Origin of the sequence: Coprococcus sp. AF99-45 (assembly GCF_027663865.1) — a bacterium.
Classification (GTDB): Bacteria; Bacillota; Clostridia; order Lachnospirales; family Lachnospiraceae; genus Allocoprococcus; species Allocoprococcus comes.
In genome coordinates this window covers 1-52,445 of record NZ_JAQDGZ010000022.1, presented here as the reverse complement: position 1 = coordinate 52,445, position 52,445 = coordinate 1, and the positions used below count along the sequence as shown (strand labels likewise).

Annotated in this window: 61 protein-coding genes, 2 tRNA genes and 1 rRNA gene; 36 read left to right on the top strand and 28 right to left on the bottom strand. The window is 47.6% G+C overall.

What is annotated here, in order from left to right; translation table 11 throughout:
• The 6 genes from PGR14_RS13420 to PGR14_RS13395 all read right to left on the bottom strand — a co-directional run.
• Positions 1–76 (bottom strand): 16S ribosomal RNA (locus tag PGR14_RS13420); the annotation flags it as partial.
• 293 nt (positions 77–369) lie between these two features.
• Positions 370–457 (bottom strand) — tRNA-Ser (locus PGR14_RS13415).
• Between the two features lie 223 nt (positions 458–680).
• Entirely contained in the window at positions 681–1,403 is a 723-nt protein-coding gene (locus PGR14_RS13410; protein WP_270223563.1) for a lysophospholipid acyltransferase family protein, read from the bottom strand.
• A 12-nt stretch (positions 1,404–1,415) separates the two neighbouring features.
• The gene (locus tag PGR14_RS13405; RefSeq protein ID WP_008371397.1) at positions 1,416–1,967 is read right to left on the bottom strand and encodes a Fe-S-containing hydro-lyase; all 552 of its coding nucleotides are present in this window, start codon (positions 1,965–1,967) and stop codon (positions 1,416–1,418) included.
• A gap of 65 nt (positions 1,968–2,032) precedes the next feature.
• The gene (locus tag PGR14_RS13400; RefSeq protein ID WP_022220240.1) at positions 2,033–2,473 is read right to left on the bottom strand and encodes a C-GCAxxG-C-C family (seleno)protein; all 441 of its coding nucleotides are present in this window, start codon (positions 2,471–2,473) and stop codon (positions 2,033–2,035) included.
• 135 nt (positions 2,474–2,608) lie between these two features.
• The gene (locus PGR14_RS13395; protein WP_055248668.1) at positions 2,609–3,451 is read right to left on the bottom strand and encodes a fumarate hydratase; all 843 of its coding nucleotides are present in this window, start codon (positions 3,449–3,451) and stop codon (positions 2,609–2,611) included.
• Positions 3,452–3,645: 194 nt separating this feature from the next.
• On the opposite strand from PGR14_RS13395, the gene bioB reads away from it, so the two are divergent.
• Together bioB and PGR14_RS13385 are read left to right on the top strand one after the other, a co-directional pair.
• Complete coding sequence (gene bioB / locus PGR14_RS13390) at positions 3,646–4,617, top strand: biotin synthase BioB (RefSeq protein ID WP_055297481.1); 972 nt, start codon at positions 3,646–3,648, stop codon at positions 4,615–4,617.
• Between the two features lie 50 nt (positions 4,618–4,667).
• Complete coding sequence (locus tag PGR14_RS13385; protein ID WP_117824058.1) at positions 4,668–5,225, top strand: biotin transporter BioY; 558 nt, start codon at positions 4,668–4,670, stop codon at positions 5,223–5,225.
• A 273-nt stretch (positions 5,226–5,498) separates the two neighbouring features.
• Here PGR14_RS13385 and gyrA read toward each other — a convergent pair whose 3' ends face one another.
• The 6 genes from gyrA to dnaA form a co-directional block, all read right to left on the bottom strand.
• Entirely contained in the window at positions 5,499–8,033 is a 2,535-nt protein-coding gene (gyrA, locus tag PGR14_RS13380) for a DNA gyrase subunit A (protein ID WP_270223561.1), read from the bottom strand.
• Positions 8,034–8,043: 10 nt separating this feature from the next.
• Positions 8,044–9,960, bottom strand: a complete 1,917-nt coding sequence (gene gyrB / locus PGR14_RS13375) for a DNA topoisomerase (ATP-hydrolyzing) subunit B (RefSeq protein WP_022220242.1) — start codon at positions 9,958–9,960, stop codon at positions 8,044–8,046.
• A 10-nt stretch (positions 9,961–9,970) separates the two neighbouring features.
• On the bottom strand, positions 9,971–11,056 hold the full coding sequence (gene recF, locus PGR14_RS13370) for a DNA replication/repair protein RecF (RefSeq protein WP_008371390.1): 1,086 nt from the start codon (positions 11,054–11,056) through the stop codon (positions 9,971–9,973).
• A 12-nt stretch (positions 11,057–11,068) separates the two neighbouring features.
• Positions 11,069–11,278: an RNA-binding S4 domain-containing protein gene (locus PGR14_RS13365; protein WP_022220243.1), complete on the bottom strand. Its 210-nt coding sequence runs from the start codon at positions 11,276–11,278 to the stop codon at positions 11,069–11,071.
• Positions 11,279–11,300: 22 nt separating this feature from the next.
• Positions 11,301–12,410, bottom strand: coding sequence for a DNA polymerase III subunit beta (gene dnaN / locus PGR14_RS13360; protein ID WP_008371388.1), 1,110 nt, complete (start codon positions 12,408–12,410; stop codon positions 11,301–11,303).
• Between the two features lie 182 nt (positions 12,411–12,592).
• Positions 12,593–13,993: a chromosomal replication initiator protein DnaA gene (gene dnaA, locus PGR14_RS13355; protein ID WP_055261659.1), complete on the bottom strand. Its 1,401-nt coding sequence runs from the start codon at positions 13,991–13,993 to the stop codon at positions 12,593–12,595.
• A 239-nt stretch (positions 13,994–14,232) separates the two neighbouring features.
• Between dnaA and rpmH the strand changes: the two genes are divergently transcribed.
• The 8 genes from rpmH to rsmG all read left to right on the top strand — a co-directional run bounded on the left by rpmH (position 14,233) and on the right by rsmG (position 21,920).
• Positions 14,233–14,367 (top strand): 50S ribosomal protein L34, encoded by a 135-nt coding sequence (gene rpmH, locus PGR14_RS13350; RefSeq protein WP_022220244.1) that lies wholly within the window; start codon positions 14,233–14,235, stop codon positions 14,365–14,367.
• A gap of 58 nt (positions 14,368–14,425) precedes the next feature.
• The gene (gene rnpA / locus PGR14_RS13345) at positions 14,426–14,770 is read left to right on the top strand and encodes a ribonuclease P protein component (RefSeq protein ID WP_008371385.1); all 345 of its coding nucleotides are present in this window, start codon (positions 14,426–14,428) and stop codon (positions 14,768–14,770) included.
• A gap of 50 nt (positions 14,771–14,820) precedes the next feature.
• Positions 14,821–15,033 (top strand): membrane protein insertion efficiency factor YidD, encoded by a 213-nt coding sequence (gene yidD, locus PGR14_RS13340; RefSeq protein WP_008371384.1) that lies wholly within the window; start codon positions 14,821–14,823, stop codon positions 15,031–15,033.
• Between the two features lie 51 nt (positions 15,034–15,084).
• Complete coding sequence (locus PGR14_RS13335; RefSeq protein WP_055158103.1) at positions 15,085–16,356, top strand: YidC/Oxa1 family membrane protein insertase; 1,272 nt, start codon at positions 15,085–15,087, stop codon at positions 16,354–16,356.
• 13 nt (positions 16,357–16,369) lie between these two features.
• Positions 16,370–17,278, top strand: coding sequence for an RNA-binding cell elongation regulator Jag/EloR (gene jag / locus PGR14_RS13330; protein WP_022220246.1), 909 nt, complete (start codon positions 16,370–16,372; stop codon positions 17,276–17,278).
• A gap of 327 nt (positions 17,279–17,605) precedes the next feature.
• Entirely contained in the window at positions 17,606–18,985 is a 1,380-nt protein-coding gene (mnmE, locus tag PGR14_RS13325; RefSeq protein ID WP_055261661.1) for a tRNA uridine-5-carboxymethylaminomethyl(34) synthesis GTPase MnmE, read from the top strand.
• Positions 18,951–20,843, top strand: a complete 1,893-nt coding sequence (gene mnmG, locus PGR14_RS13320) for a tRNA uridine-5-carboxymethylaminomethyl(34) synthesis enzyme MnmG (RefSeq protein ID WP_055248676.1) — start codon at positions 18,951–18,953, stop codon at positions 20,841–20,843. The genes mnmE and mnmG overlap by 35 nt, the downstream gene beginning before the upstream one ends.
• Before the next feature lie 360 nt (positions 20,844–21,203).
• Entirely contained in the window at positions 21,204–21,920 is a 717-nt protein-coding gene (gene rsmG / locus PGR14_RS13315) for a 16S rRNA (guanine(527)-N(7))-methyltransferase RsmG (RefSeq protein ID WP_055248678.1), read from the top strand.
• A 541-nt stretch (positions 21,921–22,461) separates the two neighbouring features.
• On the opposite strand, the gene PGR14_RS13310 is transcribed toward rsmG, so the two are convergent.
• Complete coding sequence (locus tag PGR14_RS13310) at positions 22,462–23,415, bottom strand: alpha/beta fold hydrolase (RefSeq protein WP_070098634.1); 954 nt, start codon at positions 23,413–23,415, stop codon at positions 22,462–22,464.
• A gap of 574 nt (positions 23,416–23,989) precedes the next feature.
• Here PGR14_RS13310 and PGR14_RS13305 point away from each other — a divergent pair.
• From PGR14_RS13305 to PGR14_RS13280, 6 genes are all read left to right on the top strand, one after another.
• Positions 23,990–24,757 carry a ParA family protein gene (locus PGR14_RS13305; RefSeq protein WP_008371366.1) on the top strand — a complete coding sequence of 256 codons (768 nt, stop codon included), beginning with the start codon at positions 23,990–23,992 and terminating at the stop codon, positions 24,755–24,757.
• Positions 24,758–24,759: 2 nt separating this feature from the next.
• A complete protein-coding gene (locus tag PGR14_RS13300) occupies positions 24,760–25,656 on the top strand; it encodes a ParB/RepB/Spo0J family partition protein (RefSeq protein ID WP_055158109.1) in 897 nt (298 codons plus the stop codon).
• A gap of 3 nt (positions 25,657–25,659) precedes the next feature.
• Positions 25,660–26,202, top strand: a complete 543-nt coding sequence (locus PGR14_RS13295) for a DUF4446 family protein (RefSeq protein ID WP_270223559.1) — start codon at positions 25,660–25,662, stop codon at positions 26,200–26,202.
• 32 nt (positions 26,203–26,234) lie between these two features.
• A complete protein-coding gene (serS, locus tag PGR14_RS13290; protein ID WP_008371361.1) occupies positions 26,235–27,515 on the top strand; it encodes a serine--tRNA ligase in 1,281 nt (426 codons plus the stop codon).
• Positions 27,516–27,530: 15 nt separating this feature from the next.
• Positions 27,531–28,409: a DUF3881 family protein gene (locus PGR14_RS13285; RefSeq protein WP_055248680.1), complete on the top strand. Its 879-nt coding sequence runs from the start codon at positions 27,531–27,533 to the stop codon at positions 28,407–28,409.
• A gap of 495 nt (positions 28,410–28,904) precedes the next feature.
• Positions 28,905–28,978: transfer RNA gene (locus PGR14_RS13280), tRNA-Arg, on the top strand.
• Between the two features lie 210 nt (positions 28,979–29,188).
• Here PGR14_RS13280 and PGR14_RS13275 read toward each other — a convergent pair.
• The 8 genes from PGR14_RS13275 to PGR14_RS13240 form a co-directional block, all read right to left on the bottom strand.
• The gene (locus tag PGR14_RS13275; RefSeq protein ID WP_270223558.1) at positions 29,189–30,697 is read right to left on the bottom strand and encodes a site-specific integrase; all 1,509 of its coding nucleotides are present in this window, start codon (positions 30,695–30,697) and stop codon (positions 29,189–29,191) included.
• A 21-nt stretch (positions 30,698–30,718) separates the two neighbouring features.
• Positions 30,719–30,907 (bottom strand): helix-turn-helix domain-containing protein, encoded by a 189-nt coding sequence (locus PGR14_RS13270; RefSeq protein WP_055158115.1) that lies wholly within the window; start codon positions 30,905–30,907, stop codon positions 30,719–30,721.
• 129 nt (positions 30,908–31,036) lie between these two features.
• Positions 31,037–31,258 (bottom strand): helix-turn-helix domain-containing protein, encoded by a 222-nt coding sequence (locus PGR14_RS13265; protein ID WP_055158116.1) that lies wholly within the window; start codon positions 31,256–31,258, stop codon positions 31,037–31,039.
• A complete protein-coding gene (locus PGR14_RS13260) occupies positions 31,239–31,685 on the bottom strand; it encodes a sigma-70 family RNA polymerase sigma factor (RefSeq protein WP_117527800.1) in 447 nt (148 codons plus the stop codon). The genes PGR14_RS13265 and PGR14_RS13260 overlap by 20 nt, the downstream gene beginning before the upstream one ends.
• Before the next feature lie 165 nt (positions 31,686–31,850).
• Positions 31,851–32,705, bottom strand: coding sequence for an ATP-binding protein (locus PGR14_RS13255; RefSeq protein ID WP_117774021.1), 855 nt, complete (start codon positions 32,703–32,705; stop codon positions 31,851–31,853).
• Positions 32,706–32,836: 131 nt separating this feature from the next.
• Complete coding sequence (locus PGR14_RS13250) at positions 32,837–33,988, bottom strand: phage replisome organizer N-terminal domain-containing protein (protein WP_270223557.1); 1,152 nt, start codon at positions 33,986–33,988, stop codon at positions 32,837–32,839.
• Entirely contained in the window at positions 33,985–34,338 is a 354-nt protein-coding gene (locus PGR14_RS13245) for a hypothetical protein (protein ID WP_117774019.1), read from the bottom strand. The genes PGR14_RS13250 and PGR14_RS13245 overlap by 4 nt, the downstream gene beginning before the upstream one ends.
• 253 nt (positions 34,339–34,591) lie before the next feature.
• Complete coding sequence (locus PGR14_RS13240; protein WP_117774018.1) at positions 34,592–34,972, bottom strand: hypothetical protein; 381 nt, start codon at positions 34,970–34,972, stop codon at positions 34,592–34,594.
• 138 nt (positions 34,973–35,110) lie between these two features.
• Here PGR14_RS13240 and PGR14_RS13235 point away from each other — a divergent pair, with 138 nt between their 5' ends.
• From PGR14_RS13235 to PGR14_RS13165, 15 genes are all read left to right on the top strand, one after another.
• The gene (locus PGR14_RS13235; protein WP_147364674.1) at positions 35,111–35,386 is read left to right on the top strand and encodes a hypothetical protein; all 276 of its coding nucleotides are present in this window, start codon (positions 35,111–35,113) and stop codon (positions 35,384–35,386) included.
• Between the two features lie 171 nt (positions 35,387–35,557).
• Positions 35,558–35,899 (top strand): hypothetical protein, encoded by a 342-nt coding sequence (locus PGR14_RS13230; RefSeq protein WP_270223556.1) that lies wholly within the window; start codon positions 35,558–35,560, stop codon positions 35,897–35,899.
• Positions 35,900–36,073: 174 nt separating this feature from the next.
• A complete protein-coding gene (locus PGR14_RS13225; RefSeq protein WP_195253401.1) occupies positions 36,074–36,478 on the top strand; it encodes a single-stranded DNA-binding protein in 405 nt (134 codons plus the stop codon).
• A gap of 253 nt (positions 36,479–36,731) precedes the next feature.
• Positions 36,732–37,304: a ParA family protein gene (locus tag PGR14_RS13220; RefSeq protein ID WP_117527829.1), complete on the top strand. Its 573-nt coding sequence runs from the start codon at positions 36,732–36,734 to the stop codon at positions 37,302–37,304.
• The gene (locus tag PGR14_RS13215; RefSeq protein ID WP_055158124.1) at positions 37,297–37,533 is read left to right on the top strand and encodes a hypothetical protein; all 237 of its coding nucleotides are present in this window, start codon (positions 37,297–37,299) and stop codon (positions 37,531–37,533) included. Before PGR14_RS13220 ends, PGR14_RS13215 begins: the two co-directional genes overlap by 8 nt.
• An 18-nt stretch (positions 37,534–37,551) precedes the next feature.
• A complete protein-coding gene (locus tag PGR14_RS13210; RefSeq protein WP_055158126.1) occupies positions 37,552–37,752 on the top strand; it encodes a hypothetical protein in 201 nt (66 codons plus the stop codon).
• Between the two features lie 51 nt (positions 37,753–37,803).
• Positions 37,804–38,076 carry a hypothetical protein gene (locus PGR14_RS13205; RefSeq protein ID WP_117527833.1) on the top strand — a complete coding sequence of 91 codons (273 nt, stop codon included), beginning with the start codon at positions 37,804–37,806 and terminating at the stop codon, positions 38,074–38,076.
• Positions 38,077–38,085: 9 nt separating this feature from the next.
• Positions 38,086–38,415 carry an integration host factor, actinobacterial type gene (gene mihF, locus PGR14_RS13200; RefSeq protein ID WP_055158130.1) on the top strand — a complete coding sequence of 110 codons (330 nt, stop codon included), beginning with the start codon at positions 38,086–38,088 and terminating at the stop codon, positions 38,413–38,415.
• 112 nt (positions 38,416–38,527) lie between these two features.
• Positions 38,528–38,893, top strand: coding sequence for a hypothetical protein (locus tag PGR14_RS13195; protein ID WP_270223555.1), 366 nt, complete (start codon positions 38,528–38,530; stop codon positions 38,891–38,893).
• A 429-nt stretch (positions 38,894–39,322) separates the two neighbouring features.
• Positions 39,323–39,721, top strand: a complete 399-nt coding sequence (locus PGR14_RS13190) for a plasmid mobilization protein (RefSeq protein WP_270223554.1) — start codon at positions 39,323–39,325, stop codon at positions 39,719–39,721.
• A gap of 14 nt (positions 39,722–39,735) precedes the next feature.
• Positions 39,736–40,161, top strand: a complete 426-nt coding sequence (locus PGR14_RS13185) for a helix-turn-helix domain-containing protein (protein ID WP_270223552.1) — start codon at positions 39,736–39,738, stop codon at positions 40,159–40,161.
• Positions 40,162–40,477: 316 nt separating this feature from the next.
• On the top strand, positions 40,478–40,909 hold the full coding sequence (locus PGR14_RS13180) for an NUMOD1 domain-containing DNA-binding protein (RefSeq protein WP_270223550.1): 432 nt from the start codon (positions 40,478–40,480) through the stop codon (positions 40,907–40,909).
• Entirely contained in the window at positions 40,902–41,192 is a 291-nt protein-coding gene (locus tag PGR14_RS13175; RefSeq protein WP_270223549.1) for a hypothetical protein, read from the top strand. The genes PGR14_RS13180 and PGR14_RS13175 overlap by 8 nt, the downstream gene beginning before the upstream one ends.
• A gap of 14 nt (positions 41,193–41,206) precedes the next feature.
• A complete protein-coding gene (locus PGR14_RS13170; RefSeq protein ID WP_117786575.1) occupies positions 41,207–41,476 on the top strand; it encodes a hypothetical protein in 270 nt (89 codons plus the stop codon).
• Between the two features lie 159 nt (positions 41,477–41,635).
• Positions 41,636–42,901: a relaxase/mobilization nuclease domain-containing protein gene (locus PGR14_RS13165; protein WP_270223546.1), complete on the top strand. Its 1,266-nt coding sequence runs from the start codon at positions 41,636–41,638 to the stop codon at positions 42,899–42,901.
• 164 nt (positions 42,902–43,065) lie between these two features.
• Here the strand turns inward: PGR14_RS13165 and PGR14_RS13160 are convergent, their stop codons facing one another.
• Positions 43,066–43,512, bottom strand: coding sequence for a hypothetical protein (locus tag PGR14_RS13160; RefSeq protein WP_270223545.1), 447 nt, complete (start codon positions 43,510–43,512; stop codon positions 43,066–43,068).
• A gap of 246 nt (positions 43,513–43,758) precedes the next feature.
• Between PGR14_RS13160 and PGR14_RS13155 the strand changes: the two genes are divergently transcribed.
• The 5 genes from PGR14_RS13155 to PGR14_RS13135 all read left to right on the top strand — a co-directional run bounded on the left by PGR14_RS13155 (position 43,759) and on the right by PGR14_RS13135 (position 46,562).
• Positions 43,759–44,079 (top strand): helix-turn-helix domain-containing protein, encoded by a 321-nt coding sequence (locus tag PGR14_RS13155; protein ID WP_055168065.1) that lies wholly within the window; start codon positions 43,759–43,761, stop codon positions 44,077–44,079.
• On the top strand, positions 44,072–44,287 hold the full coding sequence (locus PGR14_RS13150) for a hypothetical protein (protein ID WP_117527847.1): 216 nt from the start codon (positions 44,072–44,074) through the stop codon (positions 44,285–44,287). The genes PGR14_RS13155 and PGR14_RS13150 overlap by 8 nt, the downstream gene beginning before the upstream one ends.
• Before the next feature lie 79 nt (positions 44,288–44,366).
• Positions 44,367–44,555, top strand: coding sequence for a hypothetical protein (locus PGR14_RS13145; RefSeq protein WP_117786573.1), 189 nt, complete (start codon positions 44,367–44,369; stop codon positions 44,553–44,555).
• Between the two features lie 3 nt (positions 44,556–44,558).
• On the top strand, positions 44,559–45,140 hold the full coding sequence (locus tag PGR14_RS13140; protein WP_270223543.1) for a hypothetical protein: 582 nt from the start codon (positions 44,559–44,561) through the stop codon (positions 45,138–45,140).
• Between the two features lie 45 nt (positions 45,141–45,185).
• Positions 45,186–46,562 (top strand): hypothetical protein, encoded by a 1,377-nt coding sequence (locus PGR14_RS13135; protein ID WP_270223542.1) that lies wholly within the window; start codon positions 45,186–45,188, stop codon positions 46,560–46,562.
• A 67-nt stretch (positions 46,563–46,629) separates the two neighbouring features.
• On the opposite strand, the gene PGR14_RS13130 is transcribed toward PGR14_RS13135, so the two are convergent.
• The 6 genes from PGR14_RS13130 to PGR14_RS13105 all read right to left on the bottom strand — a co-directional run.
• Complete coding sequence (locus tag PGR14_RS13130) at positions 46,630–47,412, bottom strand: hypothetical protein (RefSeq protein ID WP_117786570.1); 783 nt, start codon at positions 47,410–47,412, stop codon at positions 46,630–46,632.
• Between the two features lie 24 nt (positions 47,413–47,436).
• On the bottom strand, positions 47,437–47,817 hold the full coding sequence (locus PGR14_RS13125) for a hypothetical protein (RefSeq protein ID WP_147345607.1): 381 nt from the start codon (positions 47,815–47,817) through the stop codon (positions 47,437–47,439).
• A 71-nt stretch (positions 47,818–47,888) separates the two neighbouring features.
• Positions 47,889–48,941 (bottom strand): ArdC family protein, encoded by a 1,053-nt coding sequence (locus PGR14_RS13120; protein ID WP_270223541.1) that lies wholly within the window; start codon positions 48,939–48,941, stop codon positions 47,889–47,891.
• A 149-nt stretch (positions 48,942–49,090) separates the two neighbouring features.
• Positions 49,091–49,909: a class B sortase gene (locus tag PGR14_RS13115; protein WP_270223540.1), complete on the bottom strand. Its 819-nt coding sequence runs from the start codon at positions 49,907–49,909 to the stop codon at positions 49,091–49,093.
• Positions 49,910–49,923: 14 nt separating this feature from the next.
• A complete protein-coding gene (locus PGR14_RS13110) occupies positions 49,924–50,565 on the bottom strand; it encodes a hypothetical protein (RefSeq protein WP_270223539.1) in 642 nt (213 codons plus the stop codon).
• Positions 50,566–50,645: 80 nt separating this feature from the next.
• On the bottom strand, positions 50,646–52,445 hold a 1,800-nt coding region (locus PGR14_RS13105; protein ID WP_270223538.1), incomplete at its 5' end, for a VaFE repeat-containing surface-anchored protein.

Genomic DNA, 52,445 nt, shown 5'->3' with positions numbered 1-52,445 from the left:
AAGTGCTTCGTTCGACTTGCATGTGTTAAGCACGCCGCCAGCGTTCATCCTGAGCCAGGATCAAACTCTCGTTAAAAATGTTTGTATCCGGGTCAGAATCGCTTGGCAATTCTGTTCCTGTTTACTGTTCTGGTTCGACATCTTTCGATGTCCGTTCTTGAAAAATCTCTTTAAAGAATTTTCAGGGTTTGTTGTCTATTGTTCAGTTATCAATGTTCTTTTTGTTGTTGCCGTTTCATTAACTTTTTTAAATTATTTTTTGTTGCTTTTTTGAATTTCTCAAACAGCAACTCTGATATATTATCATATATCTTCTTGCTTGTCAATAACTTTTTTGAAGTTTTTTTCAAAAGTTATTTTCAAACAAAACGGAGAAAGAGGGATTCGAACCCTCGCGCCGGTTGCCCGACCTACACCCTTAGCAGGGGCGCCTCTTCGGCCTCTTGAGTATTTCTCCTCAGCCCGATCCAAGGTCTGTATTTAACTGTGTGTTTACATACTTTTAATGTAACCTCACAGCGCATTGATAATTATACCTAAGAACCCTTTTTCTGTCAACGGTTTTTTCGATTATTTTTTTCTTTTTTTAAGTTTGTTTTCTAATTATCTATATATAGAAGAAACAGACTCTTTTTCACTATATCTAGCAAAGAGTCTGTCCTTTTTACCTTATCTTTATTTTATGCTTCCTTTGGTTCATATTCAGATATGGTTTCTTCTATTCTTCTTTTTACTTCTTTTGCGATCTCTGTCGTCTTCATATTTTGATATTCTTCATAATAAATCGGTTCCAGGAAATGTACCTGTACCGTTACCGGTGCGATACTATTTGTATCAAACGGTTTAAAAGAATCAATCAACGCAATCGGTATGATCGGGCATTTCGCTTTTGTTGCCGCCTTGAAGCTTCCACCTTTAAACTCAAGAAGCTTGTTCCCCATCTTCGAGCGGGTTCCTTCTGCAAAGATCAGATAGTTTCTTCCTTTCTTTACTTCCTCTGTAACATCCATGATCACTTGCATAGACTGACGGATATCTTCGCGGTCGATCATGTAGGCCTTCATACATTTAAATGTCTGCTTGAGAAGTGGAACATTTGCCACTTCTTTTTTTGCCACCACCGAAAACGGACGCGGGCAGGCATCAACAATTGCGAGTACGTCATAAAGCCCTTGATGATTCGGAAAAAACATAAACCCTCCCTCTTTGAGGATATTTTCTTTTCCATATGCTTCGATTGTTACATTTCCGCCTTTATTGGCTCTTTTGACAATATATTTCAGAAGCTTATATCGGGTGATCTCCGGATACTTGTCTACGTGCGCGGCATAGTAACACAGCTTGCACCACATAAACGGAACAAGCAGAATATTCCGAATTACCATAAGTGCAATTCTTTTCACACAATTCATTCCCTATTCCTCCGCATACTCTTTGACGGCTGTCTCGTATAAATTATTGCCCTCGGAGTCGATCACAACAATTGCCGGAAGGTCTTCGATCTCCAGGCGGCGGATCGCTTCTGTGCCAAGATCATCATATGCGATCACATCTGCTCTTTTGATACATTTTGAAAGAAGCGCGCCTGCTCCTCCGACTGCTGCAAAATAAACTGCTTTATTTCTCACGATTGCATCCCGGACAGCCTGACTTCTTTTCCCTTTTCCTATCATTCCGCCAAGCCCCAGATCCAGAAGGCGTGGTGCATATTTGTCCATCCTGCTTGCTGTTGTCGGTCCTGCTGAGCCGATCGGTCTTCCTTCTCTCGCCGGAGATGGTCCCATATAATAAATCATCTGATTCTTAATATCAAGTGGAAGCTCTTTTCCTTCCGAAAGCACTTCATCCATTCTTTTATGAGCAGCATCACGGGCAGTATAAATAACTCCCGTAAGATATACATAATCTCCTGCTCTTAAATCCTGTATTTCTTCCTTTGCTACTGGAACTGTAATATGTCTTTCCATATCCTTTTCCTTCCTGATTCTTTTTCTGTATTCTGCTGCGGCGTTTTTAACCGCTAACAGGAGTCTTATAATTCTCTTAAAATAATTTCAGCCAGTTTCTCAACTGTAAAGTCTACAAAACTAATGCACTGCGCTTTTCTCTCCGGAGAATTTTTTTCTTTTCCTCTTGTCAGCACACGACAGCAGGTTGCTCCGCAATGTTCTTTAAATGCGTCGTGAAACTCTTTCGTCAGCCGCTGGCATTTCAAAAAGGCTTCATCTCCAGGTGTTCTTCTTCCGAAAAAATAGCCGATGCACATGGTTGCTCCTGCAAGCGCACCACAAATACAGCCACCATCTCCGAGCCCCCACGGGAATCCTGATGACATAGCGATCGCATCATCTGACAGATCAAGATCAAAGCCCTTTTTGATCGCATAGATCACCGACTCTGAACAGGCGAACCCTTTCTGAAAAATCTCAACCGCATCTTTTCGCATTGCGTCTACATCTACATTTGTATTCATAATTATCCTCTTTTCATTTTCCTTTAAATATTACACACATCCTCTCACCGAGCAGAAACCATTTGTAACATGCTTCATCTTCGCACGAGTACATATTTTCGGCACGGAAAGTCTTTTCAGGATCCCCCCGGTAAATTAAATAGTGCGGATCACATGGCGGTTAACATGACAGCAAATATTTACAGCTACCGGAAGTCCGGCAATATGAGTCGGATAAGTGTTGACATTGACAGCCAGCGCGGTTGTACTTCCCCCAAGTCCGCCCGGTCCGATTCCAATCTTGTTGATCCGCTCCAGTAATTCTTCTTCCAGTTCTTTTACATATGGAATGTCTGAATGGCTTCCGACTTCTCTTGTAAGTGCTTCTTTTGCCATCAGTGCGCATTTTTCAAATGTGCCGCCGATTCCCACGCCGACAACCATCGGAGGACAGGCATTCGGGCCGGCATCTTTTACTGCCGTAAGAACTGCTTCCTTTACTCCTTCGATTCCGTCTGCCGGTTTCAGCATAAATACACGGCTCATATTTTCGCTTCCAAAGCCTTTTGGTGCGACCTTGATCTTCACCTGATCGCCCGGAACAATTTTATAATGAATGATTCCCGGTGTATTATCTTTTGTATTCTCTCTGAGAATCGGATCTTTCACAACGGATTTTCTCAGATATCCGTCAACATAACCCCGACGGATCCCTTCATTTACCGCATCTTCCAGGTTGCCGCCTTCGAAATGTACATCCTGTCCGATCTCAAGAAATACGACTGCCATTCCAGTATCCTGGCAGATTGGGATCATATCTTTTCCGGCGATCTTCAGATTATCCTGAAGCTGGCTTAATATCTTTTTCCCCAGTGGTGACTTCTCTGTTGAAACTGCATTTTTCATCGCAATGTCCATATCTTTTGAAAGAAAATGGTTCGCTTCAATGCACATTTCTTTGATATTCTTTGAAATCTCTTCCACGTTCAATGTACGCATTGGTTTTTCCTCCTGCATTTCATAATCTGATTTTTATTATACTATGGTTTTTTTTCATCTGCAATGTAATCATCTTCAAATAAACCAGTATTGCCTCTAATTGTTAACCTTATAAAATTTTAAGTTGACATTCTTTCTTTTGCATGGTAAAGTGTGAAATGTATTTGATATTTTTTACCAAGGAAGGTTTACTTATGATTTCTGAAATTGAAACAACTACAGATCCGGTGCTTTCACGAGAAGATGCGATTGCAATCCTGAATACACCGGACGAAGAACTCGATCAGCTCATTGCACAAGCTGAAAAACTGCGCAGAAAATATAAGGGCAATCATGTAAGTATTCATATTCTTACCAATGCCCGCAGCGGTAACTGCTCACAGGACTGCGCTTACTGTGCACAATCCTGTCGTTCAAAAGCCGATATCGACAAATATAAGTGGGTAGCTGATGAGAAGTTATATAAAGATAATGATTTTGTAAATGAACATCATCTTTCCAGACACTGCATCGGACTCAGCGGTATGAAATTCACCGACGAAGAGATCGAAGAACTGGCTTCTAAGATCCGCAAGATGAAGGAAGACGGAACCCACCTTTGCTGTTCCATCGGATTTCTTACTGAAAAACAGGCTCTAATGTTAAAAGAAGCCGGACTCGACCGGATCAACCACAACCTGAACAGCAGCCGGGCTTACTACAGTCATATCTGTTCTACCCATACTTTTGAGCAGCGCGTTCAGAATATCAAAATGCTTCAGCGACTTGGATTTGAAATCTGCAGTGGCGGAATCATTGGAATGGGCGAAAGCAAAGAGGATGTTGTTGATATGCTTCTGGAGCTTCGTGAGATCCAGCCGGAAGCTCTGCCAATCAACTTCCTGTTGCCAATTCCGGGAACTCCGCTCGGTGATGCCGATATTTCCGAACTCACAACTGAATATTGCATGAAGGTTCTCTGCCTTGCAAGACTTCTGGTTCCGCAGTCAGATATCCGTTGTGCTGCCGGACGTGAGGTTTATTTTAAAGGTGAAGAAAAGAAGCTTCTCAGCGTTGTAGATTCCATCTTCGCTTCCGGTTATCTGACCGCAGATGGTCAGGGAATCAAAGATACGATCCGGACGATTACGGATGCCGGTTTTACATATGAGATCGAATCTGCTTAATTTATTGACACGCCGAACATTATTAACATTCTAAAAGGAGAGTACTTAACATGGCTCAGGGAAACACACAGACACTTCGTACAACCAATACTTATGCAATGGCGGTAACAGCTCTTATGACCGCTGTCACCTGCATTCTTGCACCGCTTTCCATACCGATCGGACCGGTGCCGATTTCACTTACCAACTTTGCAATTTATCTTTCTCTCTATCTTCTGGATTGGAAGAAAGGAACGATCAGCTATATCCTTTATCTTCTTCTCGGACTTGTGGGACTTCCTGTATTTTCCGGATTCACCGGAGGAATCGGAAAGCTTGCCGGACCAACTGGCGGATATATCATTGGTTTCATCCCAATGGCAATCATTGCCGGTATTGTAATTGACAAATTCAGTCAGAGATGGATCCAGATTCTTGGAATGATCGTTGGAACCGCAATCTGCTATGCATTCGGAACTGCATGGTTCTGCATTCAGGCAGGTTACACTGTATCTGCTGCCCTTGCAGTATGTGTCATTCCATTTATCCCGGCGGACCTTATCAAGATGGTGATCGCCATGATCATCGGACCTGAAATCCGCAAAAGACTCGGAGCTGTTGCACAGTAAGATGCACGGCGTCTGCCAGAATATTTGAAGTCTGGCAAAATAATAATTCAGCCCCCTCTACAAAGTCCGGAAAGCCTGTTTGCTGCAGCGTTTCCGGGCTTCTTTGTTTTTTTAATCCGACTTTTACCAGAGCAAACGCAAGCCATGCCATAACATTTCTTTCCATGCAGCCTCACAAAACAAAGCAAGAGACCAGACAAGGCATTTGCATATTCCCTGTCCAGTCTCTTTATGATTTATCCTGCTTCTGTATTTCTACTTTCGCTCAGATCTTTATTCTTCTGTCTGCTCTTCTACAACCGTCTCAGCAGTTGCTTCTGTATTTGCTTCTTCTGCAGTCTCTTCTGCGTTCTCCTCCAGTTCACCTGAAGCCCTGCGTACCTTTGCGATACTTGCAACTTCTTCGTGTTCCTTCAGATTGATCAGTTTAACACCGGATGTGATTCTTCCGAGTACGGAAATCCCCGCACATTCCATACGGATCACGATACCATCTGTGTTGATGATCATAATCTCATCATCCGGACCTACTGCCTTCGCACCGACTACATTTCCGGTCTTCTCTGTGATCTTATAGCACTTCACGCCTTTTCCACCACGGTTCTGGGCTGTGAATTCTTCCATGCGGGTTCTCTTGCCCATACCCTTTTCAGATACGATCAGAAGCTCTTCACCCTGCGCATCAAGCTGCATTGCAACAACTTCATCACGGTCACTTAAATTCATACCACGAACGCCCATAGAGGTCCTTCCGGTTGAGCGTACATCAGATTCATGGAAACGGATGCATTGACCATACTGCGTAACGAGAATAACATCTCTTTCATCATCCGTAATCTTAACTTCGATCAGTTCATCATCCTCACGGAGTGTGATCGCAGCAAGTCCTGTCTTTCTTACATTTGCGTAATCCAGGATCGGCGTCTTCTTAACAAGACCTTTCTTGGTTGCCATGAACAGATAGTCATCTTCCTTGAAATCCTTGATTGGAATCATTGCTGTGATCTTCTCATCCGGCTGAAGCTGAAGGATGTTGATAATTGCTGTACCTCGGGAAGTTCTTCCTGCTTCCGGAATCTCATATCCCTTCAGGCGATAGCAGCGTCCGGTATTGGTAAAGAACATAATATACTGGTGAGTATTGGTCATGAACAGCTCTTCTACATAGTCTTCATCCAGAGTCTGCATACCCTTGATACCCTTGCCGCCACGATTCTGGCTCTTGAAAGTATCGTTGCTCATTCTCTTAATGTATCCCATCTTAGTCATGGTGATCACTACATCTTCTCTCGGGATCAGATCCTCTGTAGAAATGTCGTATTCATCAAATCCGATGGCTGTTCTTCTGTCATCTCCGTATTTTTCAGAGATCACAAGGATTTCTTTCTTAATTACGCCAAGCAGAAGCTTTCTGTCTGCGAGGATCGCCTTGTACTCTGCGATCTTCTTCTCAAGCTCTGCATACTCTGTTTCCAGCTTCTCTCTTTCCAGACCGGTCAGAGCTCTCAGACGCATATCCACGATAGCCTGGGACTGTGCATCACTTAAGTTAAAGCGGCTCATCAACTCTGCTTTCGCAATCTGTACGGTCTTGGATCCACGGATGATCTTAATAACCTCATCAATGTTATCCAGGGCGATCAGCAGACCTTCCAAGATGTGTGCACGTTCTTCTGCCTTATTCAGCTCGTATTTGGTACGTCTGGTCACAACGTCTTCCTGATGTTTCAGATAATGGTTCAGGATTTCCAGAAGGCTCATAACCTTCGGCTCATTATTGACCAATGCAAGCATGATCACACCAAATGTATCCTGCAGCTGTGTATGCTTGTAAAGCTGGTTCAGAACGACATTCGGGTTCACATCTCTTCTCAATTCGATGCAGACACGCATACCTTCACGGCTTGACTGGTCGCTCAGGTCTGTGATTCCATCAATCTTCTTATCTCTTACAAGCTCCGCGATCTTCTCGATCAGGCGGGCTTTGTTGACCATATACGGAAGCTCGGTTACTACGATTCTGTGCTTTCCATTCTGCATTGGCTCGATATTGGATACCGCACGCACACGGATCTTTCCACGTCCTGTACGGTAAGCCTCTTCGATTCCTCTTGTTCCAAGGATCGTTGCTCCCGTCGGGAAATCAGGTCCTTTGATGATCTCCATGATCTCTTCGATCGTGGTCTCATCTTTATCTTCAATCTGGTCATCAATAATTTTCACAACCGCACCGATGACTTCTCTTAAGTTGTGCGGTGGAATATTGGTTGCCATACCTACCGCGATACCGGAGGTTCCGTTTACCAGAAGGTTCGGGAATCTTGACGGAAGTACGGTCGGTTCTTTTTCTGTCTCGTCAAAGTTCGGTGCAAAATCAACGGTATCTTTATTGATATCCGCTGTCATTTCCATCGAAATCTTACTAAGTCTTGCCTCGGTATATCGCATTGCGGCAGCACCGTCACCGTCCACAGAACCGAAGTTACCGTGACCGTCTACAAGAATGTAACGGGTAGACCAGTCCTGTGCCATATTAACGAGGGCTCCGTAAATAGAACTGTCACCATGCGGGTGATATTTACCCATGGTATCACCGACGATACGCGCGCATTTACGGTGCGGCTTGTCAGGACCGTTGTTCAACTCGATCATCGAATAAAGAATACGTCTCTGAACAGGTTTCAGACCGTCTCTTACATCCGGAAGCGCACGAGAAGCAATAACACTCATGGCATAATCGATATAGAACTCTTCCATGGTTTTTTTCATATCCACTTCATGAACTTTATCAAAAATATTATCTTCCATTGGTATTCTCCTATATATCTAAGTTCTTAACAAATTTTGCATTCTCTTCGATAAATTCTCGTCTTGGTTCTACTTTATCTCCCATCAGGGTTGTAAAGGTAAGATCCAGTTCGGAAGATGTCTCATCGTCCATTGTCACTCTTCTTAAGATTCGATGCTGCGGATCCATTGTGGTATCCCATAACTGCTCTGCGTCCATCTCACCCAGACCTTTGTATCGCTGAATCTTATTGTTCTGATCACGTCCAACTTCGCTGATGATCTTCGCCAGTTCTTCATCGCTGTATGCATACCAGACTTTCTTGTTCTTCTCCAGCTTGTAAAGCGGCGGCTGAGCCAGATATACATAGCCCTGTTTGATCAGCTCCGGCATAAAACGATAGAGGAATGTCAGAAGCAGCGTACTGATATGTGCTCCATCAACGTCGGCATCGGTCATGATGATGATCTTGTGATATCTCAGTTTGGAAATATCGAAATCATCATGGATTCCTGTACCGAATGCAGTGATCATTGCCTTGATCTCGGCATTACCGTAGATCTTATCCAGTCTTGCCTTCTCTACATTCAGGATCTTTCCACGAAGTGGCAGGATCGCCTGGGTTGCTCTGTCACGGGCTGTCTTTGCAGAACCTCCCGCAGAGTCTCCCTCTACGATGTAGATCTCACACTTGGATGGATCCTTATCTGAACAGTCCGCAAGCTTTCCAGGCAGTGACATGCCTTCCAGTGCGGATTTTCTTCTGGTAAGATCTCTCGCCTTTCTGGCCGCCTCTCTTGCTCTCTGCGCCATAACCGACTTCTCAACAATTGATTTTCCAATAGCAGGATTCTGTTCAAGGAAGATCTGAAGCTGGCTGCTGACGATACTGTCAACCGCACCTCTCGCTTCACTGTTACCGAGCTTCTGCTTGGTCTGTCCTTCAAACTGAGGATCCTCAATCTTAACACTGATGATAGCTGTAAGACCTTCCCTGATATCCTCACCGGAAAGATTCGGCTCACTGTCTTTTAATAATTTGTTCTTTCTCGCATAGTCGTTAAAGGTCTTTGTGATCGCATTTCTGAATCCGACCACATGGGTCCCACCTTCCGGTGTCGTGATATTATTTACAAAACCATAGGTGTTATCTGTATAAGAATCATTGTGCTGCATTGCAACTTCAACTTCTACATTATCTTTTGTTCCTTCACAGTAGATGATCTGCTCGTAAAGCGGAGTCTTACTGCGATTTAAGTACTGAACGAACTCCTTGATACCGCCTTCATAGTGGAACACTCTTTCCTTCGGTTCTTCATCCCGGAGATCGGTCAGGCTGATGCGAAGTCCCTTGGTAAGGAACGCCATCTCACGGAATCTCTGTTTTAACGTATCATAATCAAATACTGTATCTTCAAAAATAGTTTCATCCGGAAGGAAGGTTACCTTTGTTCCTGTCTTCTCCGGATCACATTCGTCTACAACCTTCAGCTTATAAACAACATGTCCTTTTTCATATCTCTGTCTGTACACCTTCCCTTCGTGGCAGATCTCAACCTCAAGCCAGTCAGAAAGCGCATTTACAACGGAAGCTCCTACACCGTGAAGTCCACCGGATACCTTGTATCCTCCACCGCCGAATTTACCGCCGGCATGAAGCACGGTGAATACAACCTCTACCGCAGGGAGTCCCGCTTTGTGGTTGATCCCCACCGGAATACCACGTCCGTTATCTATAACCGTAATTGAATTATCCGGATTGATGAACACCTGGATATGATCACAATATCCTGCAAGCGCTTCATCCACCGAGTTGTCAACGATCTCATAGACAAGATGGTGAAGTCCTCTTGAAGATGTACTGCCAATATACATACCAGGTCTCTTTCTTACTGCTTCCAGCCCCTCCAGTATCTGGATTTGGTCTGCTCCATATTCTGCACTCATATTGATCCTCCTAATTCTCTTTTGATACATGTCCGTTCTGAACATGGAATACTTTATTTATTGAAAATCGATGATTGACAAACTCGTCAAGTCCCGTACAGGTGATCAGAGTCTGTATATCATGAATACTGTCCAGTAAATAGTTTTGCCTGTGTTTGTCAAGTTCAGACAATACATCGTCAAGCAGCAGCACCGGCGTATCCTTTATGATCTGCCGTACCAGCTCGATCTCAGACAGTTTCAGCGAAAGTGCCGCTGTCCTCTGCTGCCCCTGCGATCCGAATCTGCGGATGTCGATCCCACCTGCCATAAAACAGATATCATCCCGGTGAGGTCCCACCGAGGTACTCTTCATCCTGATATCGCGCTCCCTGTTCTTCTCAAGCGCCGCCTCAAGTGAAAGCGCTCCGCATCCAGGTTCATACGAAAGGCCGATCCTTTCCCTGCCTCCCGTCAGTTTATGGTGAATGTCTCCGATTATCGCATTGACCTCCTCGATAAACCGGAGCCTTCTCTGAATAATCTTTTCTCCATACTGAACCAGCTGCATATCCCATACATCCAGTGTGTCCAGTATATCATCTCTGTAATAGGCATCCTTCAGCAGACGGTTCCGCTGATTGAGTGTGCGGTTATAATTTGCCAGGTCACTAAGATACACCTTATCAAGCTGTGAAAGCTCCAGGTCCATGAACCTTCTCCTCTCCGCCGGACCATTTTTAATAATGTTCAGATCCTCCGGCGAGAAAAACACAAAATTCGTCAGACCGAAAAGCTCACTCGCCCTCCGGATCGGGACCTTGTTAATCGCAATCCCTTTCGGACTGTTCTTCTTCAGGTGCATATCAATCTGCCATGGAACGCCATTTTTCTCAATGACAGTCTCAATATGAGCCTCATCCTGCCCGAATCGGATCAGATCCCGGTCCTTCGTCCCCCTGTGAGACTTCGTGGTTCCCGACAAATACACCCCTTCCAGGATATTCGTCTTGCCCTGCGCATTATCACCGTAAAAAATATTCGTGGCATGATCAAATTCAATATTCAATATTTCATAATTTCTGTAATCTTTTAATTTTAATGATTTGATAATCATACCTGTGCCAGCCTATTTTTCAATCTTGATCTCTTCTCCGTTAAATGTAACAACGTCGCCGTCATATAATTTTTTACCACGTCTGGTATCTACTTCTCCATTAACCTTTACCAGACCTTCTGTAATGACTTCCTTGGCTTCCACACCGGATCCTACAAGACCTGCTGCTTTCAGTGCCTGACCAAGCTTGATAAATTCATCTCTGAGTTTGATTGTCTCCATAATTTTTGTCCTCTCTAAATTCCTATACTGCTCCACTGAAGTTCACCGGAAGAATCAGGTATACATAGCTTTCTCCTTCATCCTTGATAAAGCAAGGAGCCTTTGCATTCATAAAGTAAAGATCTGCTTCTTCATCATCAATGACACGAAGTGCGTCAATGAGGAACTTCGGATTGAAGCCGATCAAGAGGTCTTTTCCCTCTTTAGTGATCATAATCTCTTCATCCATCGTACCCTTCTCGGACTTGATCTTAAGTTCCATCATTTCATCCTGAATGTTGATGATGATCGGCTTCTTATCACCTTCTTTTACAAGAAGAGTTGCACGGTCAATACAGTTCAGGAGTTCTCTTTTATTGATTCTTACCTTTGTCTCATAATCATTGGACAGCATCTGCTCGATACGGAAATATTCTCCTTCAATCAGTCTGGATACCACAACGGTATCATCAAATTCAAATACAATGTGGTTGGCTGTGAAATACAGTCTCACTTCGCTGTCTGCTTCACCTGAAAGGATCTTGCTGACTTCGATCAGGGTCTTTCCCGGAACCACGATCTTCTTCGGTTCATAAGATTCCTTCAGCTCGATCTTGCGGATGGAAATACGGTGTCCGTCAAGGGATACCACTTTCAGAATATCCCCGTTCATATCGAAGAGTTCTCCTGTCATCAGTTTGTTGCTGTCGTTGTCTGCAATTGAGAAAATGGTCTGGCGAATCACTTCTTTCAGTGTGAACTGGGAAATGGAAACCGGATTTTCTCTCTCAATATACGGCAGATAAGAAAAATCTTCACCGGATTTACCGGAAATATTGAATTTTGCTTTTTCACAGGTAATGAGCGTCTGAAAGTTCACTCCACTTTCAATCACGATTTCATTATCAGGAAGCTTTCTTACGATATCTGAGAAAATCCTCGCATCCAGTGCGATCATTCCCTTCTCATCGATCTGCCCTCTGATCACAGTCTCGATCCCAAGCTCCATATCGTTCGCTGTAAGTTTGATAATATCTGTAGTTGCATCTATCAGAATGCATTCCAGGATCGGCATGGTTGTCTTTGTCGGAACAGCCTTTGATACAATGCTGACCCCTTTCACAAGATCTGATTTAAGACATCTGATTTTCATAATGTGTAAAACTCCTTTCGACGCGCAAAATATATATTTATATAAAACAAATCCGTAGTTATCTTAGTAGTGTCTGTTGAATTGTGGACAAGTACTTTAAGGCCTTGATCCAAAAGGATTTAAGGCTTTGACAAGTCCGTGGACAGTTCTTTTTCTTCCCTGGCAGATCATGGAAAACTTTTCTACAGCGGGCTGATTTTCTTCTGAATGATCTCGATCGTATTTCTCAAAGTCTCATCTTTTTCCACATCCCGGGCAATCTTGTCCACACCGTGGTTCACAGTGGAATGGTCACGCCCTCCGAGCAGATCACCGATACTTTGAAGAGACGCATCCGTCATCTGCCTGCACAGGTACATCACGATTTGTCTGGCTCCGGCCGTTCTTGCATTTCTCCGACTTCCCTTAAGTTCAGAGACGGAAACATTAAAATGATCGGAGACAACATCCAGAACCAGCTCCGGCGTCACCTTGTGGCTATCGTCCGGTGCGATCATATCCTTCAGTGCCTCTGCCGCCAGAGAAACATCAAAGTTCTTTCTTCCACCGATCCGGTATAATGCAATCAGCTTGTTAAGTGAGCCTTCCAGTTCCCGGATATTGGTCTTGATGTTCATCGCAATATACTGGATCACCTCATCCGGAATCTGATATCTTTCCAGTTGGTCCAGTTCTATTTTTTTATAAAGAATCGCCATACGTGTCTCGTAATCCGGCACCGAAATATCTGCGATCAGTCCCCATTCGAATCTTGTCCGCAGACGCGCCTCCAGTGTCGTCATATCCTTTGGCGGTTTGTCGCTGGAAATGACGATCTGCTTTCCGGCATTGTGCAGATGATTGAACGTATGGAAAAATTCTTCCTGTGTACTTTCTTTGCCGATAATGAACTGTACGTCATCGATCAGAAGTACGTCATTATTGCGGTACTTATCGCGGAATGCATTCATCGCCAGATCGTTGCCGGTCTTTCCGTTGCGGATCGCCGTGATCAGATCATTGGTAAATGTCTCACTTGTCACATACAGGACTTTCTTCGATGGTTCCCGGTCCAGTATGTAGTGTGCGATCGAATGCATCAGATGGGTCTTGCCAAGTCCTACCCCACCATATAAAAACAGAGGATTGTAAACCTCACCGGGAGATTCGGCAACTGCCAGTGATGCGGCATGTGCAAAATTATTATTCCCTCCTACCACAAAGGTATCAAACGTATACTTCGGATTCAGATTCGCTTTTTCAGCTATCGGGCTTACCTCTTTATGCTTATGTGTCTTCTCTTTTACGGGCACAGTCTTCTCCAGATATCTGCGCTGCTGCTCGCGCGGCAGATCTCTGGGAATAAACTTAATCTGATACTCTGTCCCGGTAACTTCCGCGATGCATACTTTAAGCGGAAGAAGATATTTATTCTGAATGTGTTCGATGCTCGCCTTAAAATTAACGGTAAGATACAGAGTGTTGCCTCTGATCTCATATACCTCCAGCGGGCGTATCCACGTTTCAAAAGAAATGTTCGATAGAAAATATTCTACTTTCAGCTTTTGAATGATCTCTTCCCATTTTTCTTTTATGACGTCCATATTCCTGCCCCATTCATCTTCAAAATAAGCATAATCATACTCTTATATTCTACCTTAAAACGATTTCAGAATCAATCAAAAACCATAAACTTATTCATAATTTCCTTAAAATAAGGGTCGAAACTTTATTAAAACTGCTTGACGGAGACAGCTTTTTTGATTATAATGAAGTACGATGTCTTAAAAACGTAAATAAGCTTCTATTCATATAAGAAGGAATCGATAGGAGGTGGATATCAATGAAGATGACATTCCAGCCAAAGAAACGTTCCAGAGCGAAAGTTCATGGATTCAGAGCAAGAATGGCCACAGCAGGTGGAAGAAAAGTTCTTGCAGCAAGAAGAGCAAAAGGAAGAAAAGTATTATCAGCATAGGTCACATATATGTGGCCTTTTCTTCTATGCAAATTTATGTAAATCGGGAGAATAAAGTATGAAATTTTCCGAATCATTGAAGAAAAACAGGGATTTCCAGTCTGTATACAGAAAGGGAAAACCTTATGGCAACAAGTACCTTGTAATGTATCTCCTGGCGAATGATCTCGGACGCAACCGCGTCGGAATTTCCGTCAGCAAAAAAGTTGGGAACAGCATCATAAGACATCATTTAACAAGGCTGATCCGTGAGAGTTACAGGTTACACGAAGAACAGTTCCAATGTGGATATGATATCGTGATCATCGCAAGGACGACCGCCAAAGACCGGTCATACCATGAGATTGAAAGCGCTCTCATCCATCTGGGCAAACTTCATCACATTTATTCGGACTGCAATTAGCCAGTTCAGTATATCGAGAAGACGGATATACACTACGAGGCACTGAAATTATGAAAAAGATATTATTATATTTGATTCGTTTTTACAGAAAATATTTATCACCTATGAAGGTATATACCCACTGTATTTACATTCCAACCTGCTCAGAATATGCTTTGGAGGCCATTGAAAAATACGGTGCGTTTAAAGGAGGCCTTCTGACCGTCTGGAGAATCCTCAGATGCAATCCATTCGCCAAAGGTGGATATGATCCGGTGCCTTAAACCTATAGGCCGTCCAAATACCGGGACGGAAATGTTTATGGAGGAAAGGTTATGACAGGAATTTTAATGACACAGGTCAGCACACCAATCATCGGACAGGCTGCCTGGCTGCTCGGTAAGATCATGGATGGTATTTACCGGGTAATGGATTTAATCGGCATTCACAACCTGGGTGTATGTATTATTCTTTTGACAATTGTCATCTACACTTTACTGATGCCGCTCACCATCAAGCAACAGAAATTTTCCAAGATGTCCGCTGCAATGAACCCTGAGCTCCAGAAGGTTCAGCAGAAGTACAAAGGAAAAAATGATCAGGCTTCCATGCAAAAGATGCAGGAAGAAACACAATTGGTTTATGAAAAATACGGAGTATCACCGACCGGCGGATGCTTAAGTATGTTTATCCAGTTCCCAATTCTCTGGGCAATGTACTATGTAATCCGCAACATCCCTGCTTATGTTGGGCAGGTTAAAGCGGTATACACACCGCTTCTTACCTCTATCATGGCACAGGATGGATGGCAGAAGGTCATGGAAAAGATCGGCGAAGCAAAACCGATCCTTATGTCCGCCTCCAAATATGATTACTCTGATAAAAACGTACTGATCGACGTACTGTACAAATTCCAGACTTCAACCTGGGAAACTCTCGGCAAGAAGCTTCCGGATCTGCAGTCTACGATCGACAGCACCGTCGATACATTAAAGTCCATGAATAACTTCCTTGGACTTAACATTGCGGAAACTCCTATGAACCTCATTAGCAACGGTGTAAAAGCCGGCGCATGGGGAATTGTGATCATGGCAGTGCTGATTCCTGTCCTTTCAGGACTTTCCCAGTACCTGAGCGTGAAGCTTTCTCAGCAGACAACTGCAGTTACGAACAATCCGCAGGCTGACCAGATGGCTTCAACCATGAAGACAATGAACGTTACCCTTCCTCTTGTATCTGTATTTATGTGTTTCACATTACCTACAGGTCTTGGAATCTACTGGGTTGCAAGTGCCGTTGTCCGTATGGTACAGCAGTTCTTTATCAACAAACATCTGAATAAGATTCCGATGGATGAACTGATCAAAGAGAATATGGAAAAAGCTGCTGAAAAACGCAAGAACAAAAACGAAGTGGATGCAAGCAATGTAAACAAAATGGCTCATAAGAACGTGAAAAACATTCATGAGCCGGTAAGAACAGCTGCTCAGACAAAAGAACTTGAAGAAAAGCTTGAAGAAGCCAAGAAGAAAAATGAAAATGCAAAGGCAGGAAGCCTTGCAGACAAAGCAAACCTTGTAAAGCGCTTTAACGAAGGCCAGAAATAGGGGGACAAGTCAAATGAATGAGATTACAGTATCAGCAAAAACTTTAGACGATGCCATCACAGAAGCTTCTATCCAGCTTGGCGTAGCAAGTGATCAGATGGAATATGACGTAATTGAAAAAGGAAGTGCAGGCTTCCTCGGAATCGGAAGCCGTCAGGCAGTTATCCGTGCCCGTATCAAAAAAACTGTAACAGAAGAAATCAAAGCCGAAGAAATCAAACCGGAAGAGATCAAAAAAGAATTCAAGAAGGATTTCCGAAAAGACCGCAAGGAATTCGTTGGACACAAAGAACGTAAAGAGTACAAAGAACACAAAGAATACAAAAAAGATTCGAAAAAGGACTTCAAAAAAGAGCCTAAGAAAGAATTTGTAAAAGAAAACAAAACAGAAACAGCCTCTGCCGTAACAGCAGCAGCTCCGGTTTATGAAGAAAAGAAAGAACTTCATGTAGCCGTTGTAACAGAAGCGACACAGAAGATCTGTGAGAAATTCTTACAGGAAGTTCTTCAGGCAATGGGAATGGGCGAAGTAACTATCGTATCCTCCATTGATGAAGAAGGTGCTCTTGCAATTGAGATGAGCGGTGACAACATGGGTATCCTGATCGGTAAGCGTGGACAGACATTGGATTCTCTCCAGTACCTCACCAACCGTGTAGCCAACAAGTCACAGGATGGTTATGTACGTGTCAAACTCGACACAGAAGACTACCGCAAGAGAAGAAAACAGACTCTTGAAAATCTCGCAAAGAATATCGCTTACAAAGTAAAACGAAGCAGAAAGCCGATCTCACTGGAGCCGATGAATCCTTATGAAAGAAGAATCATCCATTCCGCTCTGCAGGCTGATGACAGAGTTTCTACCCACAGCGAGGGCGAAGAACCATACAGACGTGTTGTTGTAACACCGAACCGCCGTTAAACAGTAACGCAAATTGGTTGCATACACCGTTATAACTGAATCGTTCACAGTAAACCGCAGTCATTTAATGGCTGCGGTTTTTTTACTGTTCACTCCCGTGTCAATCACTACGCTGATTGGCACGGAGGATGCACGTTTCATCCTGAATGGCATCTCGCCCAACGCCCAAGGCGATTTAAAATGGCGAGATGCATGGCTGGTCACAGGTACTGTGAACAGTAACACGGTTTTTTTCTACTCTTCACAATAGGCACTTCCATTTTGACAGCTTTCGGGGTAAAATGATAACATCGCATTTATTACAAAAGTATAGAAGGAAGCAATAAAATGGGATTTAAAACAGACACAATCGCAGCAATCTCCACAGCAATGACTAATTCTGGAATCGGAATCGTGCGTCTCAGCGGAGAAGATGCGTTTTCTATTATTGACAAAATTTACAAAGGCAAAAGACCGAAGCTTCTGTCCGAACAAAAAAGCCATACCATTCACTATGGCTATATCATGGACGGAGAGCAGACGATTGATGAAGTGCTGGTTCTTTTAATGCGTGGGCCGCACAGCTACACCGGTGAAGATACTGTGGAAATCGACTGTCACGGCGGTGTATTTGTCACAAGAAAGATACTTGAAACCGTGATCAAATACGGTGCAAGACCTGCTGAACCGGGTGAATTTTCCAAAAGGGCTTTTCTGAACGGCCGAATGGATCTGTCACAGGCCGAAGCCGTGATCGATATCATCAGCTCCAAGAATGACTATGCACTACAAAGCTCGGTAAACCAGTTGAAAGGCTCTGTCCACAATAAGATTAAAGAAATCCGTGAAGTAATCCTTTACCATACCGCTTTTATCGAAAGTGCACTGGATGATCCAGAGCATATCAGCGTAGACGGATATGGTGACAGTCTCCTGGGCGTCGTAAAGGATCTGCAGCAGAAAATCCAGTGTCTTCTGGATACTGCCGATGACGGACGTATCATCAAAGAAGGCATCAAGACGGTTATCGTCGGGAAACCGAACGCCGGGAAATCCTCTCTGATGAACGTTCTGGTAGGCGAAGAAAAGGCAATCGTAACCGAGATTGCCGGAACCACAAGAGATGTTCTGGAGGAAAATATCCAGCTTCAGGGCGTTTCTTTAAACATCATGGATACCGCCGGAATCCGCGATACCTCTGATATCGTAGAGAAGATCGGTGTGGATAAAGCAAAAGAAAATGCAGAAAAAGCCGATCTGATCATCTATGTGGTCGATGCATCCAGACCTCTTGATGAAAATGATCACGAGATCATCGAGATGATCCGGGATAAGAAAGCTGTGATACTACTGAATAAGAGTGACTTATCCACAGTTGTTGATAAAAAGGCATTAGAAACGTTGATAACTAAGCCAATGATCGATATTTCCGCAAAAGAGGAGACCGGGATCCATGAACTGGAATCTACTTTAAAAGAGATGTTTTATCACGGTGATATCTCATTTAACGATGAGGTTTATATCACCAATATCCGACACAAAACAGCTCTTGCCGATGCACTTTCCAGCCTGAAAAAGGTAGAAGAGAGCATCGAAAACCAGATGCCGGAAGACTTTTTCACAATTGACTTAATGGATGCATATGAATCTCTGGGAAGCATTACCGGAGAGACGATAGGAGAAGATTTAGTAAATGAAATATTCAGCAAATTCTGTATGGGAAAATAAAGACGCATACGACATCGTTGTAGTTGGTGCGGGACATGCCGGCTGCGAAGCTGCCCTTGCCTGCGCAAGACTCGGTCTGAAAACGATTGTTTTCACCGTAAGTGTAGAAAGTATCGCCATGATGCCATGCAACCCGAATATCGGCGGTACCTCAAAGGGGCACCTGGTACGTGAGCTGGATGCGCTCGGCGGTGAAATGGGAAAGAACATCGACAAGACATTTATTCAGTCAAAGATGCTGAATAAATCTAAAGGGCCTGCCGTTCATTCCCTGCGCGCCCAGGCAGATAAGAACAAATACAGCAATACCATGCGACAGACACTGGAAAACCAGGATAACCTGGAGATCCGGCAAGGTGAAGTCGTCAATATCCTTGTGGAAGATGGTTCTGTAACGGGCGTTCAGACCTATTCTGGCGCTATATACCGCTGCAAGGCCGTTGTACTGTGTACCGGAACCTACCTGAAGGCAAGATGCATTTACGGTGATGTCAGCACGCATACCGGTCCAAACGGGCTGCAGGCAGCAAATTATCTGACCGACTGTCTGAAGGAGCTTGGTATTAAGATGTACCGCTTCAAAACCGGTACACCGGCACGTATCGACAAGCGCAGCATTGATTTCAGCAAAATGGAAGAGCAATTCGGCGACGAGAGGGTCGTACCTTTTTCGTTCACAACGGATCCAGAAGATGTGCAGATTGAGCAGGCTTCCTGCTGGCTTACCTATACCAATCCTACAACCCATGAGATCATCCGCAAAAACCTGGATCGTTCCCCACTTTATTCCGGTATGATCGAAGGCACCGGACCACGCTATTGTCCGTCTATTGAGGACAAAATTGTAAAATTTGCCGATAAAGAACGGCATCAGGTGTTCATTGAACCAGAAGGTCTGGAAACCAATGAAATGTACATCGGCGGAATGTCAAGTTCACTTCCAGAGGATGTTCAATATGAAATGTACAGAAGCGTGCCTGGTCTTGAACACGCAAAAATAGTTAAAAATGCTTACGCAATTGAATATGACTGTATCGATGCAAGACAGCTTCATCCGACACTTGAGTTCAAATCCATTCATGGTTTGTTCAGCGGTGGTCAGTTCAACGGAAGTTCGGGATATGAAGAAGCAGCCGCTCAGGGACTTATTGCCGGAATCAATGCCGCACTGGAGGTTCTTGGAAGAGAACAGTTAATTTTAGACCGTTCCCAGGCTTATATCGGTGTTCTGATCGATGATCTGGTTACAAAAGAAAGCCACGAACCATATCGTATGATGACTTCACGTGCCGAATACCGGTTACTCCTGCGCCAGGACAACGCCGATCAGAGACTAACCGAAATAGGGCACAAAATAGGGCTTATTTCAGACGAGAGATACCAGATGTTGTTAGACAAAGAAGAAATCATCCGCAAGGAGATCCACAGGCTCGAGCATACCAACGTTGGAACTTCCCAGGAAATCACGGATTTTCTCACAAATTGCGGCAGTACGCCTCTTACTTCAGGATCTACACTTGCTGAGCTTATTAAGCGTCCTGAGCTGAATTATGAGCTTCTCGAACCTATCGACCATATGCGAACAGAAAGCTTCAGCCGAGAGATTATGGAACAAATTGATATCAACATCAAATATGAAGGCTATATCAAGCGCCAGTTAAAACAGGTAGAACAGTTTAAAAAGCTTGAAACCAGGAAAATACCGGCAGATATCGATTACGATGCTGTTCCGAGCCTGCGAATCGAAGCTGTGCAGAAATTAAAGCAGTTCCGACCGCTTTCCATCGGTCAGGCATCCCGTATTTCCGGTGTCTCACCTGCCGATATTTCTGTATTACTGGTATATCTAGGACATTAGACCGCCAGATAACCAAACCTGTATTTTGATCTTTTTGGGGATATTACAGAATCCATTATTTCTGGTTTCTGTTTTTCCCTTTATATAGATGTGTACTTTTGAGGGCATCACCCAAAAAGTACACATCTATTTTCAAAGAAATGGTTTTATCGTGTACTTTATAGGGCAAAAAGTATGTTTTTTCATCTTTTCGTATACCTTTTAGGTGCATGATTGTATTTTTTTAAAAACATTATCACTTTATCGTGTACCTTCAAGGTGCTATCTTCTCAGAAATTGTGTACCTATTTGGTGCAAAACAGTGTAAATTACTGTTTATTTTCCGTAAAGATGTGTACTTTTAGGGGAAAAAGGAGCAATATGAGTAAAAAATTTGAGCAACAGCTTGCAGAATTAGGTATCACATTAACGCAGACCCAGTTTAATCAGTTTGATAAATATTACGAAATGCTGGTGGAATGGAACAAGGTTATGAATCTCACCGGTATCACCGAGTACGAAGAAGTAAACGAAAAACATTTTGTCGACAGCCTTGCATTAGTAAAGGCTCTGGATATCAGTAAAGTTCAAACCGTGATCGATATAGGAACAGGCGCCGGATTCCCCGGAATTCCTTTAAAAATCGCCTTTCCGCACCTGAAAATCACGTTGCTTGACTCTTTAAATAAGAGAATCCGTTTCCTTGACAGTGTGATTGAAGAGTTAAATCTTCCGGATATCCATACAATCCACGGCAGAGCAGAAGATTTTGCCCGTCAGGCAGACTACAGGGAACAGTTTGACCTCTGTGTTTCACGTGCAGTGGCCAATTTATCTACATTATCCGAATACTGCCTCCCTTATGTAAAAGTTGGTGGATTCTTTGTTTCTTACAAATCCGGTGATATTGTCGATGAACTTTCCGCTGCAAAAACCGCAGTACATGTCCTTGGAGGTACACAAAATAAACCAGTTGTATTCCAGCTTCCAGGCAGTGATATCAGCCGTTCATTTGTAAAGATCAAAAAAATCAAGCCCACCGGGAAGAAGTTTCCTCGAAAAGCAGGACTTCCTTCCAAAGAACCTATCCACGGATAAACAGCTATACATGCCTGTAGTCTGTATATGCCGCAATGGAAATTGAACTATTTTTCTTTACCTTGAACTTCTGCTATTAGTTCTTTTTATAATAGTTCAATTTTAATTGTTATAGTTTATTCTGTTTTGTATTTTTGATAGTTCAATTTTTGTATGCTTTGAAAATATATTTTTATTTTTTTGTATGCAGTTCTGCCAGAAATTTGTTTTCCTATTTCATTTCAAAAAGCGGGTAAGTTCAATTTTTTACCCGCTTAAAATCTGATTTTTTATTTTCATTTAGCTTGATTATTTCTGCAAAAAGCCCAATAATCATCCTTCTGTTTTGTTTTTCAGAGAAAGACAATTTCAATAGAAATTTCCAAAGTTGCATGTCGGTTTTCATAGTGTTCATGAGCAGAATAAGTACCAGTTAAGTACCAGTTCTGTTTGCTATTAGATAATCGCAAAAGTTGATTAAGAGCCATATATAGCCAAATGCGGGATGTACACGATGTACATCCCGCATTTGGCTATAATGTGTACCTGAATGTACTTTATATTATTCAGCAGAGAAAAGGATATCCAGCTGTTCTGTGAATCCTTCCGGTTGTTCAATTTGTGGAAGATGTCTCGTATCCTTTATGCACATACATTCTATAGCAGGTACATGCTTCTGATATTGTTTAGCAATCTCAATACTGTTTTCATCATATTGTCCAGAGATAATGCAGATACTATTTGTCGCCTTGCGAATACAATGATAAATATTTGTCTTTGTATATCCACCTTTGATGCTTGCAAACAAATATTTTGAATGTGCGTTTTCATTATGAGCAGATTCATGGTATATCTTCGTCATCTGATAATCTATCGCATCTTCGTCATACAGATACTTATCCACAAATTTTTCATCAATTGCTTCTCTTGAATGAATAATGTTGTACAGCAGCGTACCAATAATCGGTATTTCGATAAGGAACTTCAGCGTCTTGGTTCTCTTATTCGGACATTTTGCAAGTTCCGTAAGTGACAGTGGATTCACCATACAAATCTTTCCAATCACGTTTTCATCATTTCCGCATGCCATAACTGCAATAGCAGCCGATTCTCCCGTAGCCACAACATCTGCCTTTTCGCCAATGATATGTTTAATAAAATCCGTCAGCATTTGCACATAAAGGAAATTAGTATAAGTAATATTTGGTTTTTCAGATCGTCCACAGCCTAGCAGATCCACGGTATAAACAGTATGCTTTTCTGCAAGAATTGCCGCTACTTTTTTCCATTCTACGCCAGAGCTTTCTGCATCCAAATCATGAAGTAGCAGTAGTGGTTTACCATTTCCCTGTTTTCTATAATAGATTTTTCCAAATCTCCAGTCATAATAATTTCCCTCTGATGAGTTTAACAAGCTGTCTTTTGTTGCCATTTCTATAAGTGTTTTATTTATCAGATGGATTGTAATCGCACCAAGTGTTGCTAAAATCGCACAACTTTTCAATTTATTTTTCATCGTTAATTGTCCTTTCTCCGAATCATTTTTGCCCCGATTCAGCAAGATCATACTCGCAAATAGTATCTGTTTTGTGTAATTTTTCACCTTGCGGCTTATAGATAAGTATACCATAATCTCCTTACAGTTTAAAGATTTTCATCATGTTATTGTTCCTTGGTTTTCGACAAAATGTTTCACGTGAAACATTTTGTTTTCTCTTTTTTCAGCTGCTCATAGCCAAATATATTTTAATATATCTAAAATATGATGATGCCATGGGCAAAAGGTCAGAAAGTCGATGTAAGCTTGCTTGCAGGAGGATTTTTGACCTCTTGACCCGCCAAAAAATGAGCAAGCAGCCATTTTTTTCACGAAAAAAATGAGCGGATTACGAATGTTTTTATACATTTTCACATTTCACTTTGTGTAGAATGTTTCGCGCAAAAAATCCCCTTATTTATAAAAAATGCCAAAATAAATGTTTCACGTGAAACATTTAGTAGATTTAGATAAAGTTTAGTGTTACAATTATACCTAGATGTAAATAAAACTTCATATATATTTGCACACTATTAGAAAGGAGGTAATTGCAATGGGACGAATAATTGCCGTTGCCAACCAAAAGGGTGGCGTTGGAAAAACTACAACAGCGATCAATTTATCCTCGTGTTTATCGGCAAAAGGGCAGAAAGTTCTCGCAATCGACATGGATCCACAGGGAAATATGTCCAGCGGTCTTGGTATAGATAAGGATAATGTTGCCTATACTGTATATGATCTTTTAATCGGCGAAGCCACTATGGATCAGGTGTTATGCAAAGAAGCAATTGAAAATCTCGACGTAATTCCCGCAAACATTGATCTGTCTGGTGCCGAAATAGAGTTGCTCGATACTGAGAACAAAGAATACATATTAAGAGATGAGGTGCTTAAGATAAGAAGTAATTACGATTACGTCATTATCGACTGCCCACCTTCACTTAGTATGCTGACAATCAATTCAATGACTACAGCCGATACCGTATTGGTTCCAATTCAGTGTGAATACTATGCACTTGAAGGATTGAGCCAGCTGATTAAAACAATCGAGCTTGTAAAAGAAAGATTGAACGAAAACCTTGAAATGGAAGGCGTTGTATTTACCATGTATGATGCCAGAACCAATCTTTCTCTTCAAGTTGTTGAAAATGTAAAAGATAATCTTGATCAGACAATTTACAAAACTATCATTCCACGTAATATACGACTTGCAGAAGCCCCAAGTCATGGCTTACCAATCAACTTATATGATCCTCGTTCAACAGGAGCTGAAAGTTATATGTTATTAGCAGATGAAGTAATTCATAAAGGAGAAGAGTAAGCATGACAGCAAAACGAGGCGGACTTGGAAAAGGTCTGGATAGTTTAATCAAAGAAAATAAAACTGCGAAACATACTGCACCAGTTAAAAAAGAAGTAGTGAATGCTGGACCAATTATGATGAAGATCAATGATGTGGAGCCAAACCGTGACCAGCCGAGAAAACATTTTGAGGAAGATGCTCTCTTGGAACTTGCCGATTCAATCAAACAGTTTGGAATCCTACAACCTCTGATTGTTCAGAAACGGAACGATTACTACGAAATCATCGCTGGCGAGCGTCGCTGGCGTGCAGCAAAGCAGGCCGGTATCAAAGAGATCCCTGTTATCATTAAAGAATACACAGATCAGGAAATCGTTGAGATTTCTCTTATTGAAAATATTCAGCGCGAAAATCTGAATCCAATCGAAGAAGCGCAGGCATACAAACGCTTGCTAAATGAATTCACTCTGAAGCAGGATGAGGTGGCTGAGCGCGTTTCAAAGAGCAGAACTGCTGTTACAAACTCTATGCGTCTTCTAAAGCTGGACGAGAGAGTACAGCAGATGATCATCGATGACATGATTTCAACCGGACATGCACGTGCTCTTCTTGCAATCGAGGATAAAGAGCAGCAATACATTCTTGCCAATAAAGTATTTGATGAAAAGCTCAGTGTCCGGGATACCGAAAAACTTGTCAAAGAACTAAAGAAGCCAAAAAAAGAAAAAGAAAAGCCTGTTATCCAGAATGCATTTGTATATGAAGATCTGGAGGAACGTATAAAGTCAATCATCGGTTCCAAAGTCCATGTCAATCATAAAGCAAATGGAAAAGGTAAAATTGAAATTGAATATTATTCGGACAACGATCTGGAACGTATATTTGAATTGTTAATGTCAATACAGGAAGGAAAATAATATATGGAAAGTAAAATTCTAAAGTCACTTGGAATTGATCCGGCGTATATATTTCTTTTTCTTATCATGCTGATCATATTGATGTTTCTTCTTTATATTAATGTTAATATGAAATACAACCGTCTGAAATCAAGCTATAACGTATTCATGCGCGGACAGGACGGTAAAACGCTCGAAGAAAGTTTCAGTGCAAGATTCGATGAACTCGACGAGCTTTCCAACATTGCCCACGAAAACAAAGCGGACATCCGCATATTGTATCGCGTGTTGCGAAGCAGCTACCAGAAAGTAGGTATTGTCAAATACGATGCTTTCGGTGAAATGGGTGGAAAACTCAGCTTCGCCCTCACAATGCTTGACAATGATAACAATGGATGGATCCTCAATTCCATGCACAGCAGAGATGGCTGTTACACTTATATAAAAGAAATTGTGCGTGGTGAAAGTTACATTGAGCTCTCTGAAGAAGAGGCCGAATCACTAGATCAGGCCGTTTACCAGGAAATGTATGATCCGGATGTACAGGATGCGATCAAACCACAGTAATAAAAATAAAGAAATAAGACAGGAGAACAGTTATGTTAGATATTAAATTTTTAAGACAGAACCCGGATGTTGTAAAAGAAAACATCAAGAAAAAATTCCAGGATGAAAAGCTTCCACTTGTAGATGAAGTAATCGAACTTGACAAAAGAAATCGTGAAATCAAAGGCGAAGTAGAAGCACTCCGTGCTGAGAAAAATAAAGTTTCCAAAGAAATCGGTGCATGCATGGCTCATGGCGAAAAAGAGAAAGCAGAAGAGCTTAAGAAAAAAGTTCAGGAAAACGCTGCCCGTATGGAAGAACTTTCTGCTGAAGAAAAAGAAGTTGAAGCAAAAATCAAAAAAGATATGATGGTTATCCCAAATATCATCGATCCATCTGTACCGATCGGTAAAGACGACAGCCAGAATGTTGAAATTGAAAAATTTGGCGAACCGGTTGTTCCGGACTTTGAAATCCCATACCATACAGAAATTATGGAAAAATTCAACGGAATCGATCTTGAAAGTGCAGGAAAGGTTGCCGGAAATGGTTTCTATTATCTGATGGGAGATATTGCACGTCTTCACTCAGCAGTTATCTCTTATGCACGTGACTTTATGATCGATCGTGGATTCACATACTGTATCCCACCTTTCATGATCAGAAGCAACGTTGTTACAGGCGTTATGAGCTTTGCCGAAATGGATTCTATGATGTACAAAATTGAAGGCGAAGACTTATATCTAATCGGAACAAGCGAGCATTCTATGATCGGTAAATTCATCGATACCATGCTTGATGAAGCTGAACTTCCAAAGACACTGACTTCTTATTCTCCATGCTTCCGTAAAGAAAAAGGAGCTCATGGAATCGAAGAACGTGGTGTATACAGAATCCATCAGTTTGAAAAACAGGAAATGATCGTTGTATGCAAACCAGAAGAAAGCAAAGAATGGTATGATAAATTATGGAAAAACACTGTTGATCTGTTCCGTTCTCTTGATATCCCGGTTCGTACACTGGAATGCTGTTCAGGTGACCTTGCCGACCTTAAAGTAAAATCTTGTGACGTAGAGGCATGGTCTCCAAGACAGAAGAAATACTTTGAAGTAGGAAGCTGTTCTAACCTTGGTGATGCACAGGCAAGACGTCTTGGCATCCGTGTAAAAGGAAGTGACGGAAACAAATATTTCGCACACACACTGAACAACACAGTAGTAGCTCCTCCGAGAATGCTGATCGCATTTCTCGAGAACAATCTTCAGGCAGACGGTTCTGTCCGCATTCCTGAAGTACTTCGTCCATACATGGGCGGTAAGTCTGAAATCAGATAGAAAACGAGGTAAATTTTGCATAAATATTTAAACGCTATCGGATTCCACGATATCGCATCTGAACGCGAATGGTATCAGATTCTTCTTGAATCCGAAAAGAAATTTTCCGGATATGACCGTATTGCCCTGGACGAGCACACAGATCTCTGTGAGCTTCGCAGGGAATACGGCAACGGGATTGGCATTTCTTCCTGCGGCTTTATCGATGAAAATGATGAAGAGTTCCGCAGAGAATGCTATTTCCCATATTTTTCAGGCAGTGGAGTCAGCTCTTATGCTGATATTGCAGTAGAACAGAAAGCATCCTCACCGACCTATATTGGTGTCTGCGAAGATGTAAAGCTCGGCTGCAGTATCATTTTCCATATCCAGAACGGAATGGAATACATAAAAGAAGCCACTCTCGGTGGTCTGAACAAAAGTTCAATCTCTATAACCTTTTCTGGGCTTGCCTTAAGTGGGAAAATTTTGCTTCCGGTCGCAAAGGATGCAGGTGCTGCGGACAAGAGAGCGAAAGATCTCCGCAACCGGATGATGCTTATGAGCGCAGCAAAGGAAGGGAATCCCGATGCCATTGAAAGCCTTACGCTTGACGACATCGACACCTATGCCGCAGTATCAAAAAGAATTCGCGGGGAAGATATTTACAGTATTGTCGATACGCATTTTATGCCATCTGGTCTTGAATGTGACCAGTATGCGATCCTTGGTGAGATTCTGAATATCGATACCATCGAAAATTTTCTTACCGGGAAAAAACTTTATGTTCTTACAGTTGAAACCAATGAGCTTCAATTTGATGTATGCGTACCGGTTGAAAAGGTGATTGGCGAACCGGCAGTTGGAAGACGGCTGAAGGCACAAATCTGGCTGCAGGGGCATATTAATTTTTAGAAAAGATTTTTGACTTATATAAAAAGCATGACCAAATTTCTTTTAATTGAAAATTAGTCGTGCTTTTTTGTATATGCGTTTCAGAACATTCGGCTTTACATAAAAAAGTCCTGTAAAAGCTATTTCACATATCAGATCCCGCTCTTTTACCTCACCATGATCATCCTCTTAGAAAAGCATTTGACATTTTCATGTTCAAACGGTATGATATATGTATATGTTCTATTAGTCAAATGAATATAAGAATCGTCTCCTAAGAGAAAGCCGAGGCATTCCCCAAATTGGGGAACGTTCTAATGTTACCAAATCGAAAAAATCTGTAGATTGACAACTCGAAATAGAGTTGATAATCTTATATATGGCCGAAGGGAAAAATCCCAGAACCCCAGTAAAATCAAGGGTTTTCGGCATGTGTCGTCATAGCTCAGCTGGATAGAGCACTCGCCTCCTAAGCGGTTGTTGGAACGAAGACTTTTTGCTAACTGAATATGATGTGTCTCAGTACCTCAGTAGGATAGAGGGTTCGCCTCCTAAGCGAAACGCCGCAGGTTCGATTCCTGTCTGGGACGTGTGGTAAAAATCGCCGGAAGCCTGATTTTTCAAGGGTTTCCGGCATTTTTCCTTTTCAGACGGCTACACCGTTTTCGACTGGCATTCCAGTTTTCGGTATAGCCGTCTTTCCGTTTTTCCGTTTCTATTGTTTGCTAACAAAAAACATCTACCTGTGTGTCTGGCACAACATTTGGGACGATTTGCTAACAACTTGCTAACAACCACTGCTAACGGGCAGCGGAGACAAGCGCTGCAAGTTGCTCAGGTGACAGGTTCTTAAGGATAGCTGCCAGAGCTTCGCCAATATCCTCTGTTGCTGATGATTTCCCATTTTTGGCGGTAGGGCTGTAGAAGTCGGCTTCCATGCGAGCCGCGTTCTCGCGCCGGTTCTCGTCTTCAATTTCCGAGTAAACGTCTGTCACCATCTGGGCTTCGGCGTGACCAGTATCTCCTTGGACGGATTTAATATCGCCCTGTGTCAGTTTGAGTTTGTACTTCGTGGAGAGATGGCGGAGCGAATGGAAGTCCACACGTTCGTATCCTGTCGTGTCACAAAAGACTTGCAGGCGCTTTCGGATGATGCGGCTCTCCACCGGATTTCCGTTTTCAAGGGCAACCACAAGATTGTAGTCATGGTAATCCGCTCCAAGGAACTCCTTTAGTTCCTCCTGATTTTTCCTATGCTCCACGAGCATGTGCGCCACGGTTTTCGGAAGCCATACCACACGGGTGCTGGTTTCGGTTTTCGGGGTCTTGAGTACGAGCCTAGTGGTGCAGTGTGGTTTCTGAGCGGGAAACGTGACGAGCACGTCCCGCTCGTTGAGTCTCTGCAAGGCTTCAATGGAAACACGAGCAACCTCCTTGTTGACAATGATGCGAGCGTTGCCGTTTTCAATAGATTCCTCGTCTATGAAAATGCAGTCCCATGTGAGACCGGTTATCTCCCCCACCCTGAGCGAACAGGAAAAAGCGAGGTTCATGGCGAGAGCCAGAATATCGTCCTCGACTCTTGGAAGTGCTTCGCGAAACGTGCTCACACTCCACACCTTCCGTTTCGTTTTCCTCATCGTCGGCAGGGTGGCAAGTTTTGCCGGATTCTGCATCATCGAGTCGAGATAGTTCCATTTCATTGCCTGATTGAGTGCAGAGCGGATAACGTCATGAATCTTCTTCACGCCGGAAGGCGCGACACATTCGCCGGTCTTTTTTTGGTTGGCAGGCGGAACGCGCTCGACGGAGAGCAAGTCGTTGTAATACTCCGAAAGGCATTCCGTGGTGATTTCAGACAGCTTCTTGTCCCCGATATATGGGTCAATGTAGTTCCTTATCAGTCCGGTTTTTCCGCTGTATGTGCTCATAGACCATTTCGATGTTCCGTACACTTTCACATAGTGCTTTAGGAACTCGCTGAAAGTGATATCGTCCTTTTGCGGCGTTATCGCGCTTTTTTGGGTCGGGGTTCTTCTGCGAACCGGCTCCGAGCCGCTATCGTGCTCATCGGTTCCGCCTTCTTTCCCCGTTTTTGCCTTTTCATCAGCTACTCTTTGAAAATACGTCTCCTCGTTAGGAACGATGGCCTGCCCGTATTTCTCCTGATAGAACTCTACAAAGACCTTGCGGCTCTTTGCTTCGCCAATCGTATCCACGGTGTCCCATTTTTGTTTCCGTTCTCCTTGTTCATTTACATACCAGTAGATAACGGAATACTTTGTTTTTCTCTGCTTGATTGCTGCCATATCGAATCTTCTCCTTGTCGGTTAATTTGGTTCCAACCAACTGTCGAAGGAGCTTTTGGATACCCGAATGGCTCTGCCGACGCGGACGTACTTGAACTGCCCGCTCTTCACGAGTGTATAGGCCACCTTGTCGCTGATGCCCAGCATTTCGGCGATTTCGCCTACCGTATAGGTTTTCTTCTCTTCGGTTCGATTGCGTTCCGATGCCATAATTTTCCTTTCCGGGAAAAGGGCACCAGACAACCGCTTGACATTTTTATTATACCATGGCTGGTCAAGTAGTTTTCTGGTATGCTGGTTTTCCCTATTTCTGGTTTTGCTTGTTACAAGTAGCGTCTTTTACGGCTGAAACCTCAACATCGCACGCAAGAGCTTCGCCTGCATAAACGATTTCATCGAGAGGTCGATGCCGTAATCCCAGAAGCCATCCGCGTCGGTGTAGAACCCGGTGCAGAGTCCGTCCATGAAGTCGTTGAAGTAATCGAGCACCGCCCCGGCAGCAAGGGCATCTCCGCCTGTTGCGGCAACGACGGTATCGTAGTCAATCTTTCCCTTTGCCATGCGGGTCACCCCCTTCCGTCAGAATGTCCGCAAGACGGGCGAGCGCACGGGCGCGACGGTTTTGCACCGTGGAGCGCGGGAACCCCATGTCCTCACCGATACGCCTATCCGACCATCCGGCAAAATAGGAGAGCAGGATGATTGCCTGCTCCTCTGGGCAGAGTTTTTCCAGCGCATCCGCGAGGTCTTTATCCGTCACGCCGATAGGCTTTCCGGCGGCATCGAATACGGTTTCCCGCTCCGGCACGTCCTGCCAGTCCGCAAGGCTTTCAAGTTCACTCCTTCTGAGGTCGCAGAACAGCACCTCGCGGTTGCGTCTCCTTTTGCGCTCCCTTAAAACATCCGTCCGCGCGTTCACGAGGGTCTTCCGGCAATAGGTCAGGAACATGCCGACCACTTCGTTACGGTTCGTTTTCTCTTTCGTCATCTTTTTTTCCTCCTTTCGGTATAGGCACGATTTCCGTGCCCTTTCCTGCCAAGAGGAAAAAGAAAGCCCCGCAGCGTCGATACGCTACGGGGCGCGGGGACGGTGCCGGGAAGGAAATCGGCACCAGAATCAGGAAGAAGCGGCTGATGCTTAAAAACCGCTCCGCTACGATTCTATCCCCTCGATTCCCAACTTCCGCTTGAAATCTTTGCGGTTCTTCATTCCGATTTCCCGACGGCGCGAATTGCCGTCGTACTTCACCGGGAACCCGACCTCAACAATGCGGTCGAAGACACGTCCCCACGGGTCATCTGCCGTGGCGTTCAGGATTCTCTCGCGAAAGTCGAAGTTCGTCGTTATCACCATCGGTTTCCCCGCCTTGTAGCGCCCGTCGATAACGTCGTAGACGTGCTCCATGACGTACTCGGTTGAGCGCTGGGCACCGAGGTCTTCAAGGATGAGGAGGTCTGGGGCGAGGATTCTCTCAAGGTTCCCGGAACGCTTCTCGAAGGAGGATTCCATCAGGTTCACGACCTGCTTGATATCGGTCACGAGACAGGAGAACCCGCGCTCGATGACGGCGTTCGCGATGCAGGACGCATGGAAGCTCTTGCCCGTGCCGCGCTTCCCGTACAGGACAAGCCCCTCCGGGTCTTTCGGGTCGAAGGTCGCGGCAAACGCCTTGCAGACGGTGCTCTGAGCCGCGTTCCTGCCGTCATCGGCATCGAAGGTGCAGAAGGCGTACCTGCCGGATGAGGGGAAGCACTGCTTCCTTAGCCGTTCCGTCCTGCGCCTTTTCTCCGCCCGCTCGGCTTCCTCGCGCTGCCTATCCGCTTCCTCCCTCTGGCAACGGCACATGGTCGGGACAAGGTGCGGCTCCTTGAAGATTCCGCCCGCCGGGAACATCCGCTCGCGTGGCTCCCCGCATTTCCCGCATATGAGGATGCCGTCTGCGTCGCGATAGTCTTCAACCGGCTTTCGTCCGTCCTGCTCCTTGGTTTTCGTTCCGTTCTCGTTCATTTACCTCGTCCTTTCTGCGTCACCCTGTCTGAGAGCCTGTCTACGGGACTTTGTAGTCTTGTTCGGTCGGTTACTGCCACATGACATTTAACGTGTCATAGGCAGGCTCTCAGACATTCTCAGGGGCATTTCTAGTACATATTCTCGTCGATATATCCCTGAGCCGTCTCCCGGTCACAACCCCATTTCGCCATAACCTCCTCGACGGAGGGGATTTTCACGACCGCATCGGCCTTCGGTTCCGTGCGTGCGGGAGGGGTAACGGTTTTCGGGTGCTCGTTCCTGTCCCAGACTGCGGCGAGCTTCTTCCAGTCATCGACGGGCTTGCCGGAGTTCGTGCGCCAGCCGCGCCCCTCGTTCACGTCGAAGAAACGGTCGGGGTCAACTGCGAATCCCATCTTTGCGAAGTGCGAGCGTACTTCCTCCCTTGTCGGGATTCCAGAATCTGTTGCTCCCTCCCCATCAGCTATAGCTGTAGATGTAGATGTATTCTTATATCTATCATCTATATTCTTAGGGCGTGACAGATTTTGTACATCGCCATTTTCGGCTTGTTCAGCCGTGCTACCTGCGGTTTCATTGGTATGTGGCGTGTACAGATTGTTGTACATTTCCGTGTACAGCTGTACGTCCATTTGTACACCATTTTGTACAGTGTACATTTGTACATTCTGTACACTTTGTACATTCTGTACACTGCCTTCCGCCTTCTGTACACCGCTTTCTTCCGGGATGGCAGGAGCGGGAAGCATGGCTGGGAGTTCTGAAAGGTATTTGTTGATAGTCACACGGCTAAGACCGGTGGCCTTGCTCATCTCGGTTTTCGTGGCGCTTGGGTGGGCGGTAAGGAAAGCGACAAGTTTCTCACGCTTCTTCTCGGAAGCTGACTTCCCACCGCTCTTTCTTGCACGCTCCTTGGCTTTGCGGCTCCGGTTTCCCTCGCGCATCGCGTCGATTGCCGGGGCGTTCTGGTTGAACTCCCAGTCCGCGATGGCGTAGATGCCATCCTCGCAGATGACAAGGCCGAGCTGCACGAGCGGCTGCACGCATTGCCGAAAGGCGGGAACGGTCTTCTTAGTGACCGCAGCAAGCATCTCGTCGGTGTAGGGAACGCTTTCGTGGAGAAGGAGCTTCCCGGCGCAGCCGCATTTCACCGCAAGCGATTGTAGACGGGCGAAGACGGTGTAGATGGAGTCCGCATTGTCCATCGCGTCGATGAGTAGGGCTTCCTGCGTGTCGAAGAACTCGCTGTAGTCCCTGCGCCACGCTCCTCGGAGCTTCATCGGTACACCTCCGGGGTCTTCTTATCGCGTTCGGCTTCGGAGTAGGCGAGATGGTCGAAGGGTGGGAACCTCGCGACAACCGCGAGGGCATGAGTGTACTTGGCGTGATTCGCCCGGTAGCCGAAGGAGGAGAGCATATCCATGACTTCGGTATCCGTGAACGTGCCGTCATCGGTCACGATGGTGAACGTGCCGTCATCGTTTTTCGTGACCGTCCGCGTGTGGATTTTAGCCAGGGCGAGGACGAGTACGGTTGCGGAATCCCCATTCGGCTCATGGTCGATGAGCGTCATCTCAGGTGTCTCGTAGAAGTTCAAGGGGATGTAGTAGTAGTAGCTGCTGAAATCCATGGTGCTCCTTTCTGCTTGCAATCTGTGATTATGTTTTACTATATCTGTCCTGTTTTGTGGACTTTTCCAGCCAGATTTCATGCTTCTTTCACAATTAGACACGCGTTTTCAGATGGTTCTGCCAGATTCGCGTCCCGTGCGACGGTGCGCTGTGCTACAGTAGCGAAAGTCCTTTCTGCCTGTTGCTTTTATCTCGGAGTGCGGGCAGGAGAAAAGGGAGCCTGTGATTTCGGTCACACGGCTCCCTTTTCTGTTACCAGTCGGAGTTTTCGCTATCCGGTTCCGCTGCCTGCAACCCACCATCAGCGACAGGCTCCGTCTTAGCCGTTTTCTTTTTGCGTGCATCGAGACGCGCCTTGGCATTCTCCGGGGTGCTTCCACGGGCGGTGAGCATGTCGCTCACCTCGTCTGCATGGCTCGCAAGGAATCGGTCGAGTGCGTCGAGGTCGAGTTCCTGCCAAGCGCAACCGACGGCGGAGAGCACACTTTCACCAGCGGAATGGGTGACCAGAGAGCGCCACTTCCGGTTCCGCTCGCGAATCTTCTTTTCAAGTTCCTTTTTCTTCGCTTCGAGTTTGGCGAGTTCCGCCTTCTGTTTCTCGATACGCTCCTCGAAATCTTGAATGGTAGCCATGGTTCTTCCTTCCTACTTGACGGCATCCCTGAACAGATTGTGCCATAACGCGCGGAGGATGGTAAGATTCCGACAGGGCGCGGTGCCGGAACAGGGGCGAAGGCATCGCGTCCTGATTTTACGAAGAAAAAGAAAGGAATGGGGCAGATGTATTCCAAGGAGTCAGGGAAAGACCAGATGCTGATGACGATGGAGCGTGAGCTTACAAGCGGGCAGAAGGCAGGTTTCTTCTTCCTCGGATTCCTCGGCGGCATCGCCGGGATTCTCGCCGCATCCCTGATGAACATCAACGCGCCGTACCGACCGGAGGGAACGAAGATGGCGGCATTCGGATTTGCGACGGGTTTCGTTCTCGGCATTCTTATTGCGCTTGTTGGCTGTGTAGGCTCCATCACGCTCCTTGGTGCCAGATAGAGGTGCAAGGAATCGAAGGTCTTCCTCAATCAGCGTTAGCGGAAACGAGAAGGGGCATCCTGTGCGGGAGCCCTTTTTTTCTCCGCATTGTTATGATGGTTTTATGGTTTGCCGTATTTGTGGTTTGGTGGTCTGCTATATTTATTATTAGCTAGTCAGAAGGGAGCGAAAATGCAGGCAGTGGTTTGTGAAGGCAAAGGAACAGACATGGACGGATACACGCTTTCCATCAGTCGTTGCAGTGGCGGTGACGGGGTGGAAGAGAGCTTCAAGGCGAAGATAAAGCGTCGAGAAGCTGCGCTTGATGCCTTTGCCGTTGCAGAAGCGTACTGCAAGGGGATTGGGATGGTCTCAAGATGTGAGCGGGAGGGATTTGACGGCTTCATCATCGAGCTGCGCTCCGATGCGGAGGATGAGACCATCCGTCTCGTCAGGCTTGTGCCCGACAGCGAGGATGGCATCATGGATGATGTTTTCCGCTTGGAATACGGCAGTTGCGAGTTCAAGATTTAGGCAAGATATCGGCAAGTTCATTCATGCTTTTATATGTAGGATATAAGGAGTGTACGGTTCGCCTGTTTGCTGGTATGCCAGTCTGCTATATTTATAGGCAGCAGGGGATAAAAGTTTTCCCGGCAGGAGGATTCCAGAATCCTCCGCAAACACCATCGAGAGATTGGAAAGACAATGGCTATCAACCGAGTGACCATCATGGGCAACCTCACGCGCGATGCGGAGCTTCGCAAAAAGGGGGATGCCACGAGTGTCCTCACCTTCGGACTCGCCATCAACGAGAAGAAGAAGGACAGCGAGACCGGCGAATATGTCGATGCACCGGTGTTTGTCGATTGCGCCCTGTTCGGTGCGCGAGCCGAAGCACTTGCTCCCTATCTCACCAAGGGGAAGAAGGTTTCGGTGGATGGACGGCTCCGCTACCACTCTTGGATGAAGAACGAGGAGAAGCGTCATGCCCTTTCCGTTCTCGTGACCGATATCGAGTTTGCGGACTCGAAGGGTGCCGGGAAGGATACGGTTTCTGCCCAGGGGCAGTCTACGGAACCGGAAACGTATGATGCGGATATTCCGTTCTAGGGAGGACGGAATGCACTTTCGTGGCGATTCAGTGCGGGAAATCCCCTTCATGCTCTTCCTCGGCCTGCTATTCGCGGTGACCGTCGGATGGTGGGCGTTTCTCACACTTACGGTTTCGGTCGTTTTCGGAAACGTGGCTGCTGCGGTATTCGCCGTGTGCTCGTTGTTTTCCGTCACCGTCGGTTACGGGCTTGTACGCGCATCCGATTCTCGTGAGTAGCGTTTTTCAAACAGGACAGAAAGGACTTCTAACATGTACACGATTCTGATGCTCAACCAGAAGGGCGGAGTCGGCAAGACCACCATCGCGGACGAGCTTTCCTTTGCGCTTGAGCGTCGCGGCAAGACCGTGGCGTTCGTCACTACCGACCCGCAGGGCGGTTCCGTCCATGAGGTCTGCGATGACCCTGATTTCGCGGAGGAGTGCGATTTTCAGGTTGTCGATACGGCGGGCGTGCTCGTGGGCGGTGTGAACGATTGGTGCCGCGCGGCGAATCTCATCCTCGTACCCATGCTTCCGAGTACGCGCGACATGGAGCCGACGCTGAGAACGCTCGATATCGTGCGTGAGTCCGGCACTGGCGCAAAAGCGTATGTCATCGTCAACAACTTTTATGCCTACGGCACACTCGACCGTCAGCTAGTGGAGTACCTTGAGGGCGAGGAGGTTCCCATCATTGCGAAGATTCCCCGCGCCGTTGCCCTCTCACGTGCCGCAGCAGCCGGTGTGTCCGTGGCGGAGTACGACCCGAAGAGCCATGTGGTCGCCCCGATTGAGCTGCTTGCAGATTCGGTTCTGAACGAAGAGGAGAAGAACAATGGCTAACAAGACCACAGCGAACGCGTTCATGGCGAGCGCGCAGAAGTCCAAGCGCGAGATGGCGGATATCCAGAAGGAAGGTTCCGGCAAGCATGAGACGGACGAGGTGGAACTCAAGAAAATCAGTCTCCTCATCCCGGCTTGGCTCCACAAAGAAGCGCAGCTCCACCGCGTCGAGACGGGGGAGAGCATGACCAAGCTCATCGTCCGACTGCTTGCCGAGGAGCTTGGTTAAGGGGATGGTGATGAAGGGATGGGCTTGATGGTAACGGAATCGGAAAAATCGAAGCACGACATGCTGCGTGCGATGCGGAAACACATACGCGAGAACGGCATCACAGACTTCACCGATTTTCAGGACTGGTGCGATGAGAACAACGACTGCTGGTCTCAGGCACTCGATAGCGGACTTTCGTCGGTTATCGAGAAATACATCGACGGGCGTTTTTATTAGAGAGGAAGTGGAGCCGGTAGATGGATTCACTTCGGAAAAAGGGATTGGAACATGAACCTAATCACCATGGTTCCCGCCACCGCGAGGTTTATCGCGCAGATGCGGGGGATGCGAAGGCACATCGTCGAGAACAATGTCACCGAGTTTGCGGTATTTCAGAATTGGTGCGATGAGAACAACGAGAGGTGGGCGGAAGCTCTTGACAGCGGATGCGCCATTGCTATCGAGAAGTTCATCGCCGACTGGAACGGTCGGGCGGATGCGAACCGTTGGAAACATGCGGCGCAGCCTGACGATAACATCTGGGACAACGAGTTGAAGTAGGAAGTAACGATGACCGAGAAAGAGAACCATCTGCCGAACCTTAGCAGCGAGGAGCGTGCCCATGCGCTAGAGCTTGCCATACAGGCTCGCAGGCGCTATGCAGCACTCAAAGCTCGCGTGAAGTCCGGCGAGCTTACGTTCACGGATGCGATGGACGAGGAGGATGCGAAGCGCATTTTGGTCACATCGCTTCTGCAAAGTGTTCCGGGTATCGGTGCAAGCAAGGCGGTAGTCATCATGCGACTGTACCGGATACCGAAAGGCAGGCGTGTCGGCGGACTCGGCATTCGGCAACGTGAAGCGCTGGTTGCTCTGGAAAGAAATGGATGGAAGCTGTAGCGGTCTGCAATTCAAATTGAGGATGAGTTGCATGAAGTAGTAGCGATGTGGAAAACGGGCACCTTTTACGGTATCCGTTTGCTTATCAAGACGCGATTGGAAGGTCAATACGATGACAGAGGAAGAGATGCAGGTGGAGCTTGACCGCTTGAATGGTGAAATAGAACAGAAACAAGAAAAGATTGCGCATATTGAACATTCCATCAGGTTAGACCGATTGGAGAAAGAGGTTGTTGAACTAGAGTACATTTCCAGCCTTGTTGATAGATTTAACAAGGTAAAGGGTGAAGAGCAAAAGCTCAAAATCCTTTTTGAAATTACAGCTCGTTGCGATGGTCTTACGCAACAGATAGCGGAGCACAACTGCGAACTGATGCGAAAAATTGCTGAGATGTGTATAAAGGTTCGAGAAGGTAAACAAGAAATGAAAGGGTTTACCGATTGGAAAGAGTCTTTGTCAGGACTTCAAAGAAATTGATTTCGTCTACGCAGGCGATGGGAACCCGAGGTGGCGGCACCTCGGGTTCTTGGTTTCCGGGCAAGCCGGAAACCCCGCAGAAAAGGCATGGGAAAGGGTGCGGCGGCACCCCCTTTTCCATGCCTTTTCTGCTCTCGCACTGATAGAATATCAGTGCTCACCGGCCAAGGCCGCTCTTCGAGTTGCAAGATTTGGGAAGTGTACGTACAAAGTCCACTATTGTGGATTTCTCCGACCCTTCCATCTTGCTCCCGAGCGGCTTTCGGAGCCTTGACGGGAGAACGCTTGCGCTTTTTGAAACACGGTAATTTAGGATTACCGAGTTCCAGTAGTCAGCAGAGCGACTATCGGTTTTCGTGTTACTAGCAAATGGCGGCGGCACCATTTTCAGTAACCGTTTTTAGAAAAACGAGAGGAGACGAAAACGACATGCAGAAAAAGGAAGCACGCGTTGAGGTACGCATGACCGACCGCGAGAAGAAGACCCTTAAACGGAAAGCGGCAAAATACGAAATGACGGTTTCCGAATATGCCCGCACGTTACTTATCCATTCCGATGACGTGACAATCAAGGTCATCGACACCGAGCCTTTGAAAAAGGCGGCACACGAACTCGCGAAGCAGGGAACGAACTTAAACCAGTTCATGAAGTTCCTGAACACCTACGGCGTGAAAGTGTTCGACCCGGAGGAAGCGAAACGAGTTTTGGAGAAAGAGGTCTCGTCATTTTCCGAAATCATGGAAGCGCTTGCGGCGCTCCGAAGAGAAGCAGACCGGAACAACATCCATTTGCAAATCGAGGATTTCGACAACCCTGAGAGCGAGTGATTGGAGTCACGAGAATGAGCGAACCTAAACACAGTAACGTACTCTTGGGAAAGAGCATTAGAAGAATACGGATGCGTCGGAACATGACGCAACGAGAACTGGCGAATGCCGCAGGTCTAGGGGAATCGGCTCTTAGAAGCTATGAACTCGGTGAGCGTAGTCCGAAGCAGAATACGCTCGAACGGATAGCGAAAGCACTCGATGTAGCACCCGCATGTTTCGACACTTACGGCATTGAGCACTATGACGAACTCTTGCACGCACTTTTCCTTTCAGAGGAAGCGTTCGGCATCAAGCCATGCGCGGATGGAAGCATCCGGTTTACCGACGAAACAATCCAGTCGTGCGTTTGCACTTGGTGGTCTTGGAAGGAGCTTTTGAAGGAAGGAAAAATCACAAGAGAGGAATACGAGAACCGAAAAGACAGTTTCCTTAGATAGGCGGGCGAACAGAATGAGGAGAAAGAGAGAGATAATCTGCTTTGAGACGGGGGAACGGTTTGCGAGTGTCACGGATGCTGCGAGTGCTATTGGTGCCGCAAGGCCGTTGGTTAGCAGTGCGCTGAAACGCCACGGGGCATGTCGAGGATTTCACTTCTATTACGCTGACGAAGCGGAACCGGACGATTCGGTTTTCGACAGAAAGGTTTATAAGAACTCAAGACCAATCATCTGCCTTGAGACGAATGAACGTTTTGAAAGTCAAGCAAGGGCAGCAAAAGCGGTTGGCGTACCGCGAGAGGCTATTTATGCGGCATTGAGAGGGCATATAGCAACCAAGGGCTTACACTTTTACTATGCCGATGAACCGAAGCCGGATGAGGAGTTCTTTCGGAATAGAAGCTGGACAAGAGTTCGTTGCAAGGAGACCGGTGTCGTTTACGAGTCGATAGCTCAGGCGGCACGGGAAACGGGAGTTTCGGAAAAAAATATCCAAGCGGCAGCAAAAAGGCATGGAACGGCAAAAGGCCTTCATTTTTACTATGCCGACGAACCAGAGCCGGATGAACCAGAGCCGGATGATTTACTTCCCAGTAAAAGAGGAATAAGGGTTCGCTGCGTGGAAACCGGTGTCGTTTACAAAACGATTACCCAAGCGGCAAAAGAAACCGGAGCGTCGCAGGCAGGTATCCGCGGTGCCGCGTCCGGTATGGCAGGTGGCTATCGCTGGGAGTACGTCGATGACTGATTCTGGATGGCTCCATTACCGCGACCTGAAATCACGGTGCCCGACCTGCAAGCGTCCGGCGCATATCGCGAAGAGAGATGGAACGTTCTATTTCGTTGATGACGAATACAACCCGTTTGTCAGGCACGCTCCGGTGAAAACGACGGAAGCGGTATTCCGATTTTTCACGAACGGTTACCGTCGCGAACATGGGACGGAGCCGAAGGTCACAGGGAATCGGAAACTGTCGGAAAGCGATATTCTTTCCGGCATGGGTGCAGTGTCCGTGAAAATAGATTCATGAAAGCAGGAGGAGCGATGGCAATGGCCGATTGTGAAGGCGAGAAGACGATTCACTATGAGGAGGACGGTTGGAGCGTAACGCTCACGAGATACGTGAGCATGGAACTCGGTGAGACCGTTGCATCTTGGGTTGAGTTTCCGAACGGGTGGTATCTTCATTCGGACGATGCCGATGCCGAGTTCACGCAAGATGGGGCAAAGACGTATCTGCAACGCTTGAAATCCGTCTGGATGGAATCGCCGTTTTGGGATAGCGTGAAAGCAATGGAGGAAAAACCGCAATGACAAGACCTGTTATCTGCGTTGAGACCGGGGGTGCTACTGGGATATCGAAGATGCGGCGCGGGCATACCGATGTACGTCCGGGTATATCCGAAACGGTATGGCACCTGAGTATCCGGTGCGCGGGTTTCATTTCAAAAGGGAATGAGGGGAGGAATTGCATTGACCATCATCAAGCAGACCGGTGTGCAGAGTTCCGGTCACATGAAGAACCTGCGCGGTTATATCAACGATGACCGAAAGGTGATTCTACGCGACAGTCTGAACATGGACGGCTGTACGAACCCGAAGCGCTGGGCGCACCACATGTGGATGACGCGGGAAGCCTACGGGCACAACAAAGCGGCAAGGAGAGTCCGGGATAAGAAGACTGGGGAGCTTAAGGAAGCGAAGAACACGATTCTGTTTCACCAGATTCTCGGGTTCAATCCCGACGAGTGTGATTTAAACGGTGGGCGGCTCTCACCGGAAGAGTGCATGAGGTATGCCAAGGAGTACGTGGGAAAGCATTACCCGAACCAGCAGATAGTGTTGGCGCTTCACAACGAATACTGTAAGGCGGACAAGACCCATCGCTATGCCGTCCATATCGTCATCAACCGTACCGACCTCTCTACGGGCAAGCGGCTCGATGAGGGGCTGGGAAAAAGCGCCAAGGTGAAACGCGCCAGCCGCATCCGCGACCTCGACCGCGAGTGGGGGTTGAAACAGGTCGTGGAGGGCGAGCGCAATTCCTCCGTCCACAAAAAGCAGCCGTCCCGTATCGAGAAGGAACTTGCGGCACGCGGCATCGACTCCTATAAGACGAACTTGCGAGAGCTGTGCCGTATCGCCGCCGGGGAAGCGGAGAACATCTATGATTACCGCGAGCTTTTGGAATCATGGGGCGTTGACACGGAGTTCAAGAGGGGGCGCATGTACGTTACCGACACGGACAACAACCGCTATGCCTTCTCCGTGGCGAAGCTCGATGCAGACCTCGGAACGAAGGGGTTGGAAGCTGCGTTTAAGGCGAATGTGGCGAAATCCATCCATGCGGAAGGAAGCGCAGCCGTTGCGGAGAAGAGGAATATCGAGCAGCAAAAGGCGATGGTAACGGAAACGAAGGAGAGGTACCTTGCACAAATCCGAAGCGTCTACCAGAAGTACCGCAAGGAGATACGTGGCATGGAGGGCATGGAAATCGTGGATATCCCCAAGCTGAAACTCCCGCGTCCCGATTCGGATATCGCGGACGATTCGGAGGTCAAGCGCCTGATTCTCGCCTGTTGGCGCGGAGCCGACGAACTCAGGGCGGAAGTATCCTCGACGGTCATGCCGAAAGGGAAGAAGAACGGCGGAAACGCCGGGAGCGGCGGTTCCCAGCGGGCGCAACAGGCACCTACGCAGGAACGCCCGGAACCGAACAAGGAGAACGGCGAGCGTTAATTAAAAAGCGGCGCGGGCGGGATATTCCGCTTGCGCCGCTATACGGGTGTATGAGAATCGGCATAAAAGCGCCCGCCGTTCCCTTAATGTCGCACATCAGGGAGCAGCGGGCTAAAGCAAGAAAGTTTCTCCACGAAGGAAGAAAACGCGTTCAGTTTACCTCACTATGCGTTCGCGTCAAGCTGACGCTTGAGATTTGACACCTTCAACCACTGGAGAAGAAAGGCAATGGGCGCGAATGCAGCCGGGATGGAAAGAAGAAGTGTCGCTATGAGGAGCAGTCCGAGAGCGTTACCCCAAACGAACAGCTTTGAGCGCTTAATTGCACGCCATGCAGCGATGTAGCCAGCCGGTACCGTGCCGACGTAAAACCCGGTAAAGGCTGTTGCAACCAGCAGGACGGGAACGAGTGCAATGATTCCAATTGCACCTGTCTGAGTTATCAGGGCAGGGGAATTAACGAGAAGCAAAAGGAAAACAACTATCGCCGTTATCGTCCCGACGATATAGAGGAACTTCTTCATCAAATCGAAGACTCGTTTTTCCTCATCATATTCGGCGCGAATTGCCATGGTGTTGTCTTGGTATATCGGGTGTTGGTAAGTTCGCATGTTATGACCTTCTTTCTAATGTCAATTCTAATAAGTCTGTTAGTTTGCATGACGGACGAATTACCGACCGTTCCATGTAAACAGAGATAGGTTTACGAGTCTATCTTACTATATTGCTGGGTTGCTTTCAAGCTGGTTTGTTGTCCTATTTGTGCGGGATATATGGAGTATCGTCTTGAAGATTTATCTGGTTTGGTGGTATGATATATTACCAGTAATCAAGCTAGCCGTAAGAAAGGAGATACCATGGCGGGTAAGCCACAGGCAGAGAAAGCCGTTGAGCGTTTCCCGGAACTCGGGTGTTTCGCGGTTGCGGTGCGCCGCATCGTGTACGAGAAGGGGATGACGCTCGACAACGCCATCAAGAAAAGCGGAATCAGCAAATCCGCTTGGTTTGCCGGAATGGCCGGAAGCGGGGGAAAGCCGACGCGTCTGCCGAGTCTTGCGTCCTTTTTCGCTATCGCGGACGGTCTCGGAATCACGCCCGAGGAGCTAATTGCCGCGATGCGGAAGGAAGCCGAAGTGCGTGAGAAGAGCAATGGAGAGAGGGCTGAGAACGATGAGTAGGATTTTCATCACCATTGGGAGCGCTCACTCGAAAGCCGCAAATGTAAACCCCGTGGACGGCATCTGGTGTTCCGACTGCGGATGGGCTGGGCGCGTCGAGGAGGATATGACGGATTCTGAGGAGAGCGAGGAGCCGCTGTTCGAGGAGTTTTCCGAATATGTCCCGAAGTTCTGCCCGAACTGCGGGGTGAACCTGCGTGAACCCTAGAGGTGTCCAGACAAAGGGACACCTGATGCGATAGGCTGTCCTTATCCGATAGAAAAGACCGGCAAGGTCGAGGAGAGAGATGGAAAAGGAACGTTTTCTTGTCGAGGTGACGGTGAAGGGCGAGAAGGATTGGAAGGCGATACACATGTGTGGGAGCATGGCGGATGCCGTGCCGGTCGCGGATGCGGTACACAACCTCTCCTATCTGCTCGACACGCCCATCGCTATCCGCGTGCGCGAGAAGAGGGGCAAGGGTTTGGAGGACTGACGGATGGAAAGGAGCGAAGATTACATGGCAAAGCATTTTAGCGAAGTGAAGAGGGAACTTGAGCAGTCGGACGGGCATATGGCCGGTATCGGCCAGCAGCTTAAGCTCTCCGAGGAAGCGAGGGATGCCAGAAACGCCGGACGAAGGCTTGAGGATGAGAACGACGAGACCGACCTCATCGGAACCGTGAAGAAGCTGGAAGACCTTATCGCCGAGCAGCGCCGGAGCAACGAACGCATCGCAAGGGAGATGCGCGGCATGGTTTCGGAAATGAAGGATGTGCTCGAAAAGGTCGAGGAGCTGAGAAACGGCGCGGCGGACGCGCAGCATCAGGCGAATCAGATGGCACTCATGGGAGTTGCGAACGCCCAGCAGAAGGCGGGAGAGATGACCATAAAGAACGTCGAAGAGGTGACCGCAAGGAGCAGGAAGGTCATCGACTCGATGGTAGAGGAATCCAAGAGACGCATTGAGCGGCTTTCGATGGTGACGCTTCCAGACAGACTGTTCTACTACAGCAAATGGATGGCGGTTATCCTTGTTCTCATCATCCTCGTGCATGTCCTATGGGGTATGTTGGTGTAGAGACCTACCGGTAATATGGATAGATAGAGAGCAAGAAAACTTCTTATGAGACAGAAAGGACTGACAGAAATGAAGAAAGACAGCAATATGTTTAACGACAACAGCATCGAGACTGAGGGTATCCCGGCGGACAAGACTGCCGAAATCCCGAAGGTCGTGGGTTCGACGGAGGAGGAGAATGCTAAGAAGCCGCTCGTGCTCTTCGGGCGCGAGTTCTCCCGTAAGCAGGTCTGCGCGGCTGGTGCGGGAATCCTCTGTGCGGCGCTTCTCATCGGCGGCGGGGCTTACGCCATCTCACATGCCAGTTGGACGGGAGATTCCAATGCCCCTGCGGTGTCCCAGTCAAAGGACGATGAGAAGCAGGACATGGTACTTACCCTTGAGGTAAAGGCTGACGGCTGGGATGCGGACACATCCACGCCCGTCATCGCGCATATCGAGGGAGCGGACGGCGAGGTGGACTTCTACACCGCTATCGACGCGAATAAACAGGTGACTGTGAAGGTTGGCAAGTCCGGCACCTATACCGTCACATTCATTTCACCGGTGAACGCCGACGGTTCCATCTATAAGGTGTCATCGAAGAAGGTTACCGCCGGGAAGGCCGACAAGAAGACGGCCAGCACGGGTGTGACTTTCAACAAGGTGGATGCGGATAAGGTGACGAAGGATGACCTGACCGCCATCGCCAAGGATGTTGCAGCAGCCGTGAAGAAGGGCGATTCTACTCTGACCGGAGACAAGGGTGCCGAGGTCGTGAAGAAGTTCGAGGACAACATCAAGAAGAACCCGAATGCCGATACGGATGCCGTCGAGAAGGAGACCGAGAAGGCTGAGGAGACCGCCAAGGAGGACAAGTCCGATGCGAAGACACCGGAGACCTCCGATAGCAAGAAAGATGATGGGAAGGCCACAGGCAGCTCCGATAACTCTGGAAACAAGAGCAATTCATCCTCCAAGAAAGACGAGGGAAAATCCGATAGCAAGCCGAATGGTGGCAACAGCAGCAACTCCGGCTCGAACACCAATTCAGGCAGCTCATCGAAAAAGGATGACACCCCGGCGCATCAGCACAACTGGGTAGCCCAGACAAAGACCGTCCATCACGACGCTCAGTACAAGACCGTCCACCATGACGCGGTGACGCATCAGGTATGGCATGACCCGGTAACGGAGGAACACTATATCTGCAACCAGTGCGGTGCGGATATTACGTCAGACCCATGGGGACATATTAACAACTCTCTTATGAATGGTGGTAATTGCGGAAGCTATCACTCTACCTATGTGACTGTAAAGCAAGGGTATTCTGAAACTGTGACCGACAAAGCAGCATGGGACGAGCAAGTGCTGGTGAGCAAGGCATGGGACGAGACCGTGACCACCGGGTACAAGTGCTCTTCCTGCGGTGCCACGAAGTAACTAGAAAGAGCAAGGCAATCGTCTATTTCAGGCAAGGAAAGCCCCGACCAAATGGCCGGGGCTTTTTCTAATGCGCCTTGTTCAGGTCTTTCGGTGGTTCCGACCCGTTCCGTTTCGATAGCTCTGCGGTCGCACTCTTCATATCACCGATTTCGGAACCGAAGAAATCCGGCTCTTCAAGCCCAAGCGAATGGGTGGGAACCGGAACGATGATGCCACTGGAACCCTTGATATAGGAGAGGGCATCGTGGCGTTCGCCGACCTCGGTGAGCGATGCGGCGAGAAGGGAGTCCTTGAACCAAGGATATCTCTGTTGCAATTCCTCCATGACGGCCATTGCCCTGTCAATCGCCATTACCGTTTTCGACTCATACCCGGAAAACTGGGTGTGGACGAATCCGTTGCGTTCCATGAAAATGCGGATAAGCGTCCAAGCGCCGCGCCAAGCATTCGGCCTGATGGAGCCGTAATTCTCACTGAGCGCAGCCATTCCCAAGTCGAAGTGAAGCTCCTTGCGGGTGTCGGGGCGGAGGGGAAGTGATAGTTGCATCCCATTCTCAAGAAACTCCTTCACATCGTAGCTTTCACCGATTTCCGTGAAGGTGGCCGCTTTCACGCATTTTTGGAACCAAGGAAACTTGTACATCATCTCATCTATGGTGCCATAAGCACGCTGATAGGACATGACGATATTTTCTGCCGATTCATATCCAGAATATTGCGGCTTCTCAAAGCTATGGGATTCCAGAAAGTCCTGAATATCTGACCATGCATTCCTTTTACCGGTATAGAAGCGTTTAACAGACTCGTTGTCTAGGTCGAAGTGAAATGCTTTCCTATCAAGTTCCATCTGGAATCCTAAGTACGAATGCGACTAGTCGTAAATGCGTTTCGGGCTGATATCCCGGATTACCTGTAGGTAGTCTTCGCCCTCCGGTTCATTCATATCCTCATAGGTACGCCAAGACTTAATGTTCTGCATGACCCAAGGCTGTTTAGAAAGGGCGGCGCAAACAGGACACTGCGCTCCGAACTGCACCTTGCGGTTCTTTGCCTGCCAAGTGCCAAGTCCGATGCGGACGTTACCCATTTGCTCCGCATATTTTCCCACACAGTCGTAGAGGTCATCTACGTTGTAGCCGTTCCTTTTTGCCTTCTCCTCATCGAACTCGATGGTGAAGCGCCAAGGTTTCTTTTCCATTTCTGCCATACCTATCGTCCTTTCTGCCAGATGGCTGTTATCATATGTTACCATTATACTATAATGCCAGTATTACGGCAATACGTTAATTGAACGCATGTTCCTCTTTCGGCGCGGGCACACGGCTACAGGACGGCAGCAAGGGCAGGTTCCGGCATCTCGCTTTCCGGCTGGTGTTCGGATGCGCTTGCCATATCATGACTCTCTCCGGCGAGCGACACCTCCTCTTCCAGTTCCGGTGCGTCAATCTCAATGTTCTTTCCCAGTTCCTCCTCGTAACGCTCCATGATGAAGGTGTCCGCATGGTCGGCTTTCGATGCGGCTTTGAAGAGATAGGAAGGGTCGTTTTCCAATGCATTCATCCAAGATTGCAGATAGGAGACGTGGTTCTCGTAGAACTCGCCCTCCAAATCGGTGCTCTGAATACCGAGGTCTGCGGAAAGGAAAAGGCTTCCAAGCTCCGCGACCAGCTCTTCCTCAGCATAGGAAGGGCTTCCGAAGCGGGTGTCGAGTTCACGGGCGAGGGCGGAAGGGTGTCCAGTGGAGTGGGTCATCTCATGCAGCAGGACGCGGGTGAACGCTTCGTCCGAGCGAAAGGTCTCTCGCGGGGCGATGACGATGCGGTCTGTGGCCGGAGAGTAGGCGGCACTTCCGAGGTAGCTGCTGCTCTCGATGACTGGGCATCTGGAAGATTCTTCAAGGTTCTGGGCGATGATGGCTGTCCGGTCATTCTGGTGGACGGGGGAGTTTTCAGGCGGGATGCCCTCGATATCTTCCGCATTGAAGACGTTCCAATAGCCGACGAGCTTCGGATAGCGTCCCGCAAGCTCCTTCTCACCGGTATCCTCGTTTTCCTTGTAGAAGGAGAACTGTTTCCATTTCTCGATGAGCGCGGACTTGGCACCTTTTTTCACATGCCAACCGGCATCCTTTATCTGGTTGAAGGTAGCCCACCGGTTGTCCGTGTAGCCGCGCATGAACCCGATGAAGCCAAGATGCACGCGGTTTCCGCCCTGATACACGGTGCCGGAGACGGGGTTGTGCGGTGTTAGGGAGGGCAGGTACGGTTCTGCCCAACGAAGCCCGTCGCGCTTCATGTCCTCGATGATTTTCTCAACGACCGCCTGACGCTGGTTATCAATAATCTCCGTAGGAGTCTGCTTCTGCTTAGATTTCATCATGGTCTCCTTTCCGGGAAAGCTCATTAAAATTATACGATAGCTGCCGCTTTTCCGACATGCTCTAAGAAAACGACCCCACAGAATCGAATCTGCGGGGTCTTGGCGGTAGGTTTGTAGCGTGAGTGCGAACAGATTGAAACCTGTCCTTATTCGGCACCAGAGCCAGTCTGACGGGATTCGGTCGAAACAGTTTCCGTTTGCGCCTGTTTTTGGTCGATACTGGTGGTCACGACCGTCCGCTCATTCTGCTTCCAGAAGTTATAGGAGCAGGAGACGAGGGAGATGACCTGATTCGGTTCGGAATCGGTATCGAGTACCATGGCGGCAGATTCTCGCGAAGAATCGTACCAGTTCCGAAAATCCGAATCACCGGCAAAGACCGTCCGTTTGGTCGGCTCCCATCCCTTCACGATATTCGCGAAGCGCACGGTGTAGCGCATCTTGGTGTTTGGGGTTTGGATGAGTACCGTCTGATGCTCAGAAGCGAAGGATTTATCGCTATACCGTTGGACGTTGCCGAAACAGGTGACCGCGTTCCCGAGGGTCAGGCTGTGTCCGAGGATGACGGCATTCGGACTTTGAAAGCCCTCCTTCTCGCATTCTGCGTCGAGATAGAGCGCACCCAAGGGATTGTAGTTCCGGTAGATATCGTGATGCAGGTAGTAATCCGGGTCGGATGCGTGAGCTTGCAGGATGGGATGGTTGATATCCGTCCCCGGCACGGTTATCCATCCGATAACATCCCCGTTCACGCTCTTCCAGTAATCCCAATCAACAGTAGGGAACTCGGATTCCCGACCACCTGCGCTTTCCGTGGCGGTTTCCTGCGGCGTGCCGTTTGGTGACGGTGAGGGACTTGCATCCCGATAGAAATGAAGCAGCACGCCGAAAAGGATGGCAGCGACGGCCAAGAAGACCTCCGCTGCCGCAAAAGCCGCACGGGATTTCCGGTTATGATTTCCCAATCTGGCCATCTGAATTACTTGGCGGCATCCGATGTGGCCTGCGGGGCATCCTTCGTCGCTCCGCAGGTGGTGCAGACCAGCTTGTCGATGACCGTCTCATCGTAAGCCGGGGTGTCGGTGACCTGTTTATCATAGCCCTCGCTCACCATGACCTCATCGGTGATGGGGACGTTGGTGGAGTAGCCGGAGTGACCGGTCTGCTTGATGTGGTCATCGGCCTTGCCGTCGATGACCTGCTTGCACTCATTGCAAACGGTATGGTAGGTGGTCAGGTTCTGGTAGACGGGTGCCACGTGCTCCGTGTGCGTCACAGCGTCATGGTGGACGGTCTTGTAGGTGATAGACCAGTCGTGGGTGTGAGACTTCTCTTTGCTCCTAGAGCCGTCCTTCGCAGACGCGTCGGAACCGCTTTCCTTGGAATCATTCGCCTGCACGGATTCGGCCTTGGAATCTGCACCGGTTTGGTGGCTGATGCCATAATAGGCACCGCCGCCGATGAGCGCGACGAGGGCAAAGCCGCAGATGGCGGCGATGACCTTCCGGTTGTGTGGCTTCTTCTCGCTTTCCGGGTTCGCGTGCATGTTGTTCCCATCCGCAGGTGATTCGGTGGAATCTCCGTCGTTCATCTCGATATCGTTCTCTTTATCGTCCTTCATGGGTGTATCCCCCTTTCAAATTAAAAGGAAGGCAGGGTGCCGAAGAGCTGGCACCCTGCCGGTTTCAGGCGTTACGGGCACTAGGCTTCGGTGTTATCCTCTGCGCTCTCGTCCGCATCGCCCTTGGTGGTCTTGCGGCTCTTGATGCCGTAAGCGGTCGCGCAGCCTGCGGCAATCAGGAGGATGCCGATGGCGATGGCGATGTTCGTCATGTCAACGCCGGTCTTTCCGTAGGTGGAGCCTGCCGGGGTCGAGGTGACGGTCACGGACTGTCCCTCGTCGTTGATATCCTTATGCTCCGCCACGGTAACGTCCGTGGTCTTGCCGTCGATATCGCTCTGTTTGGTCAGCTCCTCGAAGACAACCAGTGTATGACCGTCGAGGGAGGTTGCATCGAACTCGCCGAGGTTGATGGAGACCGTGCCGCTCTCACTGTTCGGCGTGAACTTGAGTTCGGCGGTCACGCCCTTGTCGGCAACCTTCAAAGGTTCGCCGGTCTTCTTATCCATGAGCGTGGCATGGAGCGTGTACTCCTTGCCGGGGATAAGACCCTCGTACTTCACCTCGTCAGTGATGACGGCATCCTTGCCAGCCATCAGTTCATGGTCACCGTCGGACTTGTCGGTCGCGGTGGTACCGATGGTACTCGGGGCGAGTTTTACCGTCTGTCCCTCGTTGTCCTTATCGCATTCGCTCGCGACGATGGAAACGGGAGTCTCATCGGAAGCGTTCTCGATGCTGCCCTTGAACATGACCTCGAAGACCACGAGGTTCTTGGTCTCGCCGGACAGGCGGTCGATAACGTCGTTGGAGTTGAAGGTGTAGTCCATGTCGATGGAACCGGACTCCTTCTCAGGGGTGAACTCCGCCGTCTTGTAGACAAGGCAGGAGAGGAGGTCTTTGTTTTCCTCGGCATACGCCTTCACCTTGGCGAGGTCAATGGAAGCGGTCGGGAGCTTCTTTGCGTTCGACCAGTCGATACCGTTATCGGTGACCTCGACCTCATCGGCCTTGTAGGTCTCCTCGATATTACGGACGGAGCCTGTGCCGTTACCCTCCTGACCGGTGAGCTTCCAAGTGCCGTCCTCCTGCTCGGTGCGCTCGGAAGCATCATAGGTGTAGGAACCGTCCGCGTTCTTCACAGTGGCGGCACCGTTGCCCCAGTCCTTGCCCTTGACCTTGATGGAGTAGGTGTTCGACTGGAAGCCGAGCAGGTTCATCAGACCGGAAGTGAACTTGGTGAGGTCATCCTCGGTGTACTTCTTCGCGCCTTCGCCAGTCAGCACGGGAAGGCCGGTCTTTGCATCCATCAGGATACCGGCCATGGTGTAAGCCTTGCCGGTAAGCACATGGTCGTAGGAAACCTCGTCGGTGACGGTGGACTCGGCATCGGCGATGACGGTCTTGTCACCATCGAGCTTGTCCATGGCCGTGGTACCAATCTCGGAGGTGTGCATGGTGACCGTCTGGTCTTCATCCTCGATATCGCTATGGGAAGCAATCTCCTTGCCCTTGTAGGACAGGGACTCGAACGCGACCACCGGCGTGTTGTCTTTCAGGAGCGACCCATCGAAGGTGAAGGTCACATCGACGGTGCCGTAGGTGTCATCGGGAACGAACTCGGTCTCGGCGGTGACGGGGTTGCCGTCGGCATCGCGGAGCTGCTTCTTCGCGACCTTGCCGTCCTTGTCGGTGATCTTCTCGTAGAGGGTGCCGGAAACCTTGTAGGTCGTGCCGGGAGGGACGTTCTTGTACTTCACGGTATCGACCACTGAAACCTCGGTATCGGAAACGACGGTCTTATTGCCGTCGAGACCGTCCTTGGCGGTGGTGCCGACTTCGGGCTTCGTGATGGTAACGGTCTGGGACTTGTCCTCGAT

Coding starts and splice junctions, on each gene's coding strand:
- PGR14_RS13295 (WP_270223559.1), top strand. CDS start 25,660: ATGGAAAGTAAAATTCTAAAGTCACTTGGAATTGATCCGGCGTATATA.
- gyrB (WP_022220242.1), bottom strand. CDS start 9,960: ATGAGTGCAGAATATGGAGCAGACCAAATCCAGATACTGGAGGGGCTG.
- PGR14_RS13405 (WP_008371397.1), bottom strand. CDS start 1,967: ATGGAAAGACATATTACAGTTCCAGTAGCAAAGGAAGAAATACAGGAT.
- rpmH (WP_022220244.1), top strand. CDS start 14,233: ATGAAGATGACATTCCAGCCAAAGAAACGTTCCAGAGCGAAAGTTCAT.
- PGR14_RS13215 (WP_055158124.1), top strand. CDS start 37,297: ATGGCTAACAAGACCACAGCGAACGCGTTCATGGCGAGCGCGCAGAAG.
- PGR14_RS13245 (WP_117774019.1), bottom strand. CDS start 34,338: ATGGATTTCAGCAGCTACTACTACTACATCCCCTTGAACTTCTACGAG.
- PGR14_RS13135 (WP_270223542.1), top strand. CDS start 45,186: ATGAGACAGAAAGGACTGACAGAAATGAAGAAAGACAGCAATATGTTT.
- PGR14_RS13240 (WP_117774018.1), bottom strand. CDS start 34,972: ATGGCTACCATTCAAGATTTCGAGGAGCGTATCGAGAAACAGAAGGCG.
- PGR14_RS13250 (WP_270223557.1), bottom strand. CDS start 33,988: ATGAAGCTCCGAGGAGCGTGGCGCAGGGACTACAGCGAGTTCTTCGAC.
- PGR14_RS13335 (WP_055158103.1), top strand. CDS start 15,085: ATGACAGGAATTTTAATGACACAGGTCAGCACACCAATCATCGGACAG.
- PGR14_RS13260 (WP_117527800.1), bottom strand. CDS start 31,685: ATGACGAAAGAGAAAACGAACCGTAACGAAGTGGTCGGCATGTTCCTG.
- PGR14_RS13235 (WP_147364674.1), top strand. CDS start 35,111: ATGGGGCAGATGTATTCCAAGGAGTCAGGGAAAGACCAGATGCTGATG.
- dnaN (WP_008371388.1), bottom strand. CDS start 12,410: ATGAAAATCAGATGTCTTAAATCAGATCTTGTGAAAGGGGTCAGCATT.
- PGR14_RS13120 (WP_270223541.1), bottom strand. CDS start 48,941: ATGAAATCTAAGCAGAAGCAGACTCCTACGGAGATTATTGATAACCAG.
- PGR14_RS13185 (WP_270223552.1), top strand. CDS start 39,736: ATGAGCGAACCTAAACACAGTAACGTACTCTTGGGAAAGAGCATTAGA.
- PGR14_RS13265 (WP_055158116.1), bottom strand. CDS start 31,258: ATGGCAAAGGGAAAGATTGACTACGATACCGTCGTTGCCGCAACAGGC.
- PGR14_RS13155 (WP_055168065.1), top strand. CDS start 43,759: ATGGCGGGTAAGCCACAGGCAGAGAAAGCCGTTGAGCGTTTCCCGGAA.
- recF (WP_008371390.1), bottom strand. CDS start 11,056: ATGATTATCAAATCATTAAAATTAAAAGATTACAGAAATTATGAAATA.
- PGR14_RS13195 (WP_270223555.1), top strand. CDS start 38,528: ATGACAGAGGAAGAGATGCAGGTGGAGCTTGACCGCTTGAATGGTGAA.
- gyrA (WP_270223561.1), bottom strand. CDS start 8,033: ATGGAAGATAATATTTTTGATAAAGTTCATGAAGTGGATATGAAAAAA.
- rnpA (WP_008371385.1), top strand. CDS start 14,426: ATGAAATTTTCCGAATCATTGAAGAAAAACAGGGATTTCCAGTCTGTA.
- PGR14_RS13160 (WP_270223545.1), bottom strand. CDS start 43,512: ATGCGAACTTACCAACACCCGATATACCAAGACAACACCATGGCAATT.
- PGR14_RS13310 (WP_070098634.1), bottom strand. CDS start 23,415: ATGAAAAATAAATTGAAAAGTTGTGCGATTTTAGCAACACTTGGTGCG.
- PGR14_RS13220 (WP_117527829.1), top strand. CDS start 36,732: ATGTACACGATTCTGATGCTCAACCAGAAGGGCGGAGTCGGCAAGACC.
- PGR14_RS13170 (WP_117786575.1), top strand. CDS start 41,207: ATGGCAATGGCCGATTGTGAAGGCGAGAAGACGATTCACTATGAGGAG.
- yidD (WP_008371384.1), top strand. CDS start 14,821: ATGAAAAAGATATTATTATATTTGATTCGTTTTTACAGAAAATATTTA.
- PGR14_RS13150 (WP_117527847.1), top strand. CDS start 44,072: ATGAGTAGGATTTTCATCACCATTGGGAGCGCTCACTCGAAAGCCGCA.
- PGR14_RS13125 (WP_147345607.1), bottom strand. CDS start 47,817: ATGGTAACATATGATAACAGCCATCTGGCAGAAAGGACGATAGGTATG.
- PGR14_RS13145 (WP_117786573.1), top strand. CDS start 44,367: ATGGAAAAGGAACGTTTTCTTGTCGAGGTGACGGTGAAGGGCGAGAAG.
- dnaA (WP_055261659.1), bottom strand. CDS start 13,993: ATGGACGTCATAAAAGAAAAATGGGAAGAGATCATTCAAAAGCTGAAA.
- PGR14_RS13300 (WP_055158109.1), top strand. CDS start 24,760: ATGACAGCAAAACGAGGCGGACTTGGAAAAGGTCTGGATAGTTTAATC.
- PGR14_RS13140 (WP_270223543.1), top strand. CDS start 44,559: ATGGAAAGGAGCGAAGATTACATGGCAAAGCATTTTAGCGAAGTGAAG.
- PGR14_RS13365 (WP_022220243.1), bottom strand. CDS start 11,278: ATGGAGACAATCAAACTCAGAGATGAATTTATCAAGCTTGGTCAGGCA.
- PGR14_RS13190 (WP_270223554.1), top strand. CDS start 39,323: ATGCAGAAAAAGGAAGCACGCGTTGAGGTACGCATGACCGACCGCGAG.
- rsmG (WP_055248678.1), top strand. CDS start 21,204: ATGAGTAAAAAATTTGAGCAACAGCTTGCAGAATTAGGTATCACATTA.
- mnmG (WP_055248676.1), top strand. CDS start 18,951: ATGAAATATTCAGCAAATTCTGTATGGGAAAATAAAGACGCATACGAC.
- PGR14_RS13400 (WP_022220240.1), bottom strand. CDS start 2,473: ATGAATACAAATGTAGATGTAGACGCAATGCGAAAAGATGCGGTTGAG.
- PGR14_RS13210 (WP_055158126.1), top strand. CDS start 37,552: ATGGGCTTGATGGTAACGGAATCGGAAAAATCGAAGCACGACATGCTG.
- PGR14_RS13130 (WP_117786570.1), bottom strand. CDS start 47,412: ATGGAACTTGATAGGAAAGCATTTCACTTCGACCTAGACAACGAGTCT.
- PGR14_RS13255 (WP_117774021.1), bottom strand. CDS start 32,705: ATGAACGAGAACGGAACGAAAACCAAGGAGCAGGACGGACGAAAGCCG.
- PGR14_RS13230 (WP_270223556.1), top strand. CDS start 35,558: ATGCAGGCAGTGGTTTGTGAAGGCAAAGGAACAGACATGGACGGATAC.
- mnmE (WP_055261661.1), top strand. CDS start 17,606: ATGGGATTTAAAACAGACACAATCGCAGCAATCTCCACAGCAATGACT.
- jag (WP_022220246.1), top strand. CDS start 16,370: ATGAATGAGATTACAGTATCAGCAAAAACTTTAGACGATGCCATCACA.
- PGR14_RS13205 (WP_117527833.1), top strand. CDS start 37,804: ATGAACCTAATCACCATGGTTCCCGCCACCGCGAGGTTTATCGCGCAG.
- mihF (WP_055158130.1), top strand. CDS start 38,086: ATGACCGAGAAAGAGAACCATCTGCCGAACCTTAGCAGCGAGGAGCGT.
- PGR14_RS13270 (WP_055158115.1), bottom strand. CDS start 30,907: ATGGCATCGGAACGCAATCGAACCGAAGAGAAGAAAACCTATACGGTA.
- serS (WP_008371361.1), top strand. CDS start 26,235: ATGTTAGATATTAAATTTTTAAGACAGAACCCGGATGTTGTAAAAGAA.
- PGR14_RS13305 (WP_008371366.1), top strand. CDS start 23,990: ATGGGACGAATAATTGCCGTTGCCAACCAAAAGGGTGGCGTTGGAAAA.
- PGR14_RS13110 (WP_270223539.1), bottom strand. CDS start 50,565: ATGAAGGACGATAAAGAGAACGATATCGAGATGAACGACGGAGATTCC.
- PGR14_RS13275 (WP_270223558.1), bottom strand. CDS start 30,697: ATGGCAGCAATCAAGCAGAGAAAAACAAAGTATTCCGTTATCTACTGG.
- PGR14_RS13175 (WP_270223549.1), top strand. CDS start 40,902: ATGACTGATTCTGGATGGCTCCATTACCGCGACCTGAAATCACGGTGC.
- PGR14_RS13395 (WP_055248668.1), bottom strand. CDS start 3,451: ATGCGTACATTGAACGTGGAAGAGATTTCAAAGAATATCAAAGAAATG.
- bioB (WP_055297481.1), top strand. CDS start 3,646: ATGATTTCTGAAATTGAAACAACTACAGATCCGGTGCTTTCACGAGAA.
- PGR14_RS13225 (WP_195253401.1), top strand. CDS start 36,074: ATGGCTATCAACCGAGTGACCATCATGGGCAACCTCACGCGCGATGCG.
- PGR14_RS13385 (WP_117824058.1), top strand. CDS start 4,668: ATGGCTCAGGGAAACACACAGACACTTCGTACAACCAATACTTATGCA.